55 protein-coding genes (2 of these 55 cut by a window edge) are annotated in these 57,250 nt (G+C 58.2%); 29 read left to right on the top strand and 26 right to left on the bottom strand.

Going from position 1 to position 57,250, the window contains the following annotated elements; translation table 11 throughout:
- The 11 genes from dmpE to B3M52_RS17420 all read right to left on the bottom strand — a co-directional run.
- On the bottom strand, window positions 1–771 hold the 5' portion of the coding sequence (dmpE, locus tag B3M52_RS17370) for a 2-oxopent-4-enoate hydratase (RefSeq protein WP_075195486.1). 15 nt of this gene lie to the left of the window's left edge; only the first 771 of its 786 coding nucleotides appear in the window; the start codon lies at window positions 769–771; the stop codon falls past the left edge of the window.
- Entirely contained in the window at window positions 771–1,631 is an 861-nt protein-coding gene (locus tag B3M52_RS17375) for an alpha/beta fold hydrolase (RefSeq protein ID WP_041333570.1), read from the bottom strand. Before B3M52_RS17375 ends, dmpE begins: the two co-directional genes overlap by 1 nt.
- A gap of 7 nt (window positions 1,632–1,638) precedes the next feature.
- Complete coding sequence (locus tag B3M52_RS17380; RefSeq protein WP_041333567.1) at window positions 1,639–3,099, bottom strand: 2-hydroxymuconic semialdehyde dehydrogenase; 1,461 nt, start codon at window positions 3,097–3,099, stop codon at window positions 1,639–1,641.
- 44 nt (window positions 3,100–3,143) lie between these two features.
- Window positions 3,144–4,067 (bottom strand): catechol 2,3-dioxygenase, encoded by a 924-nt coding sequence (locus B3M52_RS17385; RefSeq protein WP_075195487.1) that lies wholly within the window; start codon window positions 4,065–4,067, stop codon window positions 3,144–3,146.
- A gap of 5 nt (window positions 4,068–4,072) precedes the next feature.
- Entirely contained in the window at window positions 4,073–4,408 is a 336-nt protein-coding gene (locus B3M52_RS17390; RefSeq protein WP_041333564.1) for a 2Fe-2S iron-sulfur cluster-binding protein, read from the bottom strand.
- 13 nt (window positions 4,409–4,421) lie between these two features.
- Entirely contained in the window at window positions 4,422–5,483 is a 1,062-nt protein-coding gene (locus B3M52_RS17395) for an NADH:ubiquinone reductase (Na(+)-transporting) subunit F (protein ID WP_041333561.1), read from the bottom strand.
- Between the two features lie 10 nt (window positions 5,484–5,493).
- Complete coding sequence (locus B3M52_RS17400) at window positions 5,494–5,853, bottom strand: phenol hydroxylase subunit P4 (RefSeq protein ID WP_041336570.1); 360 nt, start codon at window positions 5,851–5,853, stop codon at window positions 5,494–5,496.
- 67 nt (window positions 5,854–5,920) lie between these two features.
- Complete coding sequence (locus tag B3M52_RS17405) at window positions 5,921–7,468, bottom strand: aromatic/alkene/methane monooxygenase hydroxylase/oxygenase subunit alpha (protein WP_075195488.1); 1,548 nt, start codon at window positions 7,466–7,468, stop codon at window positions 5,921–5,923.
- A 14-nt stretch (window positions 7,469–7,482) separates the two neighbouring features.
- A complete protein-coding gene (locus B3M52_RS17410) occupies window positions 7,483–7,752 on the bottom strand; it encodes an MmoB/DmpM family protein (protein ID WP_041333559.1) in 270 nt (89 codons plus the stop codon).
- Window positions 7,749–8,750 carry an aromatic/alkene monooxygenase hydroxylase subunit beta gene (locus tag B3M52_RS17415; RefSeq protein WP_041333558.1) on the bottom strand — a complete coding sequence of 334 codons (1,002 nt, stop codon included), beginning with the start codon at window positions 8,748–8,750 and terminating at the stop codon, window positions 7,749–7,751. Before B3M52_RS17415 ends, B3M52_RS17410 begins: the two co-directional genes overlap by 4 nt.
- A gap of 48 nt (window positions 8,751–8,798) precedes the next feature.
- A complete protein-coding gene (locus B3M52_RS17420; RefSeq protein ID WP_041333555.1) occupies window positions 8,799–9,050 on the bottom strand; it encodes a phenol hydroxylase subunit in 252 nt (83 codons plus the stop codon).
- A 381-nt stretch (window positions 9,051–9,431) separates the two neighbouring features.
- Between B3M52_RS17420 and B3M52_RS17425 the strand changes: the two genes are divergently transcribed.
- The 5 genes from B3M52_RS17425 to B3M52_RS17445 all read left to right on the top strand — a co-directional run bounded on the left by B3M52_RS17425 (window position 9,432) and on the right by B3M52_RS17445 (window position 18,152).
- Window positions 9,432–11,138 carry a sigma-54-dependent Fis family transcriptional regulator gene (locus B3M52_RS17425; RefSeq protein WP_075195489.1) on the top strand — a complete coding sequence of 569 codons (1,707 nt, stop codon included), beginning with the start codon at window positions 9,432–9,434 and terminating at the stop codon, window positions 11,136–11,138.
- Between the two features lie 258 nt (window positions 11,139–11,396).
- Window positions 11,397–12,386: a WD40/YVTN/BNR-like repeat-containing protein gene (locus tag B3M52_RS17430; RefSeq protein WP_041333553.1), complete on the top strand. Its 990-nt coding sequence runs from the start codon at window positions 11,397–11,399 to the stop codon at window positions 12,384–12,386.
- 11 nt (window positions 12,387–12,397) lie between these two features.
- Window positions 12,398–14,863 (top strand): efflux RND transporter permease subunit, encoded by a 2,466-nt coding sequence (locus B3M52_RS17435; protein WP_075195490.1) that lies wholly within the window; start codon window positions 12,398–12,400, stop codon window positions 14,861–14,863.
- A 43-nt stretch (window positions 14,864–14,906) separates the two neighbouring features.
- A complete protein-coding gene (locus B3M52_RS17440; RefSeq protein WP_075195491.1) occupies window positions 14,907–16,808 on the top strand; it encodes a DUF1302 family protein in 1,902 nt (633 codons plus the stop codon).
- Window positions 16,809–16,823: 15 nt separating this feature from the next.
- A complete protein-coding gene (locus B3M52_RS17445) occupies window positions 16,824–18,152 on the top strand; it encodes a DUF1329 domain-containing protein (RefSeq protein ID WP_007152875.1) in 1,329 nt (442 codons plus the stop codon).
- Between the two features lie 47 nt (window positions 18,153–18,199).
- Here the strand turns inward: B3M52_RS17445 and B3M52_RS17450 are convergent, their stop codons facing one another.
- On the bottom strand, window positions 18,200–20,275 hold the full coding sequence (locus B3M52_RS17450) for a tetratricopeptide repeat protein (protein ID WP_127402338.1): 2,076 nt from the start codon (window positions 20,273–20,275) through the stop codon (window positions 18,200–18,202).
- A 206-nt stretch (window positions 20,276–20,481) separates the two neighbouring features.
- Between B3M52_RS17450 and B3M52_RS17455 the strand changes: the two genes are divergently transcribed.
- Window positions 20,482–21,471 (top strand): helix-turn-helix transcriptional regulator, encoded by a 990-nt coding sequence (locus tag B3M52_RS17455; protein WP_075195493.1) that lies wholly within the window; start codon window positions 20,482–20,484, stop codon window positions 21,469–21,471.
- Between the two features lie 22 nt (window positions 21,472–21,493).
- Here the strand turns inward: B3M52_RS17455 and B3M52_RS17460 are convergent, their stop codons facing one another.
- The 3 genes from B3M52_RS17460 to B3M52_RS17470 form a co-directional block, all read right to left on the bottom strand.
- Window positions 21,494–22,486 (bottom strand): porin, encoded by a 993-nt coding sequence (locus B3M52_RS17460; protein ID WP_075195494.1) that lies wholly within the window; start codon window positions 22,484–22,486, stop codon window positions 21,494–21,496.
- Between the two features lie 33 nt (window positions 22,487–22,519).
- The gene (locus tag B3M52_RS17465) at window positions 22,520–24,205 is read right to left on the bottom strand and encodes an arylsulfatase (RefSeq protein WP_226909967.1); all 1,686 of its coding nucleotides are present in this window, start codon (window positions 24,203–24,205) and stop codon (window positions 22,520–22,522) included.
- A 169-nt stretch (window positions 24,206–24,374) separates the two neighbouring features.
- A complete protein-coding gene (locus tag B3M52_RS17470; RefSeq protein WP_151982949.1) occupies window positions 24,375–25,487 on the bottom strand; it encodes an S-(hydroxymethyl)glutathione dehydrogenase/class III alcohol dehydrogenase in 1,113 nt (370 codons plus the stop codon).
- Window positions 25,488–25,576: 89 nt separating this feature from the next.
- Here B3M52_RS17470 and B3M52_RS17475 point away from each other — a divergent pair, with 89 nt between their 5' ends.
- The 4 genes from B3M52_RS17475 (at window position 25,577) to B3M52_RS17490 (ending at window position 28,721) form a co-directional block, all read left to right on the top strand.
- Entirely contained in the window at window positions 25,577–26,164 is a 588-nt protein-coding gene (locus B3M52_RS17475) for a TetR/AcrR family transcriptional regulator (protein WP_091641575.1), read from the top strand.
- Window positions 26,165–26,239: 75 nt separating this feature from the next.
- Window positions 26,240–27,361 carry an alkene reductase gene (locus tag B3M52_RS17480; protein WP_091641572.1) on the top strand — a complete coding sequence of 374 codons (1,122 nt, stop codon included), beginning with the start codon at window positions 26,240–26,242 and terminating at the stop codon, window positions 27,359–27,361.
- Between the two features lie 32 nt (window positions 27,362–27,393).
- Entirely contained in the window at window positions 27,394–28,143 is a 750-nt protein-coding gene (locus B3M52_RS17485) for an SDR family oxidoreductase (RefSeq protein WP_151982950.1), read from the top strand.
- Between the two features lie 98 nt (window positions 28,144–28,241).
- Window positions 28,242–28,721: a DUF6231 family protein gene (locus B3M52_RS17490; RefSeq protein ID WP_041333546.1), complete on the top strand. Its 480-nt coding sequence runs from the start codon at window positions 28,242–28,244 to the stop codon at window positions 28,719–28,721.
- Window positions 28,722–28,730: 9 nt separating this feature from the next.
- Here B3M52_RS17490 and B3M52_RS17495 read toward each other — a convergent pair whose 3' ends face one another.
- Window positions 28,731–29,558, bottom strand: a complete 828-nt coding sequence (locus B3M52_RS17495; RefSeq protein ID WP_193216601.1) for a fructosamine kinase family protein — start codon at window positions 29,556–29,558, stop codon at window positions 28,731–28,733.
- A 35-nt stretch (window positions 29,559–29,593) separates the two neighbouring features.
- Here B3M52_RS17495 and B3M52_RS17500 point away from each other — a divergent pair, with 35 nt between their 5' ends.
- The 8 genes from B3M52_RS17500 to B3M52_RS17535 all read left to right on the top strand — a co-directional run bounded on the left by B3M52_RS17500 (window position 29,594) and on the right by B3M52_RS17535 (window position 37,386).
- The gene (locus B3M52_RS17500; RefSeq protein WP_075195505.1) at window positions 29,594–30,013 is read left to right on the top strand and encodes a YkvA family protein; all 420 of its coding nucleotides are present in this window, start codon (window positions 29,594–29,596) and stop codon (window positions 30,011–30,013) included.
- 64 nt (window positions 30,014–30,077) lie between these two features.
- Window positions 30,078–30,854 carry a flagellar motor protein PomA gene (gene pomA, locus B3M52_RS17505; protein WP_075195506.1) on the top strand — a complete coding sequence of 259 codons (777 nt, stop codon included), beginning with the start codon at window positions 30,078–30,080 and terminating at the stop codon, window positions 30,852–30,854.
- Between the two features lie 2 nt (window positions 30,855–30,856).
- On the top strand, window positions 30,857–31,774 hold the full coding sequence (locus B3M52_RS17510; protein ID WP_041333542.1) for a MotB family protein: 918 nt from the start codon (window positions 30,857–30,859) through the stop codon (window positions 31,772–31,774).
- A gap of 223 nt (window positions 31,775–31,997) precedes the next feature.
- Complete coding sequence (locus tag B3M52_RS17515; protein ID WP_091641569.1) at window positions 31,998–33,206, top strand: ammonium transporter; 1,209 nt, start codon at window positions 31,998–32,000, stop codon at window positions 33,204–33,206.
- A 214-nt stretch (window positions 33,207–33,420) separates the two neighbouring features.
- A complete protein-coding gene (locus B3M52_RS17520) occupies window positions 33,421–34,854 on the top strand; it encodes a circularly permuted type 2 ATP-grasp protein (RefSeq protein WP_091641618.1) in 1,434 nt (477 codons plus the stop codon).
- Window positions 34,848–35,786 carry an alpha-E domain-containing protein gene (locus tag B3M52_RS17525; RefSeq protein WP_085681865.1) on the top strand — a complete coding sequence of 313 codons (939 nt, stop codon included), beginning with the start codon at window positions 34,848–34,850 and terminating at the stop codon, window positions 35,784–35,786. Before B3M52_RS17520 ends, B3M52_RS17525 begins: the two co-directional genes overlap by 7 nt.
- Entirely contained in the window at window positions 35,783–36,568 is a 786-nt protein-coding gene (locus B3M52_RS17530) for a transglutaminase family protein (RefSeq protein ID WP_036202229.1), read from the top strand. Before B3M52_RS17525 ends, B3M52_RS17530 begins: the two co-directional genes overlap by 4 nt.
- Before the next feature lie 92 nt (window positions 36,569–36,660).
- Entirely contained in the window at window positions 36,661–37,386 is a 726-nt protein-coding gene (locus B3M52_RS17535; RefSeq protein ID WP_127402342.1) for a proteasome-type protease, read from the top strand.
- A 1-nt stretch (window position 37,387) separates the two neighbouring features.
- On the opposite strand, the gene B3M52_RS17540 is transcribed toward B3M52_RS17535, so the two are convergent.
- From B3M52_RS17540 to B3M52_RS17550, 3 genes are read right to left on the bottom strand one after another with little or no spacing between them, the layout of a single operon-like run.
- On the bottom strand, window positions 37,388–38,488 hold the full coding sequence (locus B3M52_RS17540) for a lipocalin-like domain-containing protein (RefSeq protein WP_075195509.1): 1,101 nt from the start codon (window positions 38,486–38,488) through the stop codon (window positions 37,388–37,390).
- Window positions 38,485–40,752: an ABC transporter permease gene (locus tag B3M52_RS17545; RefSeq protein ID WP_227662325.1), complete on the bottom strand. Its 2,268-nt coding sequence runs from the start codon at window positions 40,750–40,752 to the stop codon at window positions 38,485–38,487. The genes B3M52_RS17540 and B3M52_RS17545 overlap by 4 nt, the downstream gene beginning before the upstream one ends.
- A gap of 3 nt (window positions 40,753–40,755) precedes the next feature.
- On the bottom strand, window positions 40,756–41,421 hold the full coding sequence (locus tag B3M52_RS17550) for an ABC transporter ATP-binding protein (protein WP_185906498.1): 666 nt from the start codon (window positions 41,419–41,421) through the stop codon (window positions 40,756–40,758).
- A gap of 241 nt (window positions 41,422–41,662) precedes the next feature.
- Here B3M52_RS17550 and B3M52_RS17555 point away from each other — a divergent pair, with 241 nt between their 5' ends.
- From B3M52_RS17555 to B3M52_RS17565, 3 genes are all read left to right on the top strand, one after another.
- Window positions 41,663–42,742: a GGDEF domain-containing protein gene (locus tag B3M52_RS17555; RefSeq protein WP_036202215.1), complete on the top strand. Its 1,080-nt coding sequence runs from the start codon at window positions 41,663–41,665 to the stop codon at window positions 42,740–42,742.
- A gap of 70 nt (window positions 42,743–42,812) precedes the next feature.
- A complete protein-coding gene (locus tag B3M52_RS17560) occupies window positions 42,813–44,081 on the top strand; it encodes a sensor histidine kinase (protein WP_091641561.1) in 1,269 nt (422 codons plus the stop codon).
- Complete coding sequence (locus B3M52_RS17565) at window positions 44,078–44,614, top strand: response regulator transcription factor (RefSeq protein ID WP_127402344.1); 537 nt, start codon at window positions 44,078–44,080, stop codon at window positions 44,612–44,614. Before B3M52_RS17560 ends, B3M52_RS17565 begins: the two co-directional genes overlap by 4 nt.
- Before the next feature lie 39 nt (window positions 44,615–44,653).
- Here B3M52_RS17565 and B3M52_RS17570 read toward each other — a convergent pair whose 3' ends face one another.
- Both B3M52_RS17570 and B3M52_RS17575 read right to left on the bottom strand, forming a co-directional pair.
- On the bottom strand, window positions 44,654–46,036 hold the full coding sequence (locus tag B3M52_RS17570; RefSeq protein ID WP_127402345.1) for an MATE family efflux transporter: 1,383 nt from the start codon (window positions 46,034–46,036) through the stop codon (window positions 44,654–44,656).
- Window positions 46,037–46,166: 130 nt separating this feature from the next.
- Window positions 46,167–46,595, bottom strand: a complete 429-nt coding sequence (locus tag B3M52_RS17575) for a helix-turn-helix domain-containing protein (protein ID WP_127402346.1) — start codon at window positions 46,593–46,595, stop codon at window positions 46,167–46,169.
- 78 nt (window positions 46,596–46,673) lie between these two features.
- Here B3M52_RS17575 and B3M52_RS17580 point away from each other — a divergent pair, with 78 nt between their 5' ends.
- Together B3M52_RS17580 and B3M52_RS17585 are read left to right on the top strand one after the other, a co-directional pair.
- Window positions 46,674–47,165, top strand: a complete 492-nt coding sequence (locus B3M52_RS17580; RefSeq protein WP_075195516.1) for a DUF2938 domain-containing protein — start codon at window positions 46,674–46,676, stop codon at window positions 47,163–47,165.
- Between the two features lie 36 nt (window positions 47,166–47,201).
- Window positions 47,202–47,426: a DUF2798 domain-containing protein gene (locus tag B3M52_RS17585; RefSeq protein ID WP_075195517.1), complete on the top strand. Its 225-nt coding sequence runs from the start codon at window positions 47,202–47,204 to the stop codon at window positions 47,424–47,426.
- Window positions 47,427–47,854: 428 nt separating this feature from the next.
- Here the strand turns inward: B3M52_RS17585 and B3M52_RS17590 are convergent, their stop codons facing one another.
- The 3 genes from B3M52_RS17590 to B3M52_RS17600 all read right to left on the bottom strand — a co-directional run bounded on the left by B3M52_RS17590 (window position 47,855) and on the right by B3M52_RS17600 (window position 49,498).
- On the bottom strand, window positions 47,855–48,361 hold the full coding sequence (locus B3M52_RS17590) for a GNAT family N-acetyltransferase (protein WP_075195564.1): 507 nt from the start codon (window positions 48,359–48,361) through the stop codon (window positions 47,855–47,857).
- A 298-nt stretch (window positions 48,362–48,659) separates the two neighbouring features.
- Window positions 48,660–48,914 carry a hypothetical protein gene (locus B3M52_RS17595; RefSeq protein ID WP_127402347.1) on the bottom strand — a complete coding sequence of 85 codons (255 nt, stop codon included), beginning with the start codon at window positions 48,912–48,914 and terminating at the stop codon, window positions 48,660–48,662.
- Between the two features lie 98 nt (window positions 48,915–49,012).
- Complete coding sequence (locus B3M52_RS17600; RefSeq protein ID WP_075195519.1) at window positions 49,013–49,498, bottom strand: hypothetical protein; 486 nt, start codon at window positions 49,496–49,498, stop codon at window positions 49,013–49,015.
- A gap of 411 nt (window positions 49,499–49,909) precedes the next feature.
- Here B3M52_RS17600 and cobS point away from each other — a divergent pair, with 411 nt between their 5' ends.
- From cobS to B3M52_RS17620, 4 genes are all read left to right on the top strand, one after another.
- Window positions 49,910–50,680: an adenosylcobinamide-GDP ribazoletransferase gene (gene cobS, locus B3M52_RS17605; protein ID WP_075195520.1), complete on the top strand. Its 771-nt coding sequence runs from the start codon at window positions 49,910–49,912 to the stop codon at window positions 50,678–50,680.
- Between the two features lie 63 nt (window positions 50,681–50,743).
- Window positions 50,744–52,258 carry a DNA-3-methyladenine glycosylase 2 family protein gene (locus tag B3M52_RS17610; RefSeq protein WP_075195521.1) on the top strand — a complete coding sequence of 505 codons (1,515 nt, stop codon included), beginning with the start codon at window positions 50,744–50,746 and terminating at the stop codon, window positions 52,256–52,258.
- A complete protein-coding gene (locus B3M52_RS17615) occupies window positions 52,255–52,776 on the top strand; it encodes a methylated-DNA--[protein]-cysteine S-methyltransferase (RefSeq protein WP_075195522.1) in 522 nt (173 codons plus the stop codon). Before B3M52_RS17610 ends, B3M52_RS17615 begins: the two co-directional genes overlap by 4 nt.
- 84 nt (window positions 52,777–52,860) lie before the next feature.
- The gene (locus B3M52_RS17620; protein ID WP_075195523.1) at window positions 52,861–54,174 is read left to right on the top strand and encodes an MFS transporter; all 1,314 of its coding nucleotides are present in this window, start codon (window positions 52,861–52,863) and stop codon (window positions 54,172–54,174) included.
- Between the two features lie 5 nt (window positions 54,175–54,179).
- Here the strand turns inward: B3M52_RS17620 and cbiB are convergent, their stop codons facing one another.
- A complete protein-coding gene (cbiB, locus tag B3M52_RS17625) occupies window positions 54,180–55,121 on the bottom strand; it encodes an adenosylcobinamide-phosphate synthase CbiB (protein ID WP_143743831.1) in 942 nt (313 codons plus the stop codon).
- 152 nt (window positions 55,122–55,273) lie between these two features.
- Between cbiB and cobT the strand changes: the two genes are divergently transcribed.
- Entirely contained in the window at window positions 55,274–56,332 is a 1,059-nt protein-coding gene (cobT, locus tag B3M52_RS17630) for a nicotinate-nucleotide--dimethylbenzimidazole phosphoribosyltransferase (RefSeq protein WP_075195525.1), read from the top strand.
- A 7-nt stretch (window positions 56,333–56,339) separates the two neighbouring features.
- Window positions 56,340–56,954, top strand: a complete 615-nt coding sequence (locus tag B3M52_RS17635; RefSeq protein ID WP_075195526.1) for a histidine phosphatase family protein — start codon at window positions 56,340–56,342, stop codon at window positions 56,952–56,954.
- On the opposite strand, the gene cobU is transcribed toward B3M52_RS17635, so the two are convergent.
- Window positions 56,955–57,250 carry the 3' portion of a bifunctional adenosylcobinamide kinase/adenosylcobinamide-phosphate guanylyltransferase gene (gene cobU, locus B3M52_RS17640; protein ID WP_075195565.1) on the bottom strand. It continues 220 nt past the right edge of the window, so the window shows 296 of its 516 coding nt (coding positions 221–516); its start codon lies off the right edge, out of view; it ends in the stop codon at window positions 56,955–56,957.

Consider the following 57,250-nt stretch of genomic DNA (forward strand, 5'->3'; position numbering starts at 1 on the left):
GGAAGCACTGCCGATACCACCGATATCCACACGCATGTAATCACCGGCCTTGACCGGCTCCAGCGGAACCAGGGAACCGGACAGGATGACTTCACCGGCTTTCAGGGTGATGCCGAACTCGCCCAGGGTGTTAGCCAGCCAGGTCACGCAGTTCACTGGGGAACCCAGGGCCGCGGCACCGGCCCCGGCGCTCAGCACACTGCCGTTCTTTTCCACCACCATGCCGCAGGTCACGAGATCGACCTTGCGGGGAGAAACCGCCTGATCGCCCAACACAAACAGGCCACAGGAGGCGTTATCCGCCACCGTGTCCTGGATGGCGATCTTCCAGTCCTGGATGCGGGAATCGACGATCTCGAAGCAAGGCATCACACACTCGGTGGCGGCCAGCACATCGGCATTGGTTACCCCGGGGCCGCTCAGGTCTTTCTTCAGGATGAAGGCAATTTCGCCCTCGGCGCGGGGCGCAATCAGCCGGTCACTGATGGGCATGACTTCACCGCTGTTGAACACCATGTCGTCGGTCAGGTACCCGAAATCCGGCTGGTGCACGTTCAGCATGTTCTGCACCGCCTTGCTGGTGACACCGATCTTCTTGCCGATGACGGAGGCGCCATCCGCCAGCCGGCGTTCCAGCATGCGCAGGGAAATGTGGTAGGCGTCGTTGATGGTGATGTCTTCGCCACGGTCGGTCAGCGGTGCGACCGCCTCCCGGTTCAGCATGGCCTGGTAAAGCTCGTCACCGAAGGCCTGGATGCGTGTCTGTTCCATTACTCTGCTCCTGAAGCCACTTGATCGGCCTCGGTCAGGAAATCGTTCACCAGCCGGGCAAACCGGTTGGCATGTTCAATCTGGGTCCAGTGGCCGCAACGCCCGAATACATGCAACTGGGCTCGGTCGATCAGTTCAGCCAGTTTCAGTGAGGCGGCCAGCGGTATCACCTCATCTTCGCGGCCATGAAGAACCAGGGTTTCGTGGGGCAGCGCCCGGATGTCCTTCTCCTCGCTGGCCAGGTTGTCGACCCAACGCTGACGCGGTGCCGGGAACATGGCGGCAAAGGATTCCTGGAAACCGGGGCGGATACTGGCCTGATAGCGCATCTCCGCCAGTTCGTCGGTGAGCAGGCCTTTGTTGAAGGCAAACACATCCATCAGGCGACGCATGTTTTCAAGGGAAGGCTGGTAGCCCCAGACGTCATCCAGGCCCTCGGTGATCGGAAAGCTGACGCCGGCGGAGCCCATCAGCACCAGACGACGAACCCGCTCCGGGTACTCGATCGCCAGCGCCAGCGCCAGGCCGCCACCGAAGGAGTTGCCGACCAGATCCACCTGTTGCAGATCCAGTGCATCCATAACGCCGATGGCATGGGCCACCCAGCGCTCCCGGTTGTAGGTGTTGTCTTCCGGGCGTTGGGTATACCCGAAGCCGAGCATATCCGGCGCCACCACACGGCGATTCTTCGCCAGCTCCGGAATCACCAGGCGCCAGTTGGCCCAGGCGGTGACGCCGGGGCCGGAGCCGTGGATCATCATGACAGGAACACCGCCCTTGCCATGGTCATGGACGTTGGTGCGGTAGCCGGCGGCGGATATCTCACGCCCGATTTCCGGGCTGTTTTCAGGTGCAGTCATGGTTAGCTCACAATTTCACACAGATGTTTTTCATCTCGGTGTAGAACTCCAGGGAGTGCACACCACCCTCGCGGCCAATGCCGGACTGTTTGCTGCCACCGAAGGGTGTGCGCAGATCCCGCAGGAACCAGCTGTTGACCCAGATGATGCCAGCTTCGATCTGGCCCGCGACCCGGTGGGCGCGGGTAATGTTCTCGCTCCAGATTGCTGATGCCAGTCCGTAGGGAAGGCTGTTGGCCAGTTCGATGGCTTCCTCTTCGGTGTCGAATGGGCACAGGTGGACACAGGGGCCGAAGATTTCATCGGTAATCACCGTCGAACTTTCCGGCAATCCGGTCCAGATGGTGGGCTGAACCCAGGCACCACCGGCCAGCTCGGCCGGCATATCGGGAACACCACCACCGGTCACCACCGTGGCACCGTCATCAACGGCTTTCTGGTAATAGGACAGAACCTTCTCCCGGTGTTTGAGGCTGACCAGCGGACCCATATCCGCCTCGGCATCATCCGGCGGACCAATCTTCATGCCTTCCGCGGCTTCTTTCAGTCGGCCAACGAACTCGTCGAAGATGGAACGTTCTACATAAACCCGCTCAGTGCCAAGGCAAACCTGGCCACAGTTGGCGAAGGCTGAGCGCATGGTGCCCTCGATGGCCTTGTCCATGTCGCAGTCGGCGAACACCAGGCCGGCGTTCTTGCCACCCAGCTCCAGGGAGATATCCCGGATGCCCTTCGCGGCTGCCTTCATGATGACTTCGCCGGTGCCGGTTTCGCCGGTAAAGGTGAAACCATCCACTAGCGGATGCTCGGTGAGGAAAGCGCCGGCTGAATCCCCACCGAAGCCGTGAACCACGTTGAACACCCCGTCCGGTACGCCGGCGTCTTTCATCACTTCGCCCAGCAGGGCGGTGGTGGTGGGGGTTTCCTCGGAGGGTTTGACCACCACGGTGTTGCCACAGGCCAGAGCAGGCCCGACTTTCCAGGTCATCAGCAGCAATGGCAGGTTCCACGGGCTGATCACCCCGATCACGCCCTTGGGGCGGCGTACGGCGTAGTTCAGCGCGCCGGTACCGTCCGGCGTGGGCATTTCGAAGGATTCCGTGGGCACGTTCTTGATCATGTCCGCGAACACCTTGAAGTTGGCCGCGCCCCGGGGAATGTCGATGTGGCTCGCCAGGGATTTGGGCTTGCCGGTATCCAGGCATTCCGCTTCCAGGAACTCGTCAAACCGTGCGTTGATGCCGTCAGCCACCTTGTGCAGGATGCCGGTGCGTTCCTCCAGTGTCATCTTGCCCCAGGGGCCGCGCAGGGCCGCTTTCGCGGCTTTGACTGCGGCGTCCACCTCGTCACGTCCGGCTTCGTGAACTTTGCTGATCACCTTGCCGTTGGCCGGGTTGACGTTGTCGAACAACTTGCCGCTGGCCGAGCCAACATACTGCCCATTGATGTAGTGCTTGATGTCTTTCATTGCTGCCTATCCTGTTAAATTAGCCCTGTTGAGTCGGATATCAATCAGGTCAGAACCGTCAGGAACCGTTCGTTCAGTACCCGGTCGTGGTAGAAGATGGCCTTACCCAACTGCTCGGCCTGCCAAGTCACCGGTTTGTGATCCGGGTAGATGTAGTCACCACCACAGAACACCTCATTACGGTTACCGGACGGGTCGAAGAAGTAGATAGTCTTGCCGTGGGTCAGGCCGTGACGAGTCGGGCCGATATCGATGGAGGTATCAGTCATGGAGATCAGGTCCGCGGCGCGCAGTACGTCTTCCCAAGTCTCCAGGAAGAAAGAGGCGTGGTGGAACTTGCCCTTCTCCTCGTGGTGAATGAAGGCAATGTCGTGCTCCTTCATGGACACGGTCAGGAACTGGGCAATACGAGTGCCGTCGCCATCCAGAACCTGCTCTGCGAGATGGAACCCGAGCACGTTCACGAAGATGTCGTACACCGCCGCCAGTTCAGGCCCGTAAAACAGACAGTGATCAAACCGAACGGCCTTCATACCGTCCAGGCCACGGGGCCATGCTTCAGGGTTAACGTTATTGATGCCCCATTTGCCGGTGTAGAGCTTGTCGGCATAGAGTTCGAAGGCGTGACCGGAAGGCACGGTAAAACGAACCCGGCGGCCACAGTCTTTCAGATCACCTTCGGGAACCTGCTCAACATCAACGCCGAAGTCCACCAGGTCTTTCTCCAATTGAACCAGAGCGGCTTCGTCCACAACCTTAAAGCCCATAAAGTCACAGCCAGGCTCGTCCGCCTCGCGAAGTACCACGGAAAACTTGTCCACTTCGGTCCAGGCTTTGAGATACACACGGCCCTGGTCGTCGCGGTCGGTTTCGATAAGACCCATCAGGTCCGTGTAGTGTTTGACGGCTTCATCCATATCGAGAACACGGATCTGGACGTGGCCGGGACGCATTACACCTTTTTTCATGACAGTTACCTCAACGCTGTTGTTTTTGTCTGCTTGCTTGCGAGACCGGGCTGCGATGGCGGCCGGCACTCGATGGTCAAATCAGTCAGGGGATACACCCGGCAGGCCAGGACCTCCCTTTTTTTCAGGGCTTCCGGCGGAACATGGACCTTGCTCATCTTTCCGCACTCGAACTCTCCTGCCAGAACCTGGATCTTGCAGTAGCCACAGCCACCGCCCCGGCAGCCCACGGGCACGCACTTCATGCCCCGTTGTTCCATGGCCTTGAGCACACTCTGGCCTGCCTCGCACTCAAAGGACTTGCCGCTGCACTGCTCGGTAATCCGATAGACCTGAGCCATGCTTCACCTCCGGTCAGATCTTCTTGAACAGGGCCGAGCGCTGGGTTTCTTCCGCGCCGTCTGCCGCTGTCAGGAACTTCTCCATGAAGATGTCCCGCTCAAACAACCGGCCCTGCATCAATGCGGTAATCGCGGCATCGATCATCGGCGGCGGCCCGCACAGATAGGCCTTGTGCTCGGCAAAACGACCACCGAAGTGTTCCCTGGCCGCATCGTGTACATAGCCCCTGAATCCAGACCACTCACCGTCTTCGTCCGCCTGGCTCAGCGCCGGTACGTAGGTGAAGTTGTCGTTGTCCCGGGCCAGGCCTTCGAACAGCTCGCGGTTGTAGAGCTCGGCAAGGTTACGGGCGCCCTGGAACAGGGTGATCTGGCGGTCGTCGCCCTGCTCCAGCAGGTCAATGATCATGGATTGCGGGCTGGAGAGACCGGAGCCGCCGGCAATGAAAATCAGGTTGCCGGGCTGCGAACTGCGCACGAAGAACTGGCCGTATGGACCTGACAGATGCAGTTGCTCACCCACGTTCAGTTGCTGGTGAATGTAGGTGGTTGCGGCACCCCCCTCGACCAGTCGCACATGAAGCTCTACCTCACCCGCCTTGCTCGGCGGATTGGCCAGGGAGAACGCCCTCGCGCCATCCACACCGGGCAGTTCGATATTGATGTACTGGCCGGCCTGGAAGGTCATCTGGCGGTCCAGCTTCAGATGGATGCCCTTGATGGTTGGAGACAACTCGACGATGTCTGTGACGGTTGCGGTGTAGTCCTCCACCGGATAGCCCTCGAAGTCTTCGTCGACATCGATATCCGCCTCGATGGTGACGTCGCTTTCAACTGTGGCACAGCAGGCCAGCACCTTGCCTTCGTCCCGTTCCACATCCATCAGGGCAAACGGCGAGGCATCGCCGATTTCAACATCGCCCTCGATGACCTGGACCTTGCAGGTGGCACAGGTGCCATGGCCGCAGGCAAAAGGCAGCCAGACACCCTGGCGCAGGGCGGCGGCAAGGATGGTCTGGCCATCCTCGACCTCGATCTGCTCACCAATGGGTTCGATAGTAACGGTGTGACTCATAGCGCTACCCTCAGAATCCGGCGCCGGCAAGGCCGTTAAGGCCCGGCGTGGTTACCGTCAGCATGCTCTTGTGATCGATGCCGTTGTCTATAAGGCTGGCATCTGCATCCGGCGTAAACGGTTCATCATTCAGCAGCCACTGCGCCGCCAGGAAGTCAGCGTTCGCTGCATCCGGATGGGATGCCGTGGCCGGTTTCAGGATCTCTTCAACCATGGCTCCGAAGGTCATGTCCGGTTGCACCAGCAGGGCAAACGGAGCACAGAACATCAGATGATTCGGCCAGAGCACATACAGCAACTGCATGCCGTTGAAGTTCTCGACCTTATCCCGTGGTTCAAACTTGTAGTCGTATAAAGCGTTAACACTCATGGTGGTCACCTTGTTGTTTTTTGCGGGCGAATCACCCGGCGTCAGATGACACCGGGTAATCTCCGTATCAGGCCGCGTCCTGCTTGGACCCTTCAGCCTTGTCATCAGACGACTTGCCCTTGATGGACAACCAGCGTTTGTGGTCCGGCGAGCCGACATACTCGAAATTGTCCTCGCCAATATTGATGTGGTAGTACTTCTGAACCACCGTCTCGACGTCGCCGCCTTCACAGTTGCCCTGGTAGATCTGGTGTACCGGCAACCACGCCTGAACGTACTTCTCCGGCTCGTGCTTGAAGATGTCGCAGCAGGCTTCCGAGCAGAAGTGGTAACGCTCACCTTCGTAGTTCATCTGGCGGTGGCTGAGCTTGGTGGGCTCGCCCATCTCGGTAAACAGCGTCGGCACCTGGCATACCTGGCACAGTTGCGGCAGGGTGTTGTTGTAGAAGCGGCGGCCTTCAGCATGCTCTTTGGCCCAATGCTCGTAGCGCGGGCGGTAGTACTTGTCGAAAGTCTCCGGGTACTTCTCGGACATCCAGTCCATTTCTTCCTTGCCGGGAATCCAGGTATGGAAGTTGGTGGCCTGACTGTACTGGTAGAACGTGCCCCATAGCTGATGGCTGATGTGGTGCTTGGCATCGTTGGCCACATCCTGATATTTGGGCGGGCGGATGCCGTAGCGCTCAAGGTCTTTGAACAGGGCGCCGCCGTTTTGCTCGTAATACACTTCCCAGGCTTCCGACCAGGACATGACCTTGTTCGGCAGCATGTAGTCCATCATCATGCTGACCAGGCTCAGCAGGCGGAAACCGCGCCAGAACCATTTGTCGATCCAGCGCTGGACGATGGGCACGTTGTCCTCGTGCTGCTCGAGGATGAACTTGATCACCTCAAGACCCAGGGTCATGTGCCGCGCTTCGTCGGACTGCGCCGAGAAACCGAAGGTGACGGTGGCCATGTCGCCGTTGTAGGCAGCGCCGGACATGAACGGCACGAACAAAAGGTTAGTCAGCACATACTCGAAGGAGAACGAGATCGCGGTCAGGAACTCGAACGGACCGGCCGAACGGGCATCATCGAAGAACGACTTGGGCACCGACAGGAACCACACCCGGTCGTGCATGTAAGCCGCATCGTGCAGGCCATTAAAATGCTTGTTGTAATGGCTCATCGCATGCTGCTGGGTCTGGGAGTGGCGCAGCTCATCAATCGCCTGCATCTGACAGGCAACACGCGCCCCGGCCCCACTGAACTGGCGACCCACTTTGGCGTAGCCCTGGAAAGCCGCGTGTTCCAGGGGCGACACACCGGTCAGGAACAGTTTCAGCGCATTCACATAACGGGCGTCCGAGATGTTCTGGTGGCCGTTGTTCTGGGCAAAGGCATCGAAAATGGCGTACAGCTTTTTCTCTTTTTCAGCCTGGTACTTCCAGTAGGCGTCCATGGTCAGACGGAACGGATCTTCCCATTGGGACCAATCGGTAATCTTGATACCTTCAAAGTCCTCGTCCGGGAAAATGTCCTTCTTCTTTTGATAGGTTGGTTCCCAGGCCATGTCCCGGGTCAGGTACTGGTACTTGTCCTTGAGATTCAGCTTCTTGTTTTTAACAGCCATGATAAGTCTCCCAATTAGGTCCACTGAAGAATGAAGTGGTCGTCGTCTTCGTCGACATTGCCGCCGATACTGATCACGTCGATGAGCATTTCCTGAACATCCCATTCGCGACCGAGCTTCTCTTCCATCGTTTCCCGGTTGATCACCAGGCGCTTCTCGGCCTGGATCCGGATCATTGCCGGCTGGTGCTGAACTTCCGCTTCCGGATTGTCTTCGGCGATGGCTTCCACCAGGTAGCGGGCGTTGTCGTTGTCCTGAAAGGCAATAAATACGAGCTGGCTCATGCGGATACTCCCTGGCTCTGCAGCTGGAATTTCTTGAGACGGGTGGAGAGTTGAGCCCGGGTTTCATCCAGGGCCTCAATGCCGGTGCTGGCCTCGGCCAGGGGCTTGAGTGCGCTGTACACCTGAGGTTCCCACTGATCGATCCAGGCCTGGAGCTGTTCGCGGTTGGCATCGCTTTCCGCTGCCACAACCTTGATCATGGCGTTGGTCCAGCGCAGGGATTCCTTGTACCAGTCCCGCATGAATTCGGTGAGCATGGAAACATCTTCGGCATCCTGCTCGCCCAGCCACTGGTCCATCCTCTCGTACACCAGGGGAAACAGCAGGCCATCCACCAGCACGTTCTGGACCAGCGTCAACTCGAACCAGTCATCCACCACCAGGGTGTCTTCCACCAGCTTGCGCATTGGCTGCCACAGCTCGTCATCCATCCAGTAGCACTTGGATTCGTCCAGTGCTGCACCGGTACTGCCATCCAGCATCAGGGCAATTCGAGACAGGTACTGGCCAATGCCCAGGCGATCCATGGCGGTATATATGTGCATCTGCGAGACCGTCGTGGCGTTAACATCGCCCGCGATCTTGCTGTTGTTCATGTTGGCACCCAGCTCCACGTGGCGCAGAGGCACCAGCAACCTCAGGATCTGCTTCTGAGTGGCTTCGGGAAGTCGGGTCAGCAGATTGCGCTTTTCGCAGAACCCGAAGCTGGTCTCCGCGGCCTCCTGCATCTTGGCCCGGTTACCAACATAGGCGCCGTAGTAGAACTGGCGGGGATCGGTGACGGCGTACCAGTCTTCCATGCGGATCGACGTGCGTGTGGGGTCGTTCAGCGTGTGCTTTGAATCCCACAGCGGGCGGTAGTGAAAGTTGGTTTTGGCTTCCAGGTCATAGCTGGCTTCCTGGTAGCGGGAGGCCGGCTTGTCGCCGAAGCGACGGGCGATGTGCCCGTATGTCTGGCGGATGGGTTCCACCGAATTGGTTTTGATCTCAATGCTCATATCAACTTACCGTTTGTTGTTTTGAGTGGATGATCGATTTGGTGACGTTCAGCGGTGACCCTTCTCGCCGAAGCGCCACTTGACCATGTCCGCATCAATCTCGCGGATCATGTCGGAATCCATGTGAACGACATTGTTGTGCTTGCAGAAGATTTCGAACGCTTCGCGGGGAAGGACAAGCTCAACAAACAGTTCGGGATGTCCGATGGCAAAATCGAACTCTACGAATCTGTCCTCTGGCCCACTTCGGACCCGGATGTAGCGGGTCAGCTCGTCGAAGCTTTTTGCATGCTCAGTCATCGTTGACACCCTTGTGTTTGTTATGGGTTGCCACAGCTGGAGCAACCGCTGTGCCAAGCATCGAAACCTGCCGTCAATAAAAACCCAGACTTCTGTTTTAAAAGGCTTTATATAGAAAGGCGGGCGCTGATACAGAGTGGATTATCGAAGGGTGAGATCAGGAAGCCAGACGAATTTTTCATCATTTGATCAACATGAAATCGTGATCTGAGCAAATGCTCAGATCAGCAGCCAACCGTGACTTTCGCCTGAAATTTCATCATTTGATTGATTTGTGACAAGGATAGGGTGTTATATGAAAAAGGCGGCGTTCGGCTGCCTTCGCGCTGGACGACCTTTCCAGGACGCGACCCCATACAATTACAAACGGGGCTCCTGAGTATGGCTATTACCTACAAACCACAATTGCAGTATGTGGATTTTCAGGATCTTACGGAGCAGATCCGGTTCCAGAGCACGGAAGGCAAAATCTGGTTTGGCGAGCAACGCATGCTACTGATGCAAGTCAGTGCCATGGCCGCCTTTCGTCGCGAAATGGTGAATACCATGGGTATTGAGCGCGCGAAGGGCTTTCTCCTGCGCCTGGGATACCAGTCCGGACTGAAAGACGCCGAACTGGCCCGGAAGCTTCGCCCGCACTGCAGTGAACTCGACATCTTTCTCGCTGGCCCCCAACTGCATTCACTCAAGGGCATGGTCAAAGTCGTTCCCATGGAGATCGACATTGATCACGACTCCGGCAGCTTCTATGGCGAGCTGGAATGGGTTGATTCGTTTGAAGTGGATATCTGCCAGACAGAACTTGGGCAGATGGATGAACCGGTCTGCTGGTCACTGCTTGGATACGCCTGCGCCTACACCTCCTCGTTTATGGGCCGGGAAATCATCTTTCGCGAGGTCAGCTGCCGTGGCTGTGGTGACGAAAAATGCATGATCGTGGGCAAGCCTGCCGAGGAATGGGAGGACGCCGCCGAATTTGCCCAATACTTCAAGGCAGACACCATCATGGAAGAACTGTATGACCTCCAGAGCCAAGTCAGTTCTTTACGCAGCAGCCTCGAAAAGCAGGAGGGGCAGTATTACGGCATAGGCCAGTCCGCCTCCTACAACAAGGTCTGCAAGATGATCGACAAGGCCGCTCTGGGTAAAGTGTCGGTCTTATTGCTAGGCGAAACCGGCGTAGGCAAGGAAGTGATTGCCCGCAGCGTTCACCTTCGCAGTGAACGAGCCGAACAACCCTTTATCGCGGTCAATTGCGCCGCTATTCCCCCGGACCTGATCGAAGCGGAACTGTTTGGCGTGGAAAAAGGCGCCTACACCGGTGCCAACCAGTCCCGGCCGGGCCGGTTTGAACGAGCCAACACCGGCACCATTTTTCTCGACGAGGTGGTTGAGCTCACGCCCCGGGCTCAGGCCACACTGCTGAGGGTGCTGCAGGAAGGGGAGTTGGAGCGCGTGGGTGACAACCGCACACGGGCGGTCGATGTCCGGGTTATTGCGGCTACCAACGAAAGCCTTGAAAAAGCCGTGGAAGAGGGCCGTTTCCGCTCTGATCTGTTTTATCGCCTCAATGTCTTCCCCGTGAAAATTCCGCCGCTCAGGGAACGGCTGGAAGACCTGCCGCTGCTGGCCGAACATTTCCTCAATAAATTCCACTCTGAGTATAACAAGCGCACGCTCGGGCTCTCCGACAAGGCCCTTGAACTCTGCCTGCACTACCATTGGCCGGGAAATATCCGGGAGCTTGAAAACGTTATCGAGCGTGGCGTCATCCTGACCGACAACAATGAGTCCATCAGCCGCGAATCCCTGTTTGCAGGTGTTCCCGAGCCGCAACCTAGCCAGCCCCAGGGTATTGTCGACAGCCACGGACAACTTGTTGAAAAGACATCTGAAACGTCCAGGGGCGACTGGGCCAGCCAGATACTGGGCAATGGCATCGGCCTGGACGATGTCGAGGAAACGCTGATGCGGCGTGCCATGGAAGAGGCCAACCAGAACGTTTCCGGCGCAGCGCGTATCCTTGGTCTGAGCCGCCCCGCTCTCGCCTACCGGCTCAAGAAATCCGGCATTCTCGCCGAAAGCTGAACCACAACCGTCGCGCCATGACAGGGATGTCCACGGTTCGTTTTCTGGTTTGACGATATCAACAAACGCCCCACCCGTTTCATCATTTGATAAATCTCAATCCTATTAACTGCCCCACCAAACTTCCCTAAAGCTCTCTAAAACCGTCACCTTCACCATTAAATACAGACAGTTAACAGCGCGAAAACGTGCATGGCACACGCGTTGCTAAATCACCGTCAGTCGCGTTATCCACAAAAACAAAGACGGTGACATAAAATGCGAAATGCCCCCCTGCGCAAATGGCGCACTACCGGCGCAGCCGTATCGCTGGTCGGATTGTTTTCGGTTCTGTTAACGGGTTGCGAAGCGCCCCTGGATCTTGACGCGGTTCGAGATCAGTCGGGACAGGCCGTTAAACGGACCGATTTCTATCAAGCCATTGCTCGCAATGACGAGGTTATCGTGCTGACTGGCAACAACGGTGTTGTGTTGGTCAGCTCAGACAACGGAGAAAGCTGGAAACGGCAGACGCCAACGTCGGAAAGCTTCCTTGCGTTGGACGTATGCCCGGACAACAGCTTTATTGCGCTGACGTTCAACAACGAAATCTGGCATGGCGATACCAGCGGAGATAACTGGACGGCGCATTCCCTGCCCAGCCAGGAACAGATGATGACCGCCGCTTGCGCTCCGGACGGCAACTGGTGGGCAGCAGGTGCTTTCACCACTATTCAGGGCAGCGCTGACCAGGGTGAGACCTGGACTGAGACTTCACTCAACGAAGACGCCATCCTCAACAACCTCCAGTTCATCGATGCCGACCATGCTTTCATAACCGGTGAGTATGGCCTGGTACTCAAAACCACGGACGGCGGAGAGAACTGGGACTATGCCGGCTACCTTCCGGATGAGTTTTACGCCCATTCCAGCTATTTCCGTTCAGACAATGAAGGTTGGGTTGGCGGCCTGAACGGTTTCATCTACCACACCGCCGACGGCGGAGAGAACTGGGAGAAATCCCCCACCGGCATCAACGCCCCGATATTCGGTTTCGTTGCCGGCCCTTCAGGGTTATACGCCCTGGCGGATAACGCCACCGTATTGCAGCAGACGGGGCGATCCTGGCAGAAGATCTCCGCGTCCGACCAACCCCTGTATTTGCGTACCGGCCTGATTCTCCCCGACCACCGACTACTCGCCGCTGGTGGCCGTGGCCTGCTGCTGAACCTTGAAACTCCCGTGGCCCACTCGGCCAGCACTGACTGAGGAACTCCGCCATGCCTGGACTGCATCGATTCACCCATCTCCTGCATTCGCTGGAGCTATGGATCTTCAACAACCCGCGCAAGGTATTGAGCGTGATCGCCATCCTCACGCTGGCGTTCGCCCTGCGTATCCCCGGGCTGAAAATCTACACCGACTTCGCCGACCTGCTGCCGCAGCAACATCCCTATATCGAACTGCACAACAGCATCAAGGACAGCTTTGGCGGCGCCAACGTTCTTACGGTGGGTGTCGAATTCGAAGATGGCGACATTTTTACCAACGAGAATCTCGCCAAGATCGACCGAATCACCCAGGCCGTGGACAACCTGCCCGGGGTTAACCACAACCTTGTGTCCAGCGTGACTCACCGGAATTCCCGCAAAATCTGGCTTACGGAAGTCGGCAGCATCAACTCGGAACCCTACTACGACTCCACCTCCGGCGAGTACTCACGGGAAGCACTGGCTGCCATGAAAGCCGATGTGGCGGCCAACCCACGGGTGTACGGCCCCCTTGTGTCTCCAGATATGAAAATGGCCCTGGTCAAGGCGCAACTGATTGAAGGCAAGCTGGATTACGAAAAGACGTTTGCACAGTTACAACAGCTGCGTGAAGCGGAGGAAAGCGCGGGAGTCAGGATCTACGCCACGGGACAGCCAGTCCTGGTGGGGTGGGCCTACACGTACATGGAGCAGATCCTCCAGATCTTTATTTTCACCGTAATCACCATGCTGGCCTTACTCGTTTTCCATTTCCGCAAGGCCTACGGTGTGCTGATCCCCCTGGGCGGCGTTTTGGTCTCCACGATCTGGGGGCTTGGGATCATCAGCCTGCTCGGTTACAACCTGGATCCGCTCGGGCTGGTGATCCCCTTTTTGATTGCAGCCAGGGCGATGAGCCATGGCGTACAGCTCGTTGAACGCTACTATGCGGAAACCCGCGAACTGGGTAGTGGCCCCAAAGCCGCAAAAGCGACCTTTGACAGTCTTTTCCGCCCTGGTTCCCTGGGTGTTGTGTCGGATGCTATTGGCCTGTCGCTCATTGCCATCGGGTCCATTCCGTTGAATACCCATCTGGGCATCTATGCTTCCCTTTGGGCGATCACTGTTGTGTTCACGGTGCTGATCGGCGTGCCACTTCTGTTATCCATTCTGCCAACGCCCAAAGACCCGAACCTGCGCGAAACCGCCCTGCGCCATATCGGCGCCAGTTGCTCACGCACGGTTGCACGGCCAGGCGCGGCGAAAGTGGTGCTGAGTGTCGCGGCACTGGCGATGGCCGCAGGACTATTAGCGGCGTCCAACGTGCAGATTGGCGACTCGGAGCCAGGCTCTCCCATCCTGTATCCCGACCACGACTACAACGTTTCTTCCCGCGTGGTGAATGAGCGCTTCCCGGGCTCCGAGGAGCTCTACATCGTGGCGGAAACCGAAGAGAAAGGGGGCCTGAAACGTCCGGAGGTACTGGCTGCCCTTTCTGATCTGCAATCCCACATGCTGAAGGACCCGGAAGTGGGCGGCAGCAAAGGCCTGCCCGACCTCGTTAAGCAAGTTAACCGCCTGATGCACAACGACGACCCCCGTTGGTACCAGATTCCTCACGATGCGGGCTATGTCGGCGGGCTGATGTTTACCTACATGGCCTCCAGCCCGATTCCCGGGGCCCTTGATGAATTCAACGACACCGACGACCGCGTTGCCAACTTGGTGTTCTATTACAAGGACCGCCAGGGCGAGACCATCCGCCGTGCCATTCACATGGCCAAGGAATGGATCGCGGAGAACGGTGACAGCGTTGAGGGCCTGACCATCAAACTCGCGGGGGGAACCCTTGGTGTTGCCGCCGCAATGAACGAATCAGCCTTCGAGACCAATGTCATTGTTCTGCCACTGGTTTTCCTGCTGATCTTTGCCTTTGTCATGCTGTTCTACACCTCATTACACGCCGGGCTGATGATGCTGTTGGCGATGATTTTCGCAACCACTCTCACCTACGCCTATATGGGCTTTAATGCGCTCAATATCGACATCAATACCGTGCCGGTGATTGCCGTGGGTATCGGCGTCGGCATCGATTATTCCATCTACATGATGGACCGGATACGGGAAGAAATGGCCCGACTTGGCAACCTGAGGGACGCCGTCAGGCGAGCCATATCCACCACCGGCATGGCCATCAGTTTCACCGCGCTGACGTTGATGGCGGGCATCATCATGTGGGTCATTTTCTCAGACCTCCGATTCCAGTCTGATGCAGCATTGCTGCTGTGCGTCATGATCGTGATCAACGGCATCGCGGCCATGCTTCTGGTGCCTTCCTGGGTACTGGTCTTCAAGCCTCGCTTTGTTACCGATGTTTACGCCGACGAAGACGGCATTCTCCATGCTGATCGTCATCCACCAACACCATCTCCATCGTCCGGTTCCCCACGGGAACAAGAGGATGGGTTCGTGCCGGGAGAGCCGTACCGGGCCTGAGCCCGGTAGGACACTCCACTAAAACCTGTAACGAGGACATGCCATGCAAACAACAATAAAAGGCCTGAGGCTCTGGTGCTATACCCTTGCGGGAAGTGCCGGCCTGGCGCTGTTACCAATCAACTCCGCCGTCGCCCAGGAAGATACCCGGGTAAACGGCTTCTACGAGAATGCAACCTACGGCCGGGATGGCGTAGGGCTTTCAAAATTCCGCAACACACTACAGCTGGAAGCAGAGAAACGGGCTGGAGATGTCGGCATTTTCAGTAATGTCTCCGTCAACGCCACGCTCCGTGGTAGCTATGACGGTGTTTACGACCTTAATGATGACGAATACGGCCGCAATGCCGGTGGACCGGTCCGCCTGGAAAACCGGGCAGCGGGACCCAACGCCACCGTGCCCCACGGTGGCGGCCTGAAGCTGCCGAACTCCTTCAGTGAAGCGAACAACCCCAACGAAGGCATGATCGTGTTGGGTGAAAACCTGCATGATACCGACGGCGGTGTAGCCTTCGGCGTGCCGGTTCGCCCCTGTGACGAGGACGAACGAGGGTGTATCGACGGTTATTTGGACAAAGACACCAACGACATGCGATTCCAGGAGTTCAACGACCGCGCCGATTTCATCCGCGAACTCTACGTGGATTTCGATTACAACTTCTCGAACGGTAATATCCTCAGCACCCGATTGGGCAAGCAGCAAGTCATCTGGGGACGTACCGACCTTTTTCGGGTGTTGGATGTGATCAACCCGGTGGATTACTCCCGCAACAATATCTACGACGAACTGGAAGACATCCGGATTCCCATGTGGATACTCCGGACCGACTACCGCATGGGGCCAACCGAGGTGTTCGATGGCCTCGCCTTCGACGACCTTAATTTCCAGCTGGTATGGAACTTCGACAAGTTCCGCCCGCACGATATCGGCCAGTGCGGTCAGCCCAACGTTATTCTCGATGCCGGCTGCTTCTTCCGCGGCATGAACAGCCTCTGGGAAAATGGTGGCACAGTGGCCAACTTCGCAGGCGGCGAAGCGGCAACGGATTTCGGCCCCGGCCAGATCGGTATCCGCGAAGCGCACATGCCAAGCTGGAGCCTGGCGAATACCCAGGTCGGCCTCAAGATGGAAGGCGTTTATGGTGATCTGGGCTTCTCGCTCAACGCCCTGACCTATCGCTCCCAACTGCCCTCTCTTCGGGGCGGTATTCCCGCACAAAACGGCTTTACCGGTGAAACCGGTATATGGCCAAGCCTGATTGCCTTCGATATCCACTTCCCGAGGGTCAACCTGTTCGGTGGCTCCCTGGATTATTACGCCCAGAGTGTTGATACCGTCCTCAGGCTTGAAGCGGCCTATACCACCGGCGAGGAATTCGCCAATACGCTGGAGGAAGATCTCTACTCCGAGAGCGACGTGGTTCGCTACGTGGTCGGCGCTGACAAGAACATCTTCATTCCCCTCCTGAACGAACACCAGGCATTCCTGTTCTCCGGCCAGGTATTCGGTCAGCACATCCTGGATCACGAGCGCGAGCAGCGTCGGTTTGGTGAAGCCGGTATTCCCGACTGGAAAGAAAACTGGACAGGCACCCTGCTGATCAAAGGCTTCTACATGAATGGCCGCCTCAGCCCGCAGATCATCACCGCACATGATTTCCGAGCCGGGGCAACCGCGATCGCGCCGTCTGTTGAGTGGCTGGTCAGTGACAACTTCCGTGTCACGGCCGGTGCAAACATCAAGGTGGGTACCGGCGCGCGCAAATTCGATGACTGCCGTAGCTGCAACCCCTGGGATCCGTTCACCGCCACCTATCCGGGGCAACCGGCCGGGGAGTCTGCCGGCCTGGGTGGATACGAGCCGCTGGGCCGCTTCCAATCTGGCCCCATTGGAATGGCTCAGGAAGAAGACGAGCTTCAACTGACCATGCGTTACAGCTTCTGATATAGAGGAAACATCATGAAACGAGCATTCCGAAAATCCGTGTTTAATGGCCTGGTGATCGGTCTTACGGCGGGCGCCTTCTCCGCTGGCGCCTTTGCCAGTGACAAGGTCATCAACGAATCGTTCCATCCATACAAGGATCAAATGCCAAGCCACGAAGGGCTTAGCGCCGGCATGACCATCGACGAATCCAACGTGGCACAGTTCAAGGACGTGATCGATCCGGCCTTCTATACCTTCATCGAGAACGGCTGGACATCCATTGCCGTGGGAAAGACCACGTCCTTCGACCTGCACCCTGCCTATGTGGACGCAACCCGCAACGCCCTGGGTGAGGTTTCCCTGGGTGAGCAGGTCGGGGAAATTAACGGCTGGAAAGCCGGTCGCCCGTTCCCGCAGGAGCCGGATGCGGATGACCCCCGCGCCGGCGAAAAACTGGCCTGGAACTACAAGTACGGCTACAACTGGGGCGACAGTGCCGCCATCATGCCGTTCTACTGGAAGTACCGGGACATGGAATCAGCCAAGGTGGAGCGGACCATCAAATTCAACTTCCACTTCCTGAATTACAAGGGCCGAGTGATACAGGAACCCACCCCGGAAATCACGCCCAACCCGTCTGACCTGTTCCGCGCCATCTATGTACAGGTACTCGACCCAGCGGACGTCCGCAATACGCAACTTCTGATTCACCGGGCCGCCGACGACCTCAAACGTGATAACTCCTGGCTCTATTTGGGCTTCCAGCGCCGCGTGCGCCGCCTGGCCACAGGCCAGGTTACCGATGCCTTTCTCGGTTCGGACCTGATGATCGAAGACTTCGAGGGCTACAACGGCCGCATTTCCGACATGGACTGGACCTATAAGGGCACCCGTTACATGCTGATGCCGTTCTACAACCACAACGAGCTGAAGCTGGACGAAGAAACCCACAGCGACAGCAATGGTTACCAGGTGGTGGCTTTCAGTGGCAAGGGCGGCTGTTTCCCGGACATCACCTGGCAGCTCAGAAAGGTGTACGAAGTGGAGGCGAAACCGGTGGATGAAAGCCATCCGCTGTCGAAACGTATCCACTACATGGACGCCCAGACGTTCACCATTCCCCGCACCGTCGCCTATGACCGTAAGGGCAGCCTGTGGAAAACCTTCACCATCGGACAGGCCCATCCAGACCACCACCTGCCCAAGAACGAGGGTACCGGTGTATCCATTGACGACAGCTTCAGCATGATCGACGTGCAGGCCAGCCACTGCACCACCGGCCAGTTCAAGGGCCAGGTCGACCCCGAGCTGTCCCCCCCCAATATGTTCAACGTGCAGCATCTCCGCGCAACCGGCAGTTAAGGCTGGTGTACCCCTTGGGCCCGTATTATCGGGCCCTTTTTTATTCATTAAAGATGGCTCATCAGCGCCCGGATGCGACGATTGTCGGGGAACCGGCCCAGCAAAGACGCGATCACCTCACGGGCCTTATCCTTCTGGCCCAGCTGATACAGTGCCACCGCGTAGCGGTAGCCGAACAACCATTGCTCCGGGGCAAGCTCAGCGGCCTGCTCCAGATTTTCCAGGGCTGCTGGGTAGTCCTTCAGCTTCAGGTTTATCAAGCCACGCAGGTGAACCAGCTGCGCCTCACCCGGCGATGCCTCCAGCGTTGAGTCAATCAACTGGATCGCTTCACGGTTACGACCTCCAGAGCGGAGAACATCCGTTAGCTGAATGGCTGCCGGGACATAACCACGGTCTTTCTCCAGGGCACGGTCTAACGTCTTTTCGGCCTTGTAGATCATGTCGTTCGCCAATAGGTAGCGGGCCTTCAGGACAAGGCCCGAGGGAAGGTCTGACTGAACATCCAGGAAGCGCTCGTATTCGTTCCGGGCATTTTTCCAGGCCCCTGAATCCAGGGTTTGACCCAGCCTCACCAGCGTTTCGAAGGCTGCGATGCGTACCGCAAGGGATGGATCATTAAGGCCGACTACCGCCAATTTCAGGGCCTGATCTTCGGCCCCATGGCGCAGCACTCTGTAGGCACTCTCACGAATCACCGCATGTTTGCTCCGGAGCAGTTCCGCGACAAGTGATGGTTTGTTCCGGGCCAGCGCTTCACCCCATCGCTCCAACAGCGTAGCCCGGCGTAGTGCCGGTTTGTCAGAGTCTGTGAGGTAAGCCGTCACCTCTGCTATGTCCTGCTGCTGAACGTGATACCAGGTATCAGTCTCATAGAGTTCCGGGAACCAGCCACCCACTGTGGCTACTGACCAGTCGCGCTCCTTGTCAGAGTGGCACGCCAGGCACACATCCGGGCTACCACTAGCTTTCGAGACATCCGGCCGCGGCACCATGAAGCTGTGTTCACGGCGGTCATCAATCTTCATGAAGGTGGTTTCTGGCATGTGGCAGTTCACACACAGGGCCCCGCCGCTGTCTTCAGGATGATGGTGATGCTCCGGCGTATCAAAATCGCCGGCATCGTGGCACTGCGCGCAGACGGCGTTTCCCTCTGCTTTAAGTTCCCCGCTGTGGGGGTTGTGACAGTCGCTGCATACCACGCCGGCCTGAAACATTCTGCTTTGCTCAAAGGAGCCCAGCACAAACACTTCTTCCCGCACCCGGCCATCGGAATAATACAGCGGCTGCTCTGGCCGGCTCAGGCTATACTGGTCATGGACCTGGCCGCCCTTAGTGTCGGCCAGACTGGTCCTTAACGAGTGGCAACGCCCGCAGGTAGTCACCTGCGCATCACTGGATGATTTTCCCGTGTGTCGTGGCGGGCGGCCACCTTCACTGACCAGCCAGGCTCCCATCGCCGCCAGATCGACGCCGGCGCCGAGGGACCTGTCCTGGTGCTTGGCTTCGGCGTGTGCCTGTGCCGTTTCATGACAGGCAGTGCAGCTCACTGCAACGTGATCCCAGGTGGTATTGTAAGTATCGCTTTGCGTATCGTAGTTGCGCTCTAGCCCAGTGGAGTGGCAATCCGCGCACTGGTTGTTCCAGCTCTGGTAGATGCCGGTCCAGTGCATGGCATCTCCGGGATGGTTTTCACCCGCTTGATCCAGCCTGAACCAGCGCTGACCACCTTCGGGCTCGTCCCGGGAATCCCAGGCAATATTTAACGCCTGGAGCCTGCCATTACCGATATCGATCAGATACTGTTGTAACGGATAAACACCGAAGGTATATCGCACCGTCCATTGCTTTGTTTTCCTGCCTTCAGTGGTATGGATAACGTAGGTATTTTCAGTGCGGCTGAACCGGACCTCAAGATCGTCGTCGCTGTAGGTCGCCCCGGAGAAATCGCCTGATACAGAACCTGGGCTGGCAGGCGCCATCGCCGCCGCATGTTGCGACTCACTCCATTGTTCCACTTCATCTGCATGACAACCGGCGCAATCTGCCGGTTTAGCGACAACACCTGCGCTTGTTAATACCAGACAAAAGAACACCGACAAACACCGGTCAGGGTTAATCATATCGTTCAATCTCGCGTCGTGAACGTCGGGTATTTACCAGATGCTTAACTGATTATCGCGTCTGGATCGCCTTATTGGCTTCCGTTGCCTTTGTCCTGCAAGGCCCGAGCTGAGACCCACTACAGCTGGCCTGTCCATTGCTTATAATACTCAACAAAACGGATGGAAATTCCGAACAGAGCATACAAAAACAACGATATTGCGCTATGAAGAAAGACGACGTTCCCTTTTCCCACAACATCGGCGTTCAGTCCTCCGATTTTGAGGAAGCCCGTTGCTTTATCAACTCCCGCATCGATGATCGGGAAGTGTCACCGCTGTCCGCTAGTGGGAGCGCTAACAATCTGCTGACCTGCCAACCACTGGGGGGCTCTACTCTCTTTGGTGCTCAATGGTCGGAGAAAGTCCATGTCCAGTCGGATGCACAGTCAACCTTCCATGCGATACTGGTATTGTCAGGTCGCATTCACTGCAACGCACTGAACCAGGATATTCCCCCCAACAGTTTGCTTTTAATCGCGCCGGGGAAGCTCGCAGATCTGGTCTGGGAAAAATCCACCAGATCCGTCGTTATAAACCTCTCCAAACAAACGTTGATTGACAACCTGGGCGTTCCAAGCCTCGAACTCCTGCGGGACGACACGACCCTTGTGTCTGGAAACCACCAGGATGCTCAGTTGCTTAAAAACGGCATTGAGTGCCTGGCAGCGCAGCACCAGATTTATCAGGGAAACATCGGGGTTTCAGTTCAAAAACAATGGGAGAGTCTCCTGGTAGCTCAGTTATCAGATCAACTCCACCGGCCTGGAACCGAAAACCTGAATATTCTGCCAGCGCGTATCCGGCTCGCAACAGACTGGATTCTGGCGAATATTCGGGAACCCATATCAGTATGCGATTTGCTTCGTGTTACCGGAGCCAGAAGGCGCTCCCTTGAGTCCGGTTTTCGAACCTACCTGAACACCACGCCTGCTAAATTCATTCTTCGTCATAAGCTCAAAGGCGTAAGGGAAACGCTCCTGTCGGACCCGGATATCAACATCGGCGATGCTGCGTTCTCCTACGGTTTCAATCACCTCAGCCATTTCACATGCAAGTACCAGGAGGCCTTCGGCGAGCTGCCTTCGGAAACCGTGCGGCAGCGCCGAAATGCGCACTTCGTGTTGCCTAAAAAGGCCCGGTCCAGGACGGTATAGGCCGGGCAAGACGCTTTCATGTTCAGAAAGACAAGCTAAAGCCCACCGCATAGTTGCTTGGCAGAGTGTCGTACTGACCGGTCTCGGCCCAGACTTTCATCTGCGGTGCCACTCGCTGTTCCACCTTGAGGGTGTAAACGCTCTCATCTTCAGCGTTATAGTCATGGTTCTTTTCCTTGTACCCAATCGCAACACCCGCCCCACTACTCGCAACGTAGTTGGCCGATATACCGTAAGAGTCATAGTCTGCCTTACCATCAGGCGCCAGGGGGTATGGTGAGTTGGAGTTGTGTTCCCAAACCGCGCCCAGTGTCAGGCCCCCAAGGCTGTAGCTAGCTCCGGCGGCGGAGATCTGGTAATCGTCGGTGGCGAATGGTGGCAGTTGTTCCTGCATCAACATCGTTGTTCCAACCGCAAAATTAAGATTCTCACTCTTGTGAACCAGGCGAATTGCTCTACCGTCCACATCCTGATCGTTGCTGTCATTCAGCGTAATTGCCGCCACTACCAGTTTGGTCTTCATTAACCAGGGTGTGTGATAGGCAAATGTCCCGGATGTCCTGTCCGGCTGGGCAAAAATTCCGTCAGGGTGGAGATCAGCGTGGGGCTCGTTGAATTCGTAATGATTGATGGGGCTATAGATGTCTACCCACTGCCCACTCGTTCCGCGCGGCGCCACTACAAACATGCCGTAACGGGTCGGTAGCCAGAACTTTGCTTCTTTGACGTGTACCTCCGCTTCTCCTCCCGGATTGCGGCTATCAGCATCGTTGGCGGCCGCGGCCAGATCCACCTCAACTGCATAGTTCAGGTTCAGCCCCTTGTCGATGACCGCCTTGCCCCTCAATCCCAGCTCCAGTTCAAAAGCCTCAGCCTCGGCATCAGCACCTTCAATTTTCAGGGCACCGGCGCTCAGATAGCCGTACGCCTCCGGTTGCTCCAGCTCTACCGCTATTGCGGGGGTCGCGACAGCGGCGGAAACCGCAGCTGCCAAAACAGTTTTACGGATTGTCATACTAGTTCTCCTGCTTGTTTTTGCGGGGCGCGGTTACTCAACACACTTGCCGTACAGGCAGGTGGTGAAGCTGTAACCTACTTTCCTCATGTCCGCAGGATCAGCAGGAAAGACACCGTTGCGGCTAATGTATGCGTCCCACTCCACTAGCATTTCCTTGAGCTTTTCCGGCTTCTCCGCAGCCAGGTCGGTTGTTTCAGCAGGATCTTCTTCCAGGTTGAACAGCTGCCACTCTCCCTGGCCATAGGGCTCTTCCAGTAGCCGGATTTTCCAGTCGCCCTTACGCACCGCGGCACGGCCCAGCAACTCCCAACCAACAACGCGGTTTGTCTTGGCTTTACCATTCAGGCCTGGGAGCATGGACACGCCCTGGATATCGAAAATTTCACGGCCGTTATAGGGGCTTGTGGGCTGTTCAATACCCGCCAACTCCAGAAAGGTGGGCATAACATCCATCACGTGGAAGAACTCGTGGTTAATTTCGCCACCGGACTGACCCGGCAGGCTGAGAATGGCCGGAACCAGCAAGCCGCCCTGGGACGGGTATGCCTTCCACATAGGATATGGCGTAGCACTGACCTGCCCCCACTGAGCGCCATACCAGATGTAAGAGTCAGGACGGCCGATATTGTCGTAGCTGTTGTCGTACTCGGAGGCAATCCATTCCTTATTCCTGGGCAACACTTCCGGGCTATTGCCATCGGCACCGTTATCGGAGATGAACAGCACGACGGTGTTGTCCAGCTCGCCCGTCTCCTCCAGATAGCCCATCACACGGCCGATATTGTGGTCCATGTTGTCGACCATGGCCGCGTATACTTCCATCTTGCGGGCTTCAATCTTGCGCTGCTCATCAGTCAGTTCATTCCAGGTGGGAAGTTCATCAAACGGAACATTGGCTGAAAGCTCATGGCCTATGAGCCCCATCTCCTTCATCTTACCCACACGCTGCTTGCGAATTGCCTCATAGCCCTCGCCATACTGGCCCTCGTATTTGTTTATGTAGGACTCTGGTGCATGGAGCGGCCAATGGGGTGCGGTAAATGCAAGAAAACTAAAGAAAGGCTTGTCTTCTGCAGCATCGATATATTCGATGACCTTGTCGGCGTAGAAGTTAGATGAGTAGAAACCTTCAGGCGCCTCAACCTGCTTCCCATCCTCCAGATAGATTGCCTTTGGATCGACACCAATAATGGCGCGCCCATCATCAAAATGGCTGGCGCCACCTTGGACAAGCACCCAGGAGTTATCGAAACCACGAGCTGCCGGGCTCAGCTCTTCCGTCCGACCGAGGTGCCACTTACCGGCTATCGACGTACTGTAACCATTGTCTCGAAGGACTTCTGGAAGGGTTGCTACGAGATCGTTCAGATACCCTTCGTAACCGGGTTTACCTTTCTGCTCTGCAGTGAGTAGTTCAGCCATGTTACCGATACCGGCCTGATGGCTGTCAGTACCGGACAACAGCATGGACCGAGTAGGAGAGCAGGTTGGTGCGGTATGGAAGTTGGTCATGCGGACGCCCTCATCCGCCAAGGCATCCAGGCTTGGGGTTTCGATTTCCCCGCCGTAGGCGCCGATGTCCGAGTAGCCCAGGTCATCGGCCACAATCAGGAGAAAGTTGGGTTTGCCCGCCTTATCAGCGGAGGCCATCATCGAGGCTGCCATCAGCCCCAGGGCCATACCCAACCGACGAAGCAGTGCATTGTTGTTATACATTTCATGCCCTCAGTCAGTTTGTTGTTGAGCCACCTGTGAGTGGTCAACTTCATTCTGCTGAGGGTTGTGGTGTAAGGGTTATCCCGTATGCGCAGGGCCTAACCAAAATGCGCAGAAATCTGGAAAGCGGGCGTCCCTGCCCAGACTGGAAGGGTGGTTTTATGCCTTATCAAAAATGAATAACCGTCCGAATACTCTTCCCCTCATGCATCAACTCAAACGCCTCGTTGATGTCCTCAAGAGGCATGTTGTGGGTGATAAACACGTTCAGTGGAATGTCTCCTTTCTCGGCCTTTTCGACATAGCCGGGCAGTTCCGTCCGGCCCTTCACGCCACCAAACGCAGAACCTTTCCAGACCCGGCCGGTAACCAGCTGGAACGGCCGGGTGCTGATTTCCTCACCGGCACCGGCCACGCCGATGATGATGGATTCACCCCAGCCTTTATGACAGCACTCCAGGGCTGAGCGCATCACGTTGACGTTGCCGATACACTCAAAGGAGTAGTCCACACCGCCGTCTGTCATTTCAACGATGACTTCCTGAATCGGCTTGTCGTAGTCCTTGGGGTTCACTACGTCCGTGGCGCCCAGCTGTCTGGCGATATCGAACTTGCCGGGGTTGATGTCGATGGCGATGATGCGGCTGGCCTTGGCCATGGTGGCGCCAATAATCGCCGCCAGGCCGATTCCGCCGAGACCGAAGATAGCGACCGTCGCGCCTTCTTCCACCTTCGCTGTGTTCAGCACCGCGCCGATACCGGTAGTGACGCCACAGCCCAGAAGGCAGACTTTGTCCAGTGGTGCATCCTTGGGTATCTTCGCCAGGGAAACTTCCGGCAATACCGTGTATTCCGAGAAGGTGGAGCACCCCATGTAGTGATAGACAGGCTCACCCTTGTAGGAGAAACGGGAGGTACCGTCCGGCATCACTCCCTTGCCCTGGGTTTCGCGCACGGAACCACACAGGTTGGTTTTGCCGGACGTACAGAACTTACATGTTCCACATTCGGCGGTATAAAGAGGGATCACGTGATCACCCACTTCGACGGAGGTGACACCTTCACCAACCGCCTCAACAATGCCGCCGCCTTCGTGGCCGAGGATGGCCGGAAAATTCCCTTCGGAATCGGCGCCGGACAGCGTGTAGGCGTCCGTGTGGCAGACGCCGGTGGCGACGATACGCACCAGCACTTCCCCTTTCTGGGGCGGGGCGACGTCAACGTCCACAATTTCCAGCGGTTTGTTGGGGGCAAACGCCACCGCAGCACGGGATTTAATCACTGGCAGACTCCTTGAACGTGGTTCGGAATAAAATGTCTCGGGTTTTACGGGTTTGACGCTTACTAGACGACCGGTCTAATATACCAGCCATGACATCGAACGACACCCGCAATCACATCATCCACACCGGCGCCGACCTGATTGGTCAAAAAGGCTTCGGCGCGACGGGCATCAATGCCGTGCTGACCGCCGCCGGTGTACCCAAAGGGTCGTTCTACCATTACTTTAGCAGCAAGAACGATTTCGGGTTGGCTGTCATCGACACCTTTGCGCAGGAATACGACACCAAGCTGGATCGGATTCTGAACGACCACACCCGCTCGGCGGTGGACCGCCTTAGGGCCTACTTCGACACTGGTCTGGAAACCATGACCAGCTGCGAATTCACCCGGGGCTGCCTGATTGGCAATCTTGGCCAGGAACTGGCCGGGCAGAACGAAACCTTCCGCAGGCGCCTGGACACCGTTTTCCAGGGTTGGGAAAAACGCTTTGAGCGTTGTGTTGAAGAGGCTCGCCAGGCCGGCGATATCGATGCATCCATTGATCCTGCCGACGTCGCCAGCTTTCTGCTTTCCGGCTGGGAAGGCGCCATCCTCAGAGCCAAGGTTCTGAAGTCTACCGAGCCTATGGAGCGGTTTGTGCGGGTCTTTTTCCGCCAATGTCTTGGCCTTCACTGAACGCCCACATTTTTTTCAGTCATTACTAGTAGACTGGTCTAATTACACTCAGTTAATCCTCAAGGAGAGTGATCAATGAACAACGTAAACGACGCACTGTTTCAACCGCACGATCTCGGCACCCTGACGCTGCCCAACCGCGTTCTGATGTCTCCCCTGACCCGTTCGCGCTCCAGCCAACCTGGAGACGTACCGAACGACATGAACGCGCAGTACTATCAGCAGCGTGCCGGTGCAGGACTGATCATCAGCGAAGCAACCCAGGTGTCACCTCAGGGTAAGGGCTATGCATTCACGCCAGGCATCCACTCGGAGGAGCAAATCGAAGGCTGGCGCAAGGTCACCAGTGCGGTGCACATGGCGGGCGGACGCATTCACATGCAGCTCTGGCACGTTGGCCGAATTTCCCATACGGCGCTGCAGCCGGATGGCAACAAGCCTGTAGCACCATCGGCGATCAAACCCGAGGGCGCCAAGACCTTCATCAGCGCCGACTCCGGCATGGTGGACGTGCCCGAGCCCAGGGCTCTTGAAGCCGGCGAAATGGCGGACATCGTGGAGCAGTATCGCCAGGGCGCGCTGAACGCCAAAGCGGCCGGGTTTGATGGCGTTGAAGTACACGCCGCCAACGGATACCTGCTGGACCAGTTTCTCAAGAGCGGCAGCAACCACCGCAGTGATGAGTTTGGCGGCTCCGTTGAAAACCGGATGCGCCTGCCACTGATGGTGATCGAGGCCGTGATCGACGTCTGGGGCAAGGACAATGTCGGCGTTCGGGTCAGCCCGACCGGCAGCTTCAACGCCATGTACGACGAGGACCCGGTCGAAACCTTTGGTGAATTCGCGAAGCGGCTGAACGACCTGGGCATCAGCTACATCGAGGTCGTGGAAGACTCGTTCCAGGGCAACCATGCGAACGGCCGCCCGGAATCGGTGATCGATGCCATCCAGGCTGGATTCCACGGCACTTACATCGCCAACGGCGCCTACACCGCTGAGGAAGCTCGCAAACGGATCGGCAATGACCGCTGTGATCTGGTGACCTTTGGCCGTCCATTTATCGCCAACCCCGATTTGCCCGAGCGTTTCCGCCAGCATGCGGAACTGAACAAATGGGATGACAGCACCTTCTACGGCGGCGATGAGCGCGGCTATACCGATTACCCGACGCTGAAGGAACTTGAACCCAGCGTCTGAACATCACTTTCACACGAGTAAGGAGTCAAACCATGAGCAATACCAACGACCCAATCAATAGCAAAGTCGTGATTATCACCGGCGCCAGCAGTGGCCTGGGTGAGGCAACTGCCCGCCGCCTGGCAGCGCGAGGAGCCCGGCTGGTGCTTGCGGCCCGTCGCGAAGACCGCCTGTCCAAACTGGCAGAAGACCTGAAAGCCGAGGGTGCTGAAGTCACCTGGCAGGTGACCGACGTGACTGATCGAAACCAGGTCGAGTCCCTGGCCGCTTCCGCGAAAGAAACCTTCGGCCGGATCGACGTACTGATCAATAACGCCGGCCTGATGCCACTGGCACCGCTGGACGCCCTGAAGGTCGATGAGTGGGACCAGATGGTGGACGTCAACATTAAAGGCGTGATGTATGGCATCGCGGCTGTGCTGCCGACCATGCGGGAACAACACAGCGGGCATGTGATCAACCTGTCGTCCGTTGCCGGACACAAACTGTTCCCCGGCGCCGCTGTGTACTGTGCCACGAAATACGCGGTGAAGGCGCTGTCTGAAGGCTTGCGCATGGAAGCCGGCGACGAGATCCGCAGCACCAATATCTCACCGGGCGCCATCGACACCGAGCTGACCAGCACCATCACTGACCCGAACGCCAAACAGGCAGCGGATGAACTCTACAAGGTGGCGATTGATTCCGATGCGGTGGCGCGGGCCATCGTCTATGCCATCGAACAGCCTGCGGACGTGGATATCAACGAAATTATCCTGCGGCCAACGGCTCAGGAGCTCTAAGGCTGTTGCTTGCTGAACGCTGTCGGCGTGCATCTGGTTGATGCCGCCGACAGGCGGGTGTGATACTGGTTGTTCCATTCCAGACGGACACACCAAACATGACCACTGTGCAGCAGGCCCTGGCCCGCATTATCGATACCTGCCAACCGGCCACACTGGTGGTTTGCGGCGAGATCGCTGGTGAGGTTGGGGATCACTGGTGCCGGCACCACAGCGAGTCGGCCATGACCACCCTGGATACCAGCGCCCCCAACGATGCCTTCCCTCTGCCCGAGACCCAGGACCTGGCCCTGGTGACCAACACGCTCGAACACCTGAACCACGACGAGGGCCAAGTACTGCTGGGCCAATTGCGCAACTACGGCACCCACCAGATTGCCGTTGTGGTGAAAGACTGCCCCGGTTGGTCGTTTACGGATTTCATCGGGCTGGGATTCCGCCGGCAGGCTGAGCTTGGTGACGAAGACAGCCCTCTCACGCTCTACACCTACAACATCGACAGCTACAACCACAAACGCGCCTGGAACAATCCCGACAACTGGGCCAATCCGGAAATGTGGGACAAGGCCTGGTGGTAGCTGCCACGCTTACAGCGAGGCCACCACATCCAGGTTGTGGCGACAGGCGCTCAGATAGGATGCCCCAAAAAGGTTGTAGTGATTGAGGGTGTGGTACAGGTTGTAGATGGCCCGCTTGGTGTTATAGACATCCGTTCTGGGGTAGCCCCGGTCATAGGCACGATAAAAAGCCGAGGAGAAGCCACCAAACAGCTCTGTCATGGCAATGTCCGCCTCCCGGTCACCGTAATAAACCGCCGGATCAATGAGCCATGGCCCGGCGCTGTCGAACAGGACATTCCCGGACCATAGGTCGCCGTGGAGCAGGCTTGGGTGTTCGCAATGCTCATTTAGAAACCGGGCGAGCTCCTCGCCCTGACGCTCAAGCACCGTTTCAAACTCTTTCCGGACATGGTCATTGCCGACCATGCCTACCTGCACACCCAGTCGATCTCTCAGGAAAAACGCACCCCAATCGTCCGTTAGGCGGTTCTTCTGGGGTGACATCCCAATCATGTTGTCGGCGTCGAATCCGTACTCGGGCTGACGTACCGCATGCATTTGCGCCAGGCCTTCGCCAAGCGCGGCCATGGCTTCCTCGCTCGCCGGGCCGGAGTGGATCTTCGGAATCACCAGTTCGTGGGCTGAGACAGCTTTCACCTCCGGCACACGCAATCCGCTGACACCGGCCGCCCTGAGAGTGCCTGCCAAAACCTCAAGACCTCGCGCTTCGCACAACAGCGCATCGGGAAAGGACGAGGGATTCTGTTTCACGAAATCGGTCATACCACCAGTATAACCATGATCGGAAATCGCCTCGCAAACATCCTTGGCTTTGTCACAGGCTTCATGGATCATGGAGCTGCAAGGCCATCCCACACAGGAATAGCCCGATGACAGGTTTTAGCAAGCGCACGGCAAACGAACAGTTGAATCAAGAGGCGGACAAGGTTCACCGCAGAGATGTGGGCGCCCTGCTCGACCGCCAGCAGGCCATCGAGGACAAAGTCAGGAACAGTGGCAAACTGAGCCGGTTCAGCACTGACATCCGGCTGATGTTTTCCATGCTCAGGGACTACTGGCAGGGCAACTATCGCGAAGTACCCTGGAAAAGCATTGCGGCGATCGCCGGTGCCCTTGTTTACGTACTCAATCCCCTGGATTTGATTCCGGACCTGCTGCTGGGATTCGGCCTGCTGGACGACGCCGGTGTGGTGGCCGCATGCCTGGCCCTGGTGGAATCCGACCTGCTTCGTTACGCAGCGTGGAAAGATCTTAAAATAGAAACACAAACGCTTACGGATAGCGATTGATTCAATAGTGGACTACCGTTAATCTTCGAAAGCCCTCTGAATCACAAAACCCTTTGGAGCTAATGTGGATTTTGCCACCCTGATCGGCCTTGTTGGGGCCATCCTGCTTATAGCCTCAGCCGTCATTCTTGGCGTGTCGCCGGATGTTTTTATCAATCCCCCCTCCATACTGATCGTGGTCGGTGGCACCATGCTGGTTGTGCTGGCGAAATTCAGCTTCAACCAGTTTTTCAGCGCCTTCAAAGTGGCCGCTCGAGCGTTCAAATTCCGCTTGCCGGACACCCGTGAAAGCATTGATGAACTGATTGAAGTAGCCAATGTTGCCCGCAAGCAAGGCATGCTCGGCCTGGAAGAGCGCGAAGTTGGCTCGCCGTTTCTCGGCCAGGGAATACAGATGCTGGTCGATGGCCAGGATGCTGAAACCATCAAACACCTGCTGTCCAAGGAGCGCCTACTGACGCTGGATCACAACCGGTCTGGCGCAAAAGTCTTTACGGCAATGGCCGATGTGGCCCCTGCCATGGGGATGATCGGAACCCTGATCGGGCTGGTGCAGATGCTGTCCAACATGGAAGACCCGAAATCCATCGGTCCTGCCATGGCGGTTGCCCTGCTAACCACACTCTACGGCGCAATGATTGCCACCATGATCGCCACCCCCATCGCGGACAAACTCTCGCTGCGAATGACTGAGGAAGCGCGTCTGCAATCGCTCTATATTGATGCGCTGGTTGCTATCAAGGAAGGCACCAATCCGCGGATTATCGAACAGATGCTGTCGAGTTACCTGACCCCGAAAGAACGTGAGAAAAACTCAGAAGCCGAGACCGCAGGCGTTTAGCCATGGACGAATTACCAGAAGAGGAAAAAGCGGGCATTCCCGCCTGGGTAGTGACATTCGCGGACCTGATGTCGCTGCTGATGTGCTTTTTCGTCCTGCTGTTGTCGTTCTCCGAGATCGACGCACAGAAGTTCAAACAGATCGCTGGTGAACTGTCGAAAGCGTTTGGTGTGCAGCGCGAGGTGCCCGTCCTTGAGGTACCCATGGGCACCAGCCCGATTTTCGATCAGTTTTCTCCGGCACCGCCCGAGCCCACCGTCGTCAACGAAGTCAAACAGACAACCACCGACGAGCAGCCCGAACTGGAAACCCTGAAAAGCCCTACGGATGTGGCTGTGGAATCCGCCATCCAGGAAGAGCTCGAGAAGACCCTGGAACAGGTTCGCTCGGTTCTTGAGACAGCCATCGAAGACGGCCGGGTCAACCTCATCCAGGACAATCATAGAATCATTGTTCGCGTTGAGGAGAAGGGGGCGTTTCCCTCCGGTTCGGCGGACCTGACCTGGGAGTTTGAAGGTCTGTTGCTGGAAATGGCCGACATACTGGTGCAGATCCCCGGCAAGCTGACCATCGAAGGCCATACCGACGATGTTCCCATCCGTACGCAGCGGTTCTACAGCAACTGGGATCTATCCGCCGCCCGGGCGGCAGCGGTTGCCAATGCGCTCCTCGCCGAGGGTAATCTGAAGCCTGCCCGGCTGGCGGTCACCGGTCTCGCTTATACCGAGCCACGAGTACCAAACACCTCTTCGGAGAACCGCGCCAAAAATCGCCGGGTGGAAATCATTATCGATCTGTCCGGACCGATCGAGGAACAGGAGATGCGGTTAAGGGAACTCATGAACCCCGAAGCCGATGTGTCTGCTGCACCGGATTCCCGCAGTTCCGACGACTCCGACCAGGACGAATTACTGTGGTAGACGGCCATATTGGTGCACTCGGCCCATTAATGCACCATTAAAGAGCGCAAACACCCCGTCTTCAACTCAACCCCGCCCAATTTCAGAGCGGAAAATCACCTAATCGACTACCCGCTCTGAATTTGCCTCAAAATGGAACACTCCTTGCTTGGTGTGCACGCTATCAATGCACAACCCGCCCGTGACAGGTGGATAAAACCAAAAAATCAGGAGCAACCAACCCGTGGACATCACGAGTGCAGTACATACCCTGACCGAAAGCGCCAACACACTGTTCATTCTGATCGGTGCCATCATGGTACTGGCCATGCATGCTGGCTTCGCCTTCCTGGAAGTCGGCACCGTGCGTCACAAGAACCAGGTGAATGCCCTGGTAAAAATCATGACCGACTTCGGCATCTCCGCCGTGGCCTATTTTTTCATTGGCTACTACATCGCCTACGGCAGCCACTTTATGGCCGGCGCTTCAGAGCTGACGGCCGCAAATGGCTATGACCTGGTCAAGTTCTTCTTCCTGATGACCTTTGCCGCCGCCATTCCCGCCATCGTCTCCGGCGGTATCGCCGAGCGTGCGAAGTTCTACCCCATGCTTATCGCCTCCGGGCTGATCGTGGCATTTGTATATCCCTTCTTCGAGGGCATGATCTGGAACGGCAACTACGGCTTCCAGGCCTGGCTGGAGAACCAGTTTGGTGCAGCCTTCCACGACTTTGCCGGCTCGGTCGTGGTGCACGCCGTGGGCGGCTGGATCGCCCTGGCCGCCGTGCTCCTGCTGGGCGCACGTAAAGGCCGTTACCGTAATGGCCGCGTGGTGGCGTTTGCCCCCTCCAACATTCCATTCCTGGCGCTGGGCGCCTGGATTCTCACCGTCGGCTGGTTCGGCTTTAACGTGATGTCCGCCCAGACCCTGGATGGCATCAGCGGCCTGGTGGCGGTGAACAGTCTCATGGCCATGGTGGGTGGCGTTCTGGTGGCCATGCTGGTCGGCCGCAAGGACCCGGGCTTCATCCACAACGGACCGCTCGCCGGCCTGGTGGCGGTGTGCGCCGGTTCGGACCTGATGCACCCGGTCGGTGCGCTGATTACCGGTGGCATCGCCGGCGCCATCTTCGTGTACATGTTTGAGTGGGCCCAGGACAAGATTGAGCGCCTGGACGATGTATTGGGTGTATGGCCCCTGCACGGTGTGTGCGGTGTATGGGGTGCCATTGCCGCCGGCATCTTTGGCCAGGAAGCGTTCGGGGGCCTGGGCGGGGTCAGCCTGATGTCGCAGATCATCGGTTCGGTTGCCGGTGTTGTGGTGGCCTTTGTCGGCGGCCTGATCGTCTACGGCATTGTTAACGCCATCTCCGGCCTGCGTCTCACAGAAGAAGAGGAATTCAACGGTGCGGATGTCAGTATTCACCGCATTGGCGCTACGTCCCTGGAATAACCCTTGCCCGCCAGCCGCCTTTCCCGGCGGCTGGCAATGCTTTTTATTGACACTTCCCTCCGTCTGGCCTTTGCTTAAATAACCCGTTCCGGTGATAAACCCACGGTTTGCCGCCAGAGTGGCCTGCCTTTTGCTGTTCCTTTACATCATGGGAATGGCTGAATACCGACCGCCCACATCCGGTGGACGGCGTGTTCAGGAGAGGGTCATGGTTATGTTGATACAAACCCCGCCTGAGGGTATCTACGACGAACTGTTCGACCAGAATAATCGGGTACGACCCAGCTGCAGGATGCTGGAGGACTGGCTGATCCGATCCGACGAAGCCCTGTTAGCCGAGAAGCGCCGCGAGGCAGACGTGCTGTTCCAACGCCTGGGCATCACCTTTAATGTCTATGGCGAAGACCAGGGGGCCGAACGGCTTATCCCGTTTGATCTGATCCCACGAGTAATCTCCGCCAGCGACTGGCAACGTCTGCAGGCTGGTTTGCGCCAGCGGGTGCAGGCGTTGAACCGCTTCCTGTTCGATATCTATCACGAGTTCGAGATTATTCGCGCCGGTGTCATCAGTGCTGAACAGGTATTCGCCAACCCCCAGTACCAGCCCGGCATGCAAAACCTCAAGCTGCCACGTAATCTGTATTCCCACATAGCCGGCATCGATTTGATCCGCCACAACGACGGCGATTTCTACGTGCTGGAAGACAATCTCCGCTGCCCCAGCGGTGTCTCCTACATGCTGGAAAACCGGCGCATGATGATGCGTCTGTTTCCAGAACTGTTTGCCAAGGCCCCGGTAGCACCGGTTGAACATTACCCGGCCCTGTTGGGCGAAACACTGCGCGCAGCGTCGCTAAATCCCAACCCCACCGTAGTCGTGCTAACCCCCGGCCGTTTCAACAGTGCCTATTTTGAACACGCCTTCCTGGCCCGGCAGATGGGTATCGAACTGGTGGAAGGGGCGGACCTGTTTGTACGTCGCAATAAGGTCTACATGAAGACCACCGTCGGCCCCCAGCAGGTGGACGTGATTTACCGGCGGGTCGACGACGACTTCCTCGATCCGCTGGCTGGCAACCCGGATTCCATGCTGGGTGTCCCCGGGCTCTATGCAGCCTACCGCACCGGCAATGTGGTGCTTGCCAACGCCATGGGCACCGGCGTCGCCGACGACAAGGCCATTTACCCCTTCGTACCCGAGATGATCCGTTTCTACCTGGGTGAAGAACCGATCCTGAAAAATGTCCCCACCTGGCAGGGCCGCAAGCCAAAAGATCTCAAGTACATCCTCGACAACCTGCCAGACCTGGTGGTCAAGGAAACCCAGGGCGCTGGTGGCTACGGCATGCTGATCGGCCCCAAGGCCAGCAAAAAAGAGCTGAGCCATTTCCGCTCACTGTTGCGGGCCAGGCCAGACAACTACATTGCCCAGCCCACGCTGAGCCTGTCTACCTGCCCGACGTTTGTAAACGAAGGCGTAGCGCCCCGACACCTCGACCTGCGGCCTTTTGTGCTTTCGGGTAAGAAAGTGCAGATGGTACCTGGTGGATTGACCAGGGTGGCCCTGAAAGAAGGGTCGCTGGTGGTGAATTCGTCCCAGGGCGGTGGCACCAAGGACACCTGGGTACTGGAGGGCGAGGAATGCTGAGCCGAGCTGCATCAAGTCTGTTCTGGATGGCCCGCTATCTTGAGCGGGCGGAAACCCAGGCCCGTCTGCTGGACGTCAGCCTCACCATGGCGTTGATCGACGTTCCCGAAGACCGCGAGGAACAGCTATCCGTGCCATTGCTGGTGACCGGTAGCCGCGAAACCTTTCACGAGCTCTACCCGGAAATCACCCCCCAGAACCTGATTGATTTCCTTCTTCTGGACGACCGCCACCCTGCCAGTGTGTTCAGTGTGATCCGCAGCGCCCGGGATAACGCCCTGCACGTGCGAGGCAATCTCTCCGCAGATGTCTGGGAGAGCATTAACCTGGCCTGGATGGAGCTGAATGAACTACGCCATAAAGGGGTGACCGAATCCAACGCCAGCCGGGTGTTTGACTGGACCCGCGAACGCTCAAACGTGTTCCGTGGTGCGGCCTATGGCACCCTGCTGCGCAATGACGCCTTCCATTTCCTGCTCCTGGGTACGTTTATCGAGCGTGCAGACGCCACCGCCCGCGTGCTGAACATCCGCCACCACATGGCCACCAAATCCCTGGAAGGGCACCCCACCCAGTCGTTCTTCGAATGGACGGCGCTGCTGCACTCGTTGGCCGCCTTTGAGGCCTACCAGAACACCTACGGCCACAATATCGAACCGATGAATGTGGCCGAACTGTTGATTCTCAAACCGGATGTTCCCCGTTCGCTCCACGCCTGCCTGGAGGAAATCGCGGATCTTCTGGAGCAGATCGAAAGCGGCGAGGCCCGCCGGGCCCGGCGCCTGGCCACAAGCCTGTATGCCAACATCCGCTACGGCGACCGCGAGTACATTGCCGAGCGCGGCCTGAATGAGTATCTGACCGACTTCCTGCAACGCATCCAACGCATCGCCGGCCAGATCCAGAAAGACTACATGGGGTGGAAACAATGAAGCTGAATATCCGCCATGACACCACCTATAGCTACGACGAACCCATGCACAAAGGCATCCAGTATCTACGCCTGACACCCCGTAACACACCCCAGCAGAAGATACTGGAGTGGCACCTGAGTGCCCCTGGCGAAACCAGCCAGATGACAGACGGCTTCGGCAATATTGTTACCGTCATGACCATGGACAAAGCGACCAGGGAGATCACCCTGACGGCGGAGGGCGTGGTTGATCTCACGGGCAAACCATTAACCAAGGACGACTCACCGTTTCCGCCCGAGGTGTTCCTGCGCCACACTCCGTTAACCGACGCCGACAAAGCCATCAAAGCCTTCGCCAGCCAGTTCTCCGCCAACAAGCGCAGCCTGGTGCGCATGATGAATCGTATCCTCGAGCACATCGAATTCACGCCCGGCGTCACCACGGTGACCCACACAGCCGCCGAGGCCTTCCAGCAGAAGGCGGGGGTGTGCCAGGACCATACCCATGTATTCATCTCCTGCTGCCGCCACATTGGGGTGCCGGTGCGGTATGTCAGCGGTTACATCCACACGTTCAGCGATGACCACCTGGCCACCCACGCCTGGGCCGAGGCCTGGCTGGGCCACAACTGGCATACCTTTGATGTGGTGAACCTGCTCAATGTTGCTGAAAGCCATATCAAGCTGGCAACCGGACTGGATTACCGGGATGCAGCACCCGTGCGGGGCATTCGCAGCGGCGGCGGCATGGAGCACCTGCAGACCCGTGCCTGGGTCACCATGGCCGGGGAAAGCCAGTAACAAAAAGCTGTGCAAATTCCACACGCCGCCCCATGCTTTCTGCGCAGAAACGGGTAAACTGAGCGCATTCAGTACGACCCGAGGGTAGCCCCATGACCTATTGTGTGGCGATGCGCCTGGCCGACGGCCTGGTTTTCGCATCCGACTCCCGCACCAACGCGGGCTTTGACCAGATTTCGACCTTCCGCAAAATGCATGTCTTCGAACAGCCGGGGGAACGGGAACTGGTGATTCTATCGGCGGGCAACCTGGCCACCAGCCAGAGCGTGATCAGCCTGCTGGAAAACCGCGCCGGCTCCGAAGACCCCAATGTGTTCTCCACCGCCTCCATGTTCGAGACGGCAGAGGTTGTCGGCAGAACCATCCGCGAGGTTATTCACCGCGACAACCCCGAGGGCAAAGTGAACCATGTGGACTTCAGCTGTTCACTGATACTGGGCGGCCAGATCCGGGGCGAACAGGTACGCCTGTTCAACATCTACCCCGAAGGCAACTTCATTGAAGCCACTGAAGAAACGCCTTATTTCCAGATTGGCGAGTCGAAATACGGCAAGCCCATCCTCGACCGCGTCGTGAACTACAATTCCTCACTGGACCGGGCCTACCAGTGCGCCCTGATTTCCTTCGACTCCACCATGAAGAGCAACCTGTCGGTGGGGATGCCGCTGGATGTGGCCATATACCGCAACAACGAACTGAAGCCCTGCTTCGTCGACCGGGTGGACGAACACAACGACTACTTCCACCAACTCCGCCAACAGTGGCACCGGGGCATCCAGGAACTGATCAGCGGTCTGCAGCCGCCGGCGATCCGCTAGCTCAGTTGCGGTAACCGGTCAGTTCCATATACCCCACACCATCGTGGGAACCTGTCACCGTCACCGGGCTTTCCCAATACGGGTAGAGCCCGGCGTTCCAGTAGTCGCCGGGCGGCGCGGCAACCTGTACATCCACGTTTTGCTGTGGCATCCGCAGGCGCCACTCCACAGGAACCCTGCCCTGCGGCGAGGATTGCCAGTCGAGTGGGCTCAGGCTGATGTCGTTTCCGTTCAACGTTTCAACCTGCCCATTGGCGTTTATCCAGCTGCCAGACACGAAGGCGCCTTGGTCTTCCCGCAGGCGAAACGCCATCAGTTTATGGCCGTCATCCAGATGCAGGGCGAACCAGTCCCAGCCCTGCTGGCCAGCCTTCAGGAACTGACTGCTCCACTCGCGATCGAACCAGCCCTTGCCGGAAACGGCCAGGGTTTCATCGCCAAGGGTCACCGTACCCTCAATGTGCAGATCCACCAGGCTGAAATACATTGAGCCCTCGCCACTGGCGGATTTGGCACTGAACCCGTTTTTCCCATGGGGTACCGGTTTGCCGGTGTTGCTCAGGCGCAGATCGTAGCGCCAGTTACCGCCCTCAACCTGCAAATGCCACTGTTCGGAATCCGGTTGCGATACCAGCCGCCAGTCATCCAGCCATACCTGTAACGGGTCCGCCCTGGCCCCGGCATGCCCCAAATCACCCCGGGCCAGCTTTTCTTCAAACCAGTGCTCACCCTCAAATGACACGGCGGCGTGTGCCATCCACGCCGCGTCCAGGGGCCAGGCACTGGCCTCTGGTGGTTCCGCATTGGCGGGTCGCGGTTTCAAAGCCTGACGGAACTGTGTCCACTGCAGCCCCAGCGGTCTGCCGTCCTGGGTTTCCAGGTTAGCGGTCAGGTACCACCATTCAATACGGTGTTGCGGATGGGGCCCCCAGTCCTCGGGAAAGATCAGGGTGTCGCCTGGCTCCGGCTGCTGGAATTGCGATTGCTCCACCTCGCCTGTCTGCTGCGCAAGCCCGGCGAATCCGGTGTCGTTCTCCAAATCCGTACAGCCCGCAAGGACGACCGCCAGTAGGCCGGCAACAACGCCGGTTTGGATATTCATGGCTCCACCTGTTTAATGCTGTCCATGTGGCCAAGCTGCCGGCGCATCAGATGGGCGATTATCAGCCCTGTCGCCACGGCCACCAAACCCAGTTCAATCCAGAACAACGGGTACAGGTCCATCGGCAATGACCACCCAAAAGCCAGCGGGTTGATGCGACTGACCAGCACCCAGGTCAGCCACACGCCCAGCGGTAGCGCAGCAATGGTCACCGTGAGGGTCAGCGCCACCGACAGGCGCCGGAGCTGACGCCTGACCTTCGATGCAGGCAGTCCCCAAACGCCCAGCAGTTGAAAGTATTTCACCCGGGTAATGAAAAAGACCCATCCCATAATCAGCAGGGCCATCGCCGCCAGCAACAAGGTCAACAGGCTGATGGCGCGGGTAAGCAGGAACGTCTGACTGAAGACCTTCGACGCCAGGGCCCGGATGCTGTTGTTGTCCCTGATGGTGAGTTCCGACGTCTGCCAAGTGTCCGACAGGCGCCCGCGGATGTCGGACATCGCCACGCCGCCGGGTGTCACCGAAAAGCTTTGGAAGTGGGGCTTGAAAGCCGCCGGCAGCGCAGAACCGGCCATCAGAATTTCCCCCGCAGGCCGCCCGTAGTCGGCGTAGATAGCCACCACTTCTGCATTGCGATTGGTATCCGCTAATCTGATGTCGAGGGTGTCGCCCACCTCAAGCCGGTAGCGCCGGGCCAACTGCTCATTGATCATTACGCTATCGGTCTCAAGCTTTTGCCAGGGCTCCTCAACACTTTCCAACAGAGACCATTTTGTCACCAGATCACTGATTGGCATCAGGGCAAACAGGTCCACCGCAATACGCTCATTGCCAAGGCCGCGTTGCCCCCCGGAATCCGCCCTCGCAATGTGTGCCTGGCCACGGATCACACGATGCCACGGCCCGATGCCGTCCAGGCTCTGCAATTGCGCAGCCGCCATGTCGGCGTCTGCATTCGCAGGCACCTCCACATAGAACTCCGCTTCCAGGCGCTGGGCCAGCCAGGTTTCGAAGGTGCCCTCAAAGGTCGTCACCAACGCCTGCACCGCCAGCACCGTGGCCATGGCAAATTGCAGTGCCACCACCGGCAACGCCAGGTGCCGGAACATCACCGCCAGTTCCCGTTGCCGCCAGCGGGCAAGTGGGTCTTCTCTTTGTGAGCCGGTGCGACTGGAAAGCCGTTGGGCAAGCAGCGCCAACCATCCAGGTGTCAGCCAACCGGCGCCCGCAAACACCATCGCCGTCGCGACAAAGACCCAGGCCAGGGCCGGGGCCAGGGCAACCCCCACCAACCCGACCAGAAACATCAGGAAGGCAATCGTTCGCCCCCGGCCCTGGCCAGCCATCGCCCGCCAATGCGCCGGGACCACCCAGTCCACCAGACAGACCGCCAGCACCAGAAAGACCACGATGGCGGCGGCCCTCCAGGGCAGCGCTTCTTCAGCGCCGGCATAGACGGCCACATCAAACAGACTGTCGAGGGCCTGGCCGAAACCGCTACCCAGCATCCCGGCAAGCTTTGCCCCCAACCATAACCCCGGCACAACGCAAATACCGGTCAGCACCAACAGCTCCAAGGTCAGCCACTGCGTTATCCGTTGGCGAGGCACTCCGAACCGGTGCAGCAGGGAAAAGCTGCCGTGCCGTTGAGCAATCCCCAATCGATGTACGCTGCGCACCAGAAGGCCCGTAATCAGAAGCACCAGGAGGCTCAGGGCATCCAGATTCAGCAGGAAACTGTCCGCCAGTTCACCGGTGGGTGGGCCCATGGAAAACTCACGCAGGATATAACCGGTTGGCAAATCACGGTTCTCATCCCGCGTCAGCAGGTAAAGCCGGCTGCCGTACCCTTCTTTCGAAAGTTCTGCGGCCTCGCTGATATCGAGGAAAGGCGCACCATCCAACGTGTCGGCACCACTGCCGAGGCCAGTGTCACCGAAACACCCCATCGCCAGCGGGTCGATGCCGATCACCCGCCCTTCCGGCGGCGGTCGCTGCAGCTCCAGCCAGGGCGCCACACACACGCCGGCCATACGCAGGGCAGCAAAGTCATCCACACCCACCGGTCGCCCATCCGAGCGAATCACATGAGCGCGAGCCGCCACCGCATTCTCGCTCTGCAACAGACTATTGCGGGCCTGGTCGGTCAGTACCGTCACCCCGGTCCAAAGCATGGTTGCCAGCACAATCATCAACGCCAGAGCCAACAGCTGGATGGGGTGGCGGCGGTAGTGGCTGACGAAGGCGCGCGCAAGCATCATTGGTCAAACAGTCGTGCTGAGATCAAGCAAGTGGTCGCAGCGGGACGCCAGCTCCCTGTCGTGGGTAGCAAGGACCAGTGCACAACCGGTTTGCTGTTGCACAGTGAACAGGCAGTCCGCCACCTCATCAGCGGTGTGACGATCAAGGCTGCCGGTGGGCTCGTCCGCCAGAATCAACGCCGGAGCCATGGCGAATACCATGGCCAGCGCCGCTCGCTGGGCCTGGCCACCCGACACCTGATCCGGGTAACGGTCAGCTTCGGCCCCCACACCCAGGCGCTCCAGCCACTCACGCTCGCCGCCAGCAGCGTGGCCGGCCAAATGGGAGCGCAGGCGAACGTTGTCCAGCAGCGAGAGCGCGGGCATCAGATTAACGTCCTGGAACACCACGCCAATGGTGCGCCGGCGGAGTTCTGCCCAGCGCACTTCGGCGCCTGCGCCAGTTGCTGCAAAGGACTCACCCGCGACGGCGATGCGTCCGTCATCCAGTGTCTGCAGGCCACACAACAGGTTCAACAAAGTGCTCTTACCGGAACCTGATCGTCCCACAACCGCCAGGGACTCCCCCGAACAAACCGACAGGGACAGATCCGCCAGCACGGACACCCGCTGGCGACCGCTGATATAACCTTTACTTAACCCTTCAACGGCCAATACCGGACTTCCCATCATGCGCTCCGCTGGACAGTATCTTTAAGTACTATACAACCCGAATGCCCTTATGGATCCGGGCCGGGACGTTGGTGAATTTGGATTTAGAGGCAGAAATGCTACGACTTTAGTCTTAACTCCCCTCACTTTTTTGTTGAAAATCTGATCTAATTCGCCCCTCTTTACTTGTGCTTACATTACCTACATATTTTTACCGCCTGGATACATTGAGTTACCGGGCCACCAAAGATCTCGCCTCATGGATAGCTACAAAGAACCCCTGAAAGCCCTGGCTCGCCCCTATCGCAAGGCGGTATTAAAGGCGTTGCTGGTTCTCACCATGCTCGGGGGCGCCCTGTTTGCCATGCTCAACCTGCTCACAGGCAGTTATCCGTTAGCCATCGTCGAACTCGCAATGGGTGCATACGCCATTCTCGTTTACAGGGCGGTACGCAACACACAGCATCTTGAGCGCTGGATCATTGCTTACGCCATCCCGTTTTTCACCGCCATGATGTTCGCCATGACCATCCCCAGAGCCTCGGCCACCGTACACGCCTGGGTGCTCCTGATTCCGATCGTCTCTCACCTACTGATGGGCCGTCGACTTGGCCTGGCTATATCCGTGTTCTATATGAGCGTCGCCGGCATTATTTTCCTGCTCAGGTATCACGACGAGCCGGCCATGATGCAAGCGCTGCCAGTTGCCAACATTGCCGTCATCTCCCTGTGCATTCTGGTGTTCTCCCACGTCTACGAAGTGACCCGGGAACAGTCACAGCGCCAACTGCTCAAGATTGCCCAAACCGACACCCTCACCGGCCTTGCCAACCGGGCCAGGCTCAGTGACATCTTCAAACGGGAGCAACAGCGCAGCCGACGCTATAACACGCCGATGACCCTGCTCGCGCTCGACCTCGATCATTTCAAAGAGGTCAACGACCGCTATGGCCACGACACCGGCGATCTGGCCCTGCAACACGTTGCCCGTATTTTCCGGGAATGCCTGCGTGCAACCGATCTGGCGGCACGCCTGGGAGGGGAAGAGTTTGGCATACTGCTGACCAATACCAATGGCCAGCAAGGCCTGGAGGTGGCTGAAAAAATCCGTATTGCGGTCGCCTCTACCCCATTGACCGTCAACAACGACGTTATCCGTCTGACTCTCAGTGGTGGCGTCGCGGAGTTCGGGCCAGACGGCGAAACGCTGCGCCAGTTGGTAAGAGAAGCCGACAAACGTCTGTACGAAGCAAAGGACCGGGGCCGCAATCTGATCATCCCGGCGGAGACAACCGCCAGCCTTCTGGAACCGCTGGAGTCAGACACCCACCGCGCATGAGACAGAATGCCGCATCCGACTGAAGACATTCCCGCAGTAGCACCGTCGAAAACCCGCTAGAATGCATGCCATGGAATGGCTGACTCACTCACAAACCGGTTTTCAACAGGCGGCGCGCTACCTTCTCACCATGCGTCTGGCCATCGTGGTCATTCAGTTGGTCGCCGTTGCCATCGCCGACACCATGGTCACCCTGGCCCATCGGCCAGAAGCCCTGTTGATCTGCCTGCTCTACACCGTACTGGCAACCCTTGGCTGGCTCTGGTTTACCCGCCGGCCTCCCCGTTTGACGGTTACGGTCAGCCTCGGGCTCGCCCTGGATCTTTTCCTGATCAGCGCCTGGCTATTCCTCACAGGAGGCTATACCAATCCGCTTGTCTCGCTGCTGCTGCTTCCCATTGCCGTTGCCATCATCCTGGTCCCCTTGCGCGAAAGCATTGCTCTGACGGTCATCGGTTTTGGCTTCTACACCGCCATGGTGCTGTGGCACACGCCGCTTACCCACGAACATCACAACGCCAACCTGACCCAACTGCACCTGATGGGCATGTGGGCCACCTTTGCCATCACTGCCACCATGCTGTTGCTGGTGGTTGGCTCACTGGCCCGTCGGTTGCGACAGAAACAGGGACAACTGGCCGAATTCCGGGAGAACCGGCTCAGGGATGAACAGGTGATTGCCCTGGGCCTGTCCGCCGCGGCGGTGGCGCATCGGCTGGGTACGCCGCTGAACACCATGGCCCTGCTGGTGGACGAAATGAAATCCGTGCACACCGACCCTTCGCTTGCAGACGACCTTGGGTTGATGGAGAAGCAACTGGGCCTTTGCAGCAACCACCTGCACCAACTGTCTACTGCCGCCATGCAGGCCAAGGCCGCGCAGCAGGAAATCCTTCCGCTGCACTTCTGGATGATGCGGCTGCGGGAGTCAGCCACGCTGTTGTGGCCGGCGTCGCCCATCCACTGGCAGGCGCCATTCCCCGACCAGCCCGTCGCCGTGGATGCCACCCTGGACCAAGCCATACTGAACCTTCTGGCCAACGCCCTGACGGCCAGCCCATCGTGGGTCGCGGTCAGCGCGGGGGACAGCGACGAGGGACGGGTCGCAATCGTGGTTGAGGATCATGGCAAGGGTCTGGAACTCTCACTGCAGAACACCGCCGGCGATGGCGTTGTAGACTCCGAACATGGCCTGGGCGTAGGGCTGTTCCTCTCCAACGCCACCATCCAGCGCCACGGCGGCACCCTCAAAGCCAGGGCCGACCGCACGGGCACCACCATGATCATCGACCTGCCACAAGCGCAAGCCCATACCCAGGGCGACAAGGAGGCGGAATGAACGGCCAGTCGACCTGGTTGCTGATCGACGATGACGAAGCCTTCGTGCAGGTGCTACAGCGTTCCCTGAAGCGCCAGAACATCGAGGCCACGTGTGCCCTCAACCGTCTGGAGGCCATAGCAGCACTGGAATCACAGACCTTTCATCGCTGCGTGCTGGATCTCAACCTGGCCGGCGAAAGCGGCCTGCAATTACTGCCGGAGCTGCTGGCCCTTCAACCCGAACTGGAGGTGCTGGTACTGACGGGATATGGCAGCATCGCCACCGCCGTGGAAGCCATGCGCCGGGGTGCCGTCAACTACCTGTGCAAACCGGTCACACTGAGCCAACTGACGGCCGGTTTCAGCCCACTGGACGGCCCACCGGCAACCCGTGAAGAACCCCCAACGGTGGAGGAAATGGAGTGGGAACACATTCAACGGGTGCTGAACGAGCACGACGGCAATGTATCCTCAACGGCCCGGGCGCTGAACATGCACCGGCGAACCCTGCAACGGAAGCTTCAGAAGCATTCCCGCTGGCGGAATCAGTGATGCTATGAACACGCAGCGTTGGGTGCGGGTTAAACGGCGTCAGGCCAGGCGCCGTAGCCAGGTTTCACGCTGCAGGTAGATCACCATGATAACGGCTTTCACCACTTCATCCGCAACAAAGCCGGCAAACACACCCCAAAGGCCAAACCCAAGATAGAGCCCAAAATACCAGGCCACGGGCACCCCGACACCGGCAAAGCCAATCAGGGTGATCACCATCGGTGCGCGGGTATCGCCACCGGCCCTCAGAATGCCCGGAATAATCATGGTTAACGCCGTGGCACCGCTGTAAAGAACGCTCAGGGCCACCATCCAGATCACCCGCTCCCGGGTTAAATCGCTGATTTCGTAGAACTGCAGAAACAAGGGGGTAAGCAATGCCACGATCAATGTCAGCAACGGCAGCACCAGCAACACCATGCGGATACCCATGGCGGTGTAGGCTCGTGCCCGCTGCGGATGCCGGCCGCCCAGCGATTCCCCCAGGGCAATGCTAACGGCCTGCTGCAATCCGACACCCGGAGCCAGCGAAAACCCACGAATAATCGACGCCACCAAAAAGGCCGCGTAAGCTTCCGCACCCACCCGGTTAAACATCATGGTGTAAATGAACGCCGACCCCTGCCACAGAAAACCATCTACGGACAGCGGATACCCCAGGTACAGGATTCGCCTGAGCCGTTGCCACGCCAGCCCGGAGACATCCCTTACCCGGGCATTGACCGCCGGATGGCGGAGAACGGCGCGTAGCATGAACATCGCCTGAAACAGCCACGCCAGAACAGTGGCGATTGCAACACCGGGAAGCCCAAGAGGCGGAAACAGGGGCTCGGTTACGCCCTGAATGGCACCGCCAAACAGCAACAGGTAGTTACCAAGGGCGTTAAGCACATTGCCATACAGGGCCAGTCGCATGGGGGTGCGGGTGTTGCCGAGGGACTGGAGCACATACATGGCCACATGGGCAATTACCAGAGCAGGCAACCCCAGCCCGATGATCCACAGATAGCCATAGCCAATGCCCGGCAGCCCGGAGCGCTCCGCCGGAGCACGGAACAGGTCCGTAGTCAGCAAAGCCAGAAGCGACTCGCCAAAGACAATATAGAGAGCCCCAATGGCCACGCCCGTAAACAGGCCGGCGGTCAGCAGGGTTGCCAGGGTCTCACGGATCTCGGCGTGCTTCCGGGCGCCACGCAACTGGGCGGTAATCACGGCGCCACCCTCGGTCAAGGCCGCGTAGCAAAGCACCACCAGGAAATTCAGCTGCAGGCAGATTCCCAGCGCTGCGATGGTCTGCTCACCGAACTGACCCACCATCAGGTTGTCCACCACGCCGGTGAGCTGAAACAGATAGAACTGGATAATGATGGGCCAGGCCAGGGTCATCAACCGCTGGCGCACGGGGCCTGAACTGGGGACCATAGGCCGTTCCGGAAAGGGTATTGCCAGATACTAACAAGCCGGGGCTGGCTTGCAGTCCTCCCCGAACGCCTTTTGGGGGGCGTAGGTTGCTCCTGGGCTATCGGTTGCTGAAAACAACACCCAGGATTCCTCAGCGCCGCTTTTGCGGCAGTTTTCCCGTGTTTTTACTACGAATCGCCCCACTTTGCGCCAATCCCAGCAGGCGGCGAAACTTGGGGCACTCCATATGACTGGGCGCAGAACAAATCGCGGCATGCCTAAGACCATCGCGCATCGCTACCAATTCGTGAATGGTCCGATCCAGTTCGTCGGCCTTACTCACCAGCAGTTCCCTGTCGATCTTCGGATTTCCCTTCGACCCAATCATGCGGGCGATTTCATCGAGTGAAAACCCCACCGCACGTCCCAGCGCTATCAACGCCAGCCGCTCCAATATGCTGTCGTTGAAAACCCGGCGCAACCCTTGTCGGCCAATGGAGCTGATTAGCCCTTTCTCTTCATAGAAGCGCAACGTGGACGCAGGCACGCCAGACCGTTTAGCGACTTCAGCGATATCCATAAACACTCCTTGACCTCAAGTTGACTTGAAGTTGTACGATCTCAACAACGCGAAATCAAGAGGAATAAAGGAAGAGTTATGAACCAACTACTTTTTATCGTATTCATCGGCATCGGAGCGACGGCTGTAACGGACTTGTGGGGGATCGTACGCAAGACACTGCTAGGCATTCCGCCCCCAAACTACGGGATGGTAGGACGCTGGATTGCCCATATGGCTCACGGGCAATTTCGCCACGACTCTATTGCAGCATCGTCTCCCAGGCGCGCGGAACACTTCATAGGGTGGGTAGCCCACTATCTGATTGGCACGGCCTTCGCTGCCTTACTCATTGGTATCTGGGGTGAGTCTTGGATTGATAACCCAACGATTGGTCCTGCACTCGCCGTTGGCATCGGAACCGTGGCTGCCCCGTTCTTGCTGATGCAACCGGGCATGGGCGCGGGATTTGCCGCCTCCCGATCAAAAGACCCAACGGCAGCGCGACTGCAGAGCCTGATAACGCACACAGTGTTTGGTCTCGGCTTATTCGTATCCGGTTGGGTCACCCAAATCACTCAGTCACTGTGAACATCTCAGTCAGCAAACGATATCCAGGAGAACAGAATGCATATTCCAGCACGATTTGCCCCAATCTTATTCAGCGCCATGCTCTCGGCCATCATGGTCTGTATCGTATCCGCCTTTGTTCTTGCGACCTCGCAGGGGCTCCATTCCGGTTTCGCTGCACAGTGGCTCAAAAGCTGCCTGACAACCTGGCCAATCGCCTTCCCGACAGTCGCGATTGTGGCGCCGTGGGTGCGGCGGATCGTTGGGCGACTGACCGCTTGAATAGTGAGTTTCAATCCACGACGAAGAGCTTTGCGTCACGCCAGTGGCGGCCGGTGCTGTGACTTGTTATGGGCCAATTCCGTTGCCCACATTGCCGAGCAAACGCCAAAGCCCCGTAAGAATTCTAAATATGTAATCGTTGGCAGTGACAAAGCCCAACACACTCATGCTTACCGTAAAGACGAAGACAGGATAAAAAGGTGGAAGCACGCCGTTATTGAATTCCGTGATGACGTAAGCCACTACTGCGTATATAAGGGTTCCAGTCACGAAGGAACTTACTGCGCCGAAAAACGCGAAAGCCAAACGATCAATGAGAGTAATTTTGCCTTTGACTGATTTCATAAGTGCCCGCAACGACGCCAACACGCGCAACTTTATAGTGGAGGCGAAGTCGCAACGAAAAAGCTGCGCTGTGCTTAACCTTGTTAACCCTGGGCTGAGAATGCCTCATGGTACGACACTTCCCCTTTTGGGAACTCGCCAGAAAACGATAGCGCCTGAAAATAATCAGTAGGCACACCGGGAAAGACCAGCCCATCTACAACCTTGAATCCGAAGCGACCATAATAACCAGGGTCACCGAGCACCACGCAACCAGATGCACCCATTGCCTCAAGTGCGGCAAGAGAACTCTGAATTAGCTTTGATCCAATACCAAGCCCTTGATGTTCAGGAAGAACAGATATTGGCCCAAGCCCAAACCAGCCGGTTGTACCACCTGAAAGAGTGACCGGCGAAATCGCAACATGACCAATAATTTTCCCATCAGCTTTAGCCACTTGAGAGATAGTCAGCGCTCCCGCACGGCGAAGGGCATCTACAATAAATTGCTCGGTATGATCAGTATGAGGCGCGCTTAAAAAGGCCTGCTCTGTAACCTGATGTATTTTTGCATCATCACCGGATTTTTCATTAATTACTTCAATATTCAAACCGGGCCTCTCAAACGGATTACCGCCCTTGTTTTGCGGCCGACTTGCCAAAGTATAGGCTAGGAGTGTCCACTGCACCGGGGGAAGTCCACTCTCATCTATCCAATGCAACCCGATGTTCAAACGCTTCTATGAACACCTGAAGGACCAAGGAAAGATCCCAAAAGTCGCCATCGTTGCCTGCATGAGGAAGATGATTGTGGTGTTGAATACAATGATCAAAAACCAGGAGCCTTGGCGCCAACAAATGACTTAATTTATGGAATTGACACCACAGTCACTTGTTATGTGATTAAGACTAACCGACTCTTGGAAACACACCACTAAACCCACATTTTCCGCACTGGTAAAAGTCCGTATTGGTGCTGTGAGCCTGAATCACCAGTTCGATAGTGCGTTGCTCGCATACCCAACATTTAGGGCAATTGATGCCCTCAAATGTCTTAACCCTGGCATATGCGACACGAGAAGCATCGCTGTCAGGATCAGAGTTTTGTATATCGTTGGCGCACATAAGCGCGTGTTGCCGAAGTTCATCAATCAGTTCTGACATAGCCTCGTCCTTACACATAACGCTGAGGTAACCGGCGCCGAAGCGCCAGCGAAGGGGAGCAAAAGCGGTACGCTTTTGGCGTCCGGTTGACCGACTGGTTAACCATACACACTCCATAGACCGAATAGACCGCCAACAATCAGTGAGATGGCCATAAAATGAGTCAGCCACACATGCAGTGGCTTTCTGAATAAGCGGCCCCGTACGTCGGCTGTGAAACTTGCAGCGTGACCAACAACTAACACAGGCGCTAGCGTGATGGCAGCCATCAGAACCGACAGTGCAATGCCGACCGGAACGTTTTGCCAGTGCCCTGACAGCAGCTCCACAATGGTGAGACCTGCGCCCCACCCAGTAAGCGCCCCAGAAAATGGAACTACGAGAGCGGTTCCCAAAATTTCTGGGACACGGGACCGGTGAGAAACAATCAGCGAAACGCCAGCCCCCAAAAAAAGCACATATACGAACGGCTCAAAATTGAGGAGTGGAAGTAATTCGTCGCGCTGACGCGCAACTTCCACCGACAGACTTGCTAGAACGGTCAGAACAACAACTGCAATAAATGGGAAAAAGTACGCGATCATATGGTTAACAGCGTATTATGCGAACCCGTTCGTATAACTCCAATTCCGGCCGCCCCTTCCAATCCAATAAATTTCTTTAGAATCAACATCTAAACAGGAAACACCACGGCTACCGCCGGAGTTATACGCCCTCCTTGGTCTCTAACGCACCCGCGAATAAGGGCGTATAACTCCACAATGCTCTAAACCAGCTTCAACAGTATCAGATACTTATAACGATTTGCCGCCCCTTGCCTGGAGTTTTGCGAACCGGTTCGTATAACTCCAGGCTGCGAGGTCGGTTTTAGACCAAGCCCGTTCGCCAATCAGGGGCCACGGGTAACGACGAATTTCCGGTGTGGAACAGGCTCACGCAACGATAATGCTAAACTGGCCGCAGACTCACACCATCTCCAAAGGCAGGACAGCGCATTGAGCCAACTGAAACCTCTCGTTTCCAGGGAATGGCAAGCCTTCTGGCTGGCCATCGGGTTCCTGACACGCATTCCCATGCTGGTGCGTATCGACTATTCCCCCCGCCTGATGAATCAGTGCAGTGTCTATTTCCCTCTGGTTGGGCTGGTGCTCGGCGTCATTTATGCGGGGCTGTACATGGCTTTGGTGCAGCTTTGGAGCCCGCTGGTCAGTCTAATTCTTATTCTGGGTTTTCACCTGTGGATTACCGGCGCGTTCCACGAGGATGGATTGGCCGACAGTGTCGATGCGTTGGGCGGCGGGTATACCCTGGAAGCCAGGTTGCGGATCATGAAGGACAGCCGCATCGGCACCTACGGTACGGTGGCGCTGGTGGTTGCGTTGGTGCTGAAACTTGCGCTGCTGGATGAAGCTCAACCGGTGTGGCTGGCGCTGATCCTGGCCCCGATGGTGTCGCGTCTCGCGCCACTGATGATCATGGGCTTCCTGCCGTATGTGACCGACCCGGACAAGAGCAAGAGCAAACCGGTGGCCGAAGATTTCTCGCGTTCACGGCTGGCGATTGCCACCGTGTTCACCGCGATTGTCTCTCTGGCCCTTATCCCGTTTGAGACCAAAGCTCTGCTGTGGCTCGTTATCGCTACGCTGGGTACGGCTATTGTCTGGGGCGGGTACCTGCGCCGGCAACTGGGTGGCTATACCGGCGATACCCTCGGGGCCAGCGTGGTGTTTGCGGAACTGGTCCTGCTGCTTGGGCTTGCGATGTAAAGGTTCAACGGTCAGTTCCGAATCCGGCGAGTTTTTCCGGGTTTCGCTGGTACACTTTCCATCATGGACACATTAAACGATGACCTTTGCTACCAGGCACTGAAAACCCGTGACGCCCGATTCGACGGTCGCTTCTACACCGCTGTGTTGACCACCGGGATTTTCTGCCGCCCTATATGCCCGGCGGTGACGCCCAAGCGGGGGAACGTGCGTTTTTACCCGTCTGCAGAAACGGCCATGGCCAACGGCTTTCGACCCTGTCTGCGGTGCCGGCCAGAAGCGGCACCTGGTAGCCCGGCTGCTGCCGGGGTTCACACCACCGTGGCCCGGGCAGTGCGGCTGGTGGACGAAGGTGCTCTGGATAACGGCTCCGTGGCGGAGCTGGCCGAGCGGCTGGGCATTACCGACCGCTACCTGCGCCAGCTCTACAAACGCCACACCGGAGCCACCCCACAACAACACGCCCAGGCCCGGCGCTTACTGCGGGCCCGGCAGTTGATTGTCGACAGCAACCTCAGCATGACGGAGATCGCGGAGATTGCCGGTTTCAGAAGCCTGCGCCGCTTCAATCACACCCTGAAAGAAGCCTACGGCAACGCACCGACGGCATTCCGCAGAGGTCTCAAGCCACCGCTCAAAGCCACACAGAACGGTGCAGACGATCTTTTTCTGCCGGCACACGACGACCTGGTTCTGTTCCTGCGGGCCCGGCCACCGTTCGACAGTGAGCAGTTACTGACCTTCTTTCGGGCACGGGCCATTCCGGGCCTGGAAGCGGTTGGCGCGCACCACTACGCGCGATCGCTCTGCATTGCTGGGCAACCGGGGCTGGTCATCTGCCGCCCAAGCGACAATCCCCCGGGGGTGCAGGTTATCCTTCGTGGGCCGGCACGGCAGTCCATTCTGGAGGTGAGTGCGCGGATACGCCGTTTGCTTGATCTGGATGCGGACCTGCCCGGCATCAGCGAACACCTGGCGCAGGACCCGCTATTGGAACCACTGGTCGCACGGCATCCCGGCCTGCGCGTTCCAGGCAGCTGGGAACGGTTCGAGTTTGCCGTCCGGGCCATTCTTGGGCAGCAGGTGTCCCTCTCCGCGGCGCGAACCCTGGCTGGGCGGCTGGTGGCTCGTTATGGCCAGGCCCTTCCCGACGATCTTGCCGGGGGCACAGGTATTACCCATAGATTCCCGGAACCGGCAGCACTCGTCGGCCAGCCGTTGAACAAACTGGGCATGCCCGGCAGCCGTGCAGACACCCTGGAACGAATCACCGCCCGGTTTGCCGAACCCGGTTTTGCCGAGCTGGATGGCAACACCCTACTGGCGCAATTGGCACCCATGCGGGGCATCGGCCCCTGGACACTCCACTACCTGGCCCTGCGAGGCCTGGGTGATCCGGACGCGTTTCCCGCCAGCGATCTGGGCATACTCAAGGCCTCGGCCTACCTGGGCGGGCCTCAAGACGCCAAAGCCCTGACGCGCCACGCCGAACGCTGGCGGCCATGGCGGGCATACGCAGCGCAGTACCTGTGGACATCACTGAACACCCATCCACCCCGGCAGGAGACACCATCATGACAACTCAAATTCATGTCAGCCGCTTCCCCAGTCCCGTTGGCCCCCTGAGGCTGGCCATGGTGGATGACCAACTGGTGCACCTGGACTTCGACGACAACGAAGAGCGCATGCACTCGCTGCAAAACCGCCGGTTCCGGCAGCCGGAGTGGCGCGAGCAACCGAACAGCGCCCCCGGGACCATTATCGAGTGGCTGAACGCCTACTTCTCGGGGGTGATCAAGCCCCTGCCGTGGAAGGACATCCGCTTGACCGGCACTGAGTTTCAACAACAGGTCTGGCAGGGGCTGACCGGGATTCCAGCGGGTGAGCACCGCTCGTACAGCGCGCTGGCAAACACCCTGGGCAACCCGAAGGCGGTGCGTGCCGTGGCTCGTGCCAATGCCCTCAACCCCATTGCCATTCTGATCCCCTGCCACCGGGTGATCGGAGCCAATGGTACGTTGACGGGCTACGCGGGCGGCCTGGAACGCAAGGCGTGGTTGCTGGACCACGAATCACGGAACCTGAAGAGGGTTTAACCCCACGGGGCTGTGCATTTGTGGCGATAATGGCGACAATCACTGCACGGATTTACCTTGCAAGGATCAGGAGCCCAGCCCCACATGTCATCGCAATCGCCTGTCGCCCCCACACAGGGCAAGCCGGAAGACAAACGCGCGCTCTGGTCCTGGGCGCTCTACGACTGGGCCAACAGCGCCTTTTTCACCATCATTCTGACCTTTGTCTTCGCTCAGTACTTCAGCGTGTCAGTGGTGCAGGACGAGGTAAAAGGCACGGAAGCCTGGGGCAACATCGTTGGCATTGCCGGGGTGTTCATCGCAATCCTGGCACCGATATTGGGCGCCATCGCAGACCAGTCCGGCCGTCGTAAACCCTGGTTTATCAGCTTCACCCTGCTTTGCGTGGTCTCCTGCGCCATGTTGTGGACGGTCACGCCGGAGCAGAATCAGTTCTGGAACGCAGCACTGTGGGTTGGCCTGGGTACACTCGGTGCCGAGTTTGCGTTCATTTTCTACAACTCCATGCTGCCGGATCTGGCAAGCCCGGCGCGAACCGGGCGCTGGTCAGGCTGGGCGTGGGGGCTGGGTTACACCGGCGGCGTGCTAAGCCTTATCGTGGCGCTGTATGGCTTTATCGAAGCCGATGCCAACCTGTTCGATCTCAATCGGGACAACGCTGAGCATGTGCGTGCCACCTTTGTTTTGGTAGCGGTGTGGTATCTGGTGTTTGCCCTGCCGGCCTTTATCTTTGTTCCGGACCGCCCGTCCACCGGCCTGGGACTTGCCGCCGCCACCCGCGCCGGGTTCCGGCAACTGAAGGAATCCATCGCCCAGGTTCGCCAGTACAAGGACATCGTGCGTTTCCTGATCGCCCGCATGCTCTACACCGATGGCCTGGCCACTATCTTTACCTTCGGCGGGGTGTACGCGGCGGGTACGTTCAATATGGGCTCTACGGAAGTGCTGCAATTCGCCATCGCCCTGAACGTCACCGCCGGCCTGGGCGCACTGGGCTTCGCCTGGGTGGATGACGCCCTCGGCGGGCGCAACACCATCCTGCTGTCACTGGTGGGATTGGGCTGCAGTGCCCTCGCCATTCTGGTAGTGGACGGCGCCACCGCGTTCTGGGTATGGGGCATGATCCTCGGCATCTTCGTGGGGCCATTGCAGTCCGCCAGCCGTTCCCACCTGGCCCGCATTGCGCCGCCGCACCTGCAAACGCAGATGTTCGGCCTGTTCGCGTTCTCTGGCAAAGCCACCGCGTTTGCTGGCCCGCTGTTGGTGGGATGGGTCACGGCCGTTACTGACAGCCAGCGCTGGGGCATGAGCACCATTCTGGTGTTCCTGGTGATTGGCTTCCTGCTGATGTTGACCATACCGGCCAGCGAAACACGGGAATCTGAAGCGGCAGGCTGACACCTTCAAGGCGCGGCGCTGGTTATCCATCCGATAATGGCGACCGCGGCCAACAGCCCGAGCCACAACCACACGCCGCGATGTACAAGTTGGATCGCCGCATCAATGGTCTCGGCCGATGCCGGTTCACCCTCACCAAGCACGGGCCGTTGCTTGATGCCTGAGGCGTAGGGCGCAGGGCCACCGAGTACAACCCTCAAAGCCCCGGCCCCTGCCGCCATGACCGGGCCAGCATTGGGGCTGTCCCAGGCCGGTGCCTGTGCCCGCCAGCAACGAAACCCGCCACGGACATCGCCAAGCAAGCTGTAGGTCAGCGCCGTGAGGCGAGCGGGTACCCAGTTCAATACGTCGTCCAGCCTCGCCGCAGCGCGACCAAAATACTGGTAGCGATCAGTTCGATACCCCCACATGGCGTCCAGGGTGTTCACCAGCCGGTGAAGCAATACGCCCGGAACGCCGGCTACGAGAAACCAGAACAGGCTGGCGAACACGGCATCGGCGCCGTTTTCCAACATGGACTCGGTCGCGGCTGTTGCTACGCCACTGTCATCAAGCGCCGCTGCATCACGACTGACGATACGACCGACCTGTGCCCGGGCATTCTCAAGGTCGCCCCCATGCAACGCGTCAGACACGGCACGGCCGTGCTCCGTCAGGCCACGAATGGACAGGGCGAAATACAACACCACAGCCTGAACCAGCAAGTATTCCCAGTTCCCCAACCACCAGCGCAACCACTCGGCTGCCGCCAGTACGGGTATCACAGCTATGAACAGGGCCAGGAACCCGAGAACCATCGATACTGCCATTCGCTCAGGTAGCCGATTCAGTCTCTGTTCCAGGAGGGCGGCGACATGCCCAAAACCAACGAGCGGGTGCCACCGACGCGGCTCACCCAGCCAGCGATCCAATACAACGGCGATACAACAAGCTGTCACGGCGAGAATGAAGGCGTTCAAATCAGCAATGTCTCTTCGAGCGGGCGGTGGGTTGTCGTGATCGAAAGGAAGTCTAACCGAGTGGCTGCTATCCTTGACACTTTTTCAGGCCGGGTAGACCATCTTCGGCTCCCGACACTTTGCCACCTCAGGATCCAACCATGCCGCTGCCTTCCTGCTGGACACAGCCGTTGCCACCCTCCGACACCCATTTTTCTGAGCGGGCACGGCAACGCCAGCACGTGCTCACCAAGCCCCGGGGGTCTCTGGGGCAGCTGGAAGACGTAGCCATTACACTGGCGGGCCTTCAGCGCACGCAACATCCGCAGGTCGACCCTGTCCGCATCGCTGTTTTCGCGGCGGATCACGGCGTCTGTGCGGAGGGCGTATCCGCGTACCCCCAGGAAGTCACCGCCCAGATGATTGCGAACTTTGCCAGCGGGGGTGCGGCTATCAGCGTGTTGGCTCGGGAACTGGGAGCCTCGCTGGAAGTGGTAAATCTCGGAACCGTCGGCGACGTTCCGCCGTTGACCGATGTACGTGATGAGCAGATCGCAGCGGGCACCGCCAATCTGGCCACAACCGACGCGATGACGCCGGGCCAGTTTGAACAGGCGCTGGCCAGTGGTGACAGGGCCGCCGCCCGCGCCGCGGATGACGGGTGCCGACTGTTTGTGGGCGGCGATATGGGCATCGGCAATACCACCAGTGCCACCGCCGTTGCCTGCGCGTTGCTGGAACAAAGCCCGGAAAACCTGGCTGGGCCGGGCACGGGGCTGGACGCAGCTGGCGTGTCTCGAAAGTGTGAGGTCATCGCCCAGGCGTTGGCCAGGCATGGCAACAACCGCGATCCCCTGGCGGTGCTGGCCTCCCTCGGCGGGTTCGAGATTGCTGCGCTGGCAGGCGCCATTCTGGGTAGCGCGGCGCGCGGCATTCCCGTACTGGTGGACGGATTCATTGTTTCCGTTGCCGCCTTAGTAGCTGTTCGCCAACAACCACAACTGCGGCACTGGCTTGTGTTCGCCCATCGTTCGGCGGAACCGGGGCACCAGGCGGTGCTCGACGCCATGAATGCCAGGCCGTTGCTGGATCTGGGTATGCGCCTGGGTGAAGGCAGCGGCGCTGCGGTGGCGGTTCCGCTGCTGCGCAGCGCCTGTGCCCTGCACAACCAGATGGCCAGCTTCGTTGACGCCGGCGTGACCGACAAGGACGAGGGCTGAAGCGGGGATGACCAATAACCAGAACACCACTGCGTTTTTCGACCTGATCCGTCATGGCGAACCTGCCGGCGGGCCCATGTTCCGGGGCAGCAAGGATGATCCACTGAGCGACACCGGCTGGCAGCAGATGAACGCGGCTATCAGGGACGATGACCAGTGGGATGTGATCATCACCTCCCCACTGCTGCGCTGCCGTATCTTCGCGGAACAATTGGCGGAGCAACGTCAGATTCCGTTGCACCAGGAGCCACGGCTGAGGGAGATTGCGTTCGGTGATTGGGAGGGCAGAACCTCCGAGAACATTATGGCGGATACGCCCGAGGCCCTGAACCGCTTCTGGAGCGACCCGGTTCGTTATCCTCCGCCCGGTGGTGAGGCTATCACCGAGTTCCGGCAAAGGGTCAGCAGCGCCTGGCAGGATTGGCAAACCCAGGCGGCAGGCAAGCGGGTACTCGTGGTGTGCCATGGCGGCGTGATTCGCATGCTCCTGGCGGAGGTAATGGGTATCCCCACTGAACGCTCTTTTTCAGCGTTAACAGTTCCCTACGCCTGCCGCAGCCGTATCCGCGTGGACATCTCGGAGCATGGCCTGCTCAGTTGCCTGCAAACGCACGGCGCATAATCAGCCTTTCAACGTTTGCGGCAGCCCCGCCACGCTCATCAGCACCTGCTCGCAACAGGTGGCAAGATCCTGGTTGAGCCAACCCAGTTCATCGCAGAAACGGCGGGTGAGCGGGTCCATGCCGATGGTACCCAGGCCCACTTCATTACTGACAATCACGATTGGGCCCGGGTAGTTCTCCAATGCCCGCAGGAAGGCGGCACGCTCACGGGCAAACACTTCATCGCCGGCAAACAGCAGGTTGCTCACCCACAGGCTCATGCAATCCACCAGCAACAAGGGTGGTTGTGGTTCCC

This window comes from Marinobacter sp. UBA2688 (assembly GCF_002352785.1).
GTDB classification, from domain to species: Bacteria; Pseudomonadota; Gammaproteobacteria; order Pseudomonadales; family Oleiphilaceae; genus Marinobacter; species Marinobacter salarius.

Excerpts from the sequence above, each read along its gene's own strand:
- B3M52_RS17375 (WP_041333570.1), bottom strand. The coding sequence starts at position 1,631 with ATGACTGCACCTGAAAACAGCCCGGAAATCGGGCGTGAGATATCCGCC.
- B3M52_RS17380 (WP_041333567.1), bottom strand. The coding sequence starts at position 3,099 with ATGAAAGACATCAAGCACTACATCAATGGGCAGTATGTTGGCTCGGCC.
- B3M52_RS17385 (WP_075195487.1), bottom strand. The coding sequence starts at position 4,067 with ATGAAAAAAGGTGTAATGCGTCCCGGCCACGTCCAGATCCGTGTTCTC.
- B3M52_RS17390 (WP_041333564.1), bottom strand. The coding sequence starts at position 4,408 with ATGGCTCAGGTCTATCGGATTACCGAGCAGTGCAGCGGCAAGTCCTTT.
- B3M52_RS17395 (WP_041333561.1), bottom strand. The coding sequence starts at position 5,483 with ATGAGTCACACCGTTACTATCGAACCCATTGGTGAGCAGATCGAGGTC.
- B3M52_RS17400 (WP_041336570.1), bottom strand. The coding sequence starts at position 5,853 with ATGAGTGTTAACGCTTTATACGACTACAAGTTTGAACCACGGGATAAG.
- B3M52_RS17405 (WP_075195488.1), bottom strand. The coding sequence starts at position 7,468 with ATGGCTGTTAAAAACAAGAAGCTGAATCTCAAGGACAAGTACCAGTAC.
- B3M52_RS17410 (WP_041333559.1), bottom strand. The coding sequence starts at position 7,752 with ATGAGCCAGCTCGTATTTATTGCCTTTCAGGACAACGACAACGCCCGC.
- B3M52_RS17415 (WP_041333558.1), bottom strand. The coding sequence starts at position 8,750 with ATGAGCATTGAGATCAAAACCAATTCGGTGGAACCCATCCGCCAGACA.
- B3M52_RS17420 (WP_041333555.1), bottom strand. The coding sequence starts at position 9,050 with ATGACTGAGCATGCAAAAAGCTTCGACGAGCTGACCCGCTACATCCGG.
- B3M52_RS17425 (WP_075195489.1), top strand. The coding sequence starts at position 9,432 with ATGGCTATTACCTACAAACCACAATTGCAGTATGTGGATTTTCAGGAT.
- B3M52_RS17430 (WP_041333553.1), top strand. The coding sequence starts at position 11,397 with ATGCGAAATGCCCCCCTGCGCAAATGGCGCACTACCGGCGCAGCCGTA.
- B3M52_RS17435 (WP_075195490.1), top strand. The coding sequence starts at position 12,398 with ATGCCTGGACTGCATCGATTCACCCATCTCCTGCATTCGCTGGAGCTA.
- B3M52_RS17440 (WP_075195491.1), top strand. The coding sequence starts at position 14,907 with ATGCAAACAACAATAAAAGGCCTGAGGCTCTGGTGCTATACCCTTGCG.
- B3M52_RS17445 (WP_007152875.1), top strand. The coding sequence starts at position 16,824 with ATGAAACGAGCATTCCGAAAATCCGTGTTTAATGGCCTGGTGATCGGT.
- B3M52_RS17450 (WP_127402338.1), bottom strand. The coding sequence starts at position 20,275 with ATGATTAACCCTGACCGGTGTTTGTCGGTGTTCTTTTGTCTGGTATTA.
- B3M52_RS17455 (WP_075195493.1), top strand. The coding sequence starts at position 20,482 with ATGAAGAAAGACGACGTTCCCTTTTCCCACAACATCGGCGTTCAGTCC.
- B3M52_RS17460 (WP_075195494.1), bottom strand. The coding sequence starts at position 22,486 with ATGACAATCCGTAAAACTGTTTTGGCAGCTGCGGTTTCCGCCGCTGTC.
- B3M52_RS17465 (WP_226909967.1), bottom strand. The coding sequence starts at position 24,205 with ATGTATAACAACAATGCACTGCTTCGTCGGTTGGGTATGGCCCTGGGG.
- B3M52_RS17475 (WP_091641575.1), top strand. The coding sequence starts at position 25,577 with ATGACATCGAACGACACCCGCAATCACATCATCCACACCGGCGCCGAC.
- B3M52_RS17480 (WP_091641572.1), top strand. The coding sequence starts at position 26,240 with ATGAACAACGTAAACGACGCACTGTTTCAACCGCACGATCTCGGCACC.
- B3M52_RS17485 (WP_151982950.1), top strand. The coding sequence starts at position 27,394 with ATGAGCAATACCAACGACCCAATCAATAGCAAAGTCGTGATTATCACC.
- B3M52_RS17490 (WP_041333546.1), top strand. The coding sequence starts at position 28,242 with ATGACCACTGTGCAGCAGGCCCTGGCCCGCATTATCGATACCTGCCAA.
- B3M52_RS17495 (WP_193216601.1), bottom strand. The coding sequence starts at position 29,558 with ATGATCCATGAAGCCTGTGACAAAGCCAAGGATGTTTGCGAGGCGATT.
- B3M52_RS17500 (WP_075195505.1), top strand. The coding sequence starts at position 29,594 with ATGACAGGTTTTAGCAAGCGCACGGCAAACGAACAGTTGAATCAAGAG.
- B3M52_RS17510 (WP_041333542.1), top strand. The coding sequence starts at position 30,857 with ATGGACGAATTACCAGAAGAGGAAAAAGCGGGCATTCCCGCCTGGGTA.
- B3M52_RS17520 (WP_091641618.1), top strand. The coding sequence starts at position 33,421 with ATGTTGATACAAACCCCGCCTGAGGGTATCTACGACGAACTGTTCGAC.
- B3M52_RS17525 (WP_085681865.1), top strand. The coding sequence starts at position 34,848 with ATGCTGAGCCGAGCTGCATCAAGTCTGTTCTGGATGGCCCGCTATCTT.
- B3M52_RS17530 (WP_036202229.1), top strand. The coding sequence starts at position 35,783 with ATGAAGCTGAATATCCGCCATGACACCACCTATAGCTACGACGAACCC.
- B3M52_RS17535 (WP_127402342.1), top strand. The coding sequence starts at position 36,661 with ATGACCTATTGTGTGGCGATGCGCCTGGCCGACGGCCTGGTTTTCGCA.
- B3M52_RS17540 (WP_075195509.1), bottom strand. The coding sequence starts at position 38,488 with ATGAATATCCAAACCGGCGTTGTTGCCGGCCTACTGGCGGTCGTCCTT.
- B3M52_RS17545 (WP_227662325.1), bottom strand. The coding sequence starts at position 40,752 with ATGATGCTTGCGCGCGCCTTCGTCAGCCACTACCGCCGCCACCCCATC.
- B3M52_RS17550 (WP_185906498.1), bottom strand. The coding sequence starts at position 41,421 with ATGGGAAGTCCGGTATTGGCCGTTGAAGGGTTAAGTAAAGGTTATATC.
- B3M52_RS17555 (WP_036202215.1), top strand. The coding sequence starts at position 41,663 with ATGGATAGCTACAAAGAACCCCTGAAAGCCCTGGCTCGCCCCTATCGC.
- B3M52_RS17560 (WP_091641561.1), top strand. The coding sequence starts at position 42,813 with ATGGAATGGCTGACTCACTCACAAACCGGTTTTCAACAGGCGGCGCGC.
- B3M52_RS17565 (WP_127402344.1), top strand. The coding sequence starts at position 44,078 with ATGAACGGCCAGTCGACCTGGTTGCTGATCGACGATGACGAAGCCTTC.
- B3M52_RS17570 (WP_127402345.1), bottom strand. The coding sequence starts at position 46,036 with ATGGTCCCCAGTTCAGGCCCCGTGCGCCAGCGGTTGATGACCCTGGCC.
- B3M52_RS17575 (WP_127402346.1), bottom strand. The coding sequence starts at position 46,595 with ATGGATATCGCTGAAGTCGCTAAACGGTCTGGCGTGCCTGCGTCCACG.
- B3M52_RS17580 (WP_075195516.1), top strand. The coding sequence starts at position 46,674 with ATGAACCAACTACTTTTTATCGTATTCATCGGCATCGGAGCGACGGCT.
- B3M52_RS17585 (WP_075195517.1), top strand. The coding sequence starts at position 47,202 with ATGCATATTCCAGCACGATTTGCCCCAATCTTATTCAGCGCCATGCTC.
- B3M52_RS17595 (WP_127402347.1), bottom strand. The coding sequence starts at position 48,914 with ATGTCAGAACTGATTGATGAACTTCGGCAACACGCGCTTATGTGCGCC.
- B3M52_RS17600 (WP_075195519.1), bottom strand. The coding sequence starts at position 49,498 with ATGATCGCGTACTTTTTCCCATTTATTGCAGTTGTTGTTCTGACCGTT.
- B3M52_RS17610 (WP_075195521.1), top strand. The coding sequence starts at position 50,744 with ATGGACACATTAAACGATGACCTTTGCTACCAGGCACTGAAAACCCGT.
- B3M52_RS17615 (WP_075195522.1), top strand. The coding sequence starts at position 52,255 with ATGACAACTCAAATTCATGTCAGCCGCTTCCCCAGTCCCGTTGGCCCC.
- B3M52_RS17620 (WP_075195523.1), top strand. The coding sequence starts at position 52,861 with ATGTCATCGCAATCGCCTGTCGCCCCCACACAGGGCAAGCCGGAAGAC.
- cobT (WP_075195525.1), top strand. The coding sequence starts at position 55,274 with ATGCCGCTGCCTTCCTGCTGGACACAGCCGTTGCCACCCTCCGACACC.
- B3M52_RS17635 (WP_075195526.1), top strand. The coding sequence starts at position 56,340 with ATGACCAATAACCAGAACACCACTGCGTTTTTCGACCTGATCCGTCAT.